The organism is Paenarthrobacter sp. 2TAF44, from assembly GCF_052114885.1.
Taxonomy (GTDB): domain Bacteria; phylum Actinomycetota; class Actinomycetes; order Actinomycetales; family Micrococcaceae; genus Arthrobacter.
The window spans coordinates 1-56,042 of the sequence record NZ_JBFRFP010000020.1; the positions used below are offsets into that span (position 1 = coordinate 1).

General features: G+C 60.9%; 54 protein-coding genes, 5 tRNA genes and 1 other RNA gene (1 of these 60 running past the window's edge). 37 read left to right on the forward strand and 23 right to left on the reverse strand.

What is annotated here, in order from left to right:
* The first annotated feature begins 548 nt into the window (after positions 1-548).
* The 7 genes from AB4Z15_RS18105 (at position 549) to AB4Z15_RS18135 (ending at position 5,503) form a co-directional block, all read left to right on the forward strand.
* Positions 549-968, forward strand: coding sequence for a DUF3052 domain-containing protein (locus AB4Z15_RS18105; protein ID WP_216925434.1), 420 nt, complete (start codon positions 549-551; stop codon positions 966-968).
* Positions 965-1,468: a peroxiredoxin gene (locus AB4Z15_RS18110; protein WP_442006189.1), complete on the forward strand. Its 504-nt coding sequence runs from the start codon at positions 965-967 to the stop codon at positions 1,466-1,468. The genes AB4Z15_RS18105 and AB4Z15_RS18110 overlap by 4 nt, the downstream gene beginning before the upstream one ends.
* Before the next feature lie 23 nt (positions 1,469-1,491).
* Positions 1,492-2,418 (forward strand): NAD-dependent protein deacetylase, encoded by a 927-nt coding sequence (locus tag AB4Z15_RS18115; protein ID WP_442018374.1) that lies wholly within the window; start codon positions 1,492-1,494, stop codon positions 2,416-2,418.
* A 55-nt stretch (positions 2,419-2,473) separates the two neighbouring features.
* Positions 2,474-2,546: transfer RNA gene (locus AB4Z15_RS18120), tRNA-Val, on the forward strand.
* A gap of 106 nt (positions 2,547-2,652) precedes the next feature.
* Positions 2,653-2,943 (forward strand): hypothetical protein, encoded by a 291-nt coding sequence (locus AB4Z15_RS18125; protein ID WP_442018375.1) that lies wholly within the window; start codon positions 2,653-2,655, stop codon positions 2,941-2,943.
* 249 nt (positions 2,944-3,192) lie between these two features.
* Positions 3,193-3,987, forward strand: a complete 795-nt coding sequence (locus AB4Z15_RS18130) for an IclR family transcriptional regulator (RefSeq protein WP_442018376.1) — start codon at positions 3,193-3,195, stop codon at positions 3,985-3,987.
* A 157-nt stretch (positions 3,988-4,144) separates the two neighbouring features.
* Positions 4,145-5,503 carry an MFS transporter gene (locus AB4Z15_RS18135; protein WP_442018377.1) on the forward strand — a complete coding sequence of 453 codons (1,359 nt, stop codon included), beginning with the start codon at positions 4,145-4,147 and terminating at the stop codon, positions 5,501-5,503.
* A 113-nt stretch (positions 5,504-5,616) separates the two neighbouring features.
* On the opposite strand, the gene AB4Z15_RS18140 is transcribed toward AB4Z15_RS18135, so the two are convergent.
* Positions 5,617-6,684 (reverse strand): D-2-hydroxyacid dehydrogenase, encoded by a 1,068-nt coding sequence (locus tag AB4Z15_RS18140; protein WP_442018378.1) that lies wholly within the window; start codon positions 6,682-6,684, stop codon positions 5,617-5,619.
* 85 nt (positions 6,685-6,769) lie between these two features.
* Here AB4Z15_RS18140 and AB4Z15_RS18145 point away from each other — a divergent pair, with 85 nt between their 5' ends.
* From AB4Z15_RS18145 to AB4Z15_RS18155, 3 genes are read left to right on the forward strand one after another with little or no spacing between them, the layout of a single operon-like run.
* On the forward strand, positions 6,770-7,669 hold the full coding sequence (locus AB4Z15_RS18145) for an NAD(P)-dependent oxidoreductase (RefSeq protein WP_442018379.1): 900 nt from the start codon (positions 6,770-6,772) through the stop codon (positions 7,667-7,669).
* Between the two features lie 54 nt (positions 7,670-7,723).
* Positions 7,724-8,494 carry an SDR family oxidoreductase gene (locus tag AB4Z15_RS18150; protein WP_442018380.1) on the forward strand — a complete coding sequence of 257 codons (771 nt, stop codon included), beginning with the start codon at positions 7,724-7,726 and terminating at the stop codon, positions 8,492-8,494.
* Positions 8,494-9,543 (forward strand): L-idonate 5-dehydrogenase, encoded by a 1,050-nt coding sequence (locus AB4Z15_RS18155; RefSeq protein ID WP_442018381.1) that lies wholly within the window; start codon positions 8,494-8,496, stop codon positions 9,541-9,543. The genes AB4Z15_RS18150 and AB4Z15_RS18155 overlap by 1 nt, the downstream gene beginning before the upstream one ends.
* Here AB4Z15_RS18155 and AB4Z15_RS18160 read toward each other — a convergent pair.
* Positions 9,540-10,268, reverse strand: a complete 729-nt coding sequence (locus tag AB4Z15_RS18160) for a FadR/GntR family transcriptional regulator (RefSeq protein WP_442006180.1) — start codon at positions 10,266-10,268, stop codon at positions 9,540-9,542. The two genes, AB4Z15_RS18155 and AB4Z15_RS18160, sit on opposite strands and share 4 nt — an antisense overlap.
* Before the next feature lie 253 nt (positions 10,269-10,521).
* Between AB4Z15_RS18160 and gndA the strand changes: the two genes are divergently transcribed.
* Complete coding sequence (gndA, locus tag AB4Z15_RS18165; RefSeq protein WP_442018382.1) at positions 10,522-11,958, forward strand: NADP-dependent phosphogluconate dehydrogenase; 1,437 nt, start codon at positions 10,522-10,524, stop codon at positions 11,956-11,958.
* Between the two features lie 112 nt (positions 11,959-12,070).
* On the forward strand, positions 12,071-12,904 hold the full coding sequence (locus tag AB4Z15_RS18170; RefSeq protein ID WP_442018383.1) for an oxidoreductase: 834 nt from the start codon (positions 12,071-12,073) through the stop codon (positions 12,902-12,904).
* Here AB4Z15_RS18170 and epsC read toward each other — a convergent pair.
* The 3 genes from epsC to msrA all read right to left on the reverse strand — a co-directional run bounded on the left by epsC (position 12,901) and on the right by msrA (position 15,053).
* Positions 12,901-13,485, reverse strand: coding sequence for a serine O-acetyltransferase EpsC (epsC, locus tag AB4Z15_RS18175; protein WP_223933212.1), 585 nt, complete (start codon positions 13,483-13,485; stop codon positions 12,901-12,903). The genes AB4Z15_RS18170 and epsC overlap by 4 nt on opposite strands.
* A 41-nt stretch (positions 13,486-13,526) precedes the next feature.
* On the reverse strand, positions 13,527-14,462 hold the full coding sequence (gene cysK / locus AB4Z15_RS18180) for a cysteine synthase A (RefSeq protein ID WP_442006176.1): 936 nt from the start codon (positions 14,460-14,462) through the stop codon (positions 13,527-13,529).
* A 66-nt stretch (positions 14,463-14,528) separates the two neighbouring features.
* Positions 14,529-15,053, reverse strand: a complete 525-nt coding sequence (gene msrA, locus AB4Z15_RS18185) for a peptide-methionine (S)-S-oxide reductase MsrA (protein ID WP_442018384.1) — start codon at positions 15,051-15,053, stop codon at positions 14,529-14,531.
* A gap of 124 nt (positions 15,054-15,177) precedes the next feature.
* On the opposite strand from msrA, the gene AB4Z15_RS18190 reads away from it, so the two are divergent.
* Both AB4Z15_RS18190 and AB4Z15_RS18195 read left to right on the forward strand, forming a co-directional pair.
* Positions 15,178-16,089 (forward strand): Nif3-like dinuclear metal center hexameric protein, encoded by a 912-nt coding sequence (locus tag AB4Z15_RS18190; RefSeq protein WP_442018385.1) that lies wholly within the window; start codon positions 15,178-15,180, stop codon positions 16,087-16,089.
* 90 nt (positions 16,090-16,179) lie between these two features.
* Positions 16,180-16,917 carry a zinc ribbon domain-containing protein gene (locus tag AB4Z15_RS18195; protein WP_442018386.1) on the forward strand — a complete coding sequence of 246 codons (738 nt, stop codon included), beginning with the start codon at positions 16,180-16,182 and terminating at the stop codon, positions 16,915-16,917.
* Positions 16,918-16,926: 9 nt separating this feature from the next.
* Here the strand turns inward: AB4Z15_RS18195 and AB4Z15_RS18200 are convergent, their stop codons facing one another.
* Positions 16,927-17,691, reverse strand: coding sequence for a YaaA family protein (locus AB4Z15_RS18200; protein ID WP_442018387.1), 765 nt, complete (start codon positions 17,689-17,691; stop codon positions 16,927-16,929).
* Positions 17,692-17,748: 57 nt separating this feature from the next.
* Between AB4Z15_RS18200 and rnpB the strand changes: the two genes are divergently transcribed.
* The 4 genes from rnpB to AB4Z15_RS18220 all read left to right on the forward strand — a co-directional run bounded on the left by rnpB (position 17,749) and on the right by AB4Z15_RS18220 (position 21,116).
* Positions 17,749-18,140: RNase P RNA component class A (gene rnpB, locus AB4Z15_RS18205), an RNA gene on the forward strand.
* A gap of 284 nt (positions 18,141-18,424) precedes the next feature.
* The gene (locus AB4Z15_RS18210; protein ID WP_442006171.1) at positions 18,425-19,912 is read left to right on the forward strand and encodes a glyceraldehyde-3-phosphate dehydrogenase; all 1,488 of its coding nucleotides are present in this window, start codon (positions 18,425-18,427) and stop codon (positions 19,910-19,912) included.
* Between the two features lie 71 nt (positions 19,913-19,983).
* Entirely contained in the window at positions 19,984-20,193 is a 210-nt protein-coding gene (locus tag AB4Z15_RS18215; RefSeq protein WP_224090731.1) for a hypothetical protein, read from the forward strand.
* 122 nt (positions 20,194-20,315) lie between these two features.
* Entirely contained in the window at positions 20,316-21,116 is an 801-nt protein-coding gene (locus AB4Z15_RS18220; RefSeq protein ID WP_442018388.1) for an HNH endonuclease family protein, read from the forward strand.
* Here AB4Z15_RS18220 and AB4Z15_RS18225 read toward each other — a convergent pair.
* From AB4Z15_RS18225 to orn, 4 genes are all read right to left on the reverse strand, one after another.
* A complete protein-coding gene (locus AB4Z15_RS18225; RefSeq protein ID WP_442018389.1) occupies positions 21,101-21,940 on the reverse strand; it encodes an acyltransferase domain-containing protein in 840 nt (279 codons plus the stop codon). The genes AB4Z15_RS18220 and AB4Z15_RS18225 overlap by 16 nt on opposite strands.
* Before the next feature lie 4 nt (positions 21,941-21,944).
* Positions 21,945-22,517, reverse strand: a complete 573-nt coding sequence (gene def, locus AB4Z15_RS18230; RefSeq protein ID WP_442018390.1) for a peptide deformylase — start codon at positions 22,515-22,517, stop codon at positions 21,945-21,947.
* 136 nt (positions 22,518-22,653) lie between these two features.
* A tRNA-His gene (locus AB4Z15_RS18235) sits at positions 22,654-22,726 on the reverse strand.
* A 132-nt stretch (positions 22,727-22,858) separates the two neighbouring features.
* The gene (gene orn / locus AB4Z15_RS18240) at positions 22,859-23,494 is read right to left on the reverse strand and encodes an oligoribonuclease (protein WP_224090726.1); all 636 of its coding nucleotides are present in this window, start codon (positions 23,492-23,494) and stop codon (positions 22,859-22,861) included.
* 149 nt (positions 23,495-23,643) lie between these two features.
* On the opposite strand from orn, the gene mptB reads away from it, so the two are divergent.
* Positions 23,644-25,200, forward strand: a complete 1,557-nt coding sequence (mptB, locus tag AB4Z15_RS18245; protein WP_431115488.1) for a polyprenol phosphomannose-dependent alpha 1,6 mannosyltransferase MptB — start codon at positions 23,644-23,646, stop codon at positions 25,198-25,200.
* A gap of 39 nt (positions 25,201-25,239) precedes the next feature.
* On the opposite strand, the gene AB4Z15_RS18250 is transcribed toward mptB, so the two are convergent.
* Positions 25,240-25,926, reverse strand: a complete 687-nt coding sequence (locus AB4Z15_RS18250) for a DNA alkylation repair protein (RefSeq protein ID WP_442006166.1) — start codon at positions 25,924-25,926, stop codon at positions 25,240-25,242.
* A gap of 202 nt (positions 25,927-26,128) precedes the next feature.
* On the opposite strand from AB4Z15_RS18250, the gene map reads away from it, so the two are divergent.
* A complete protein-coding gene (map, locus tag AB4Z15_RS18255; RefSeq protein ID WP_442018391.1) occupies positions 26,129-26,896 on the forward strand; it encodes a type I methionyl aminopeptidase in 768 nt (255 codons plus the stop codon).
* Positions 26,897-27,233: 337 nt separating this feature from the next.
* On the opposite strand, the gene AB4Z15_RS18260 is transcribed toward map, so the two are convergent.
* The gene (locus AB4Z15_RS18260) at positions 27,234-27,791 is read right to left on the reverse strand and encodes a single-stranded DNA-binding protein (RefSeq protein WP_442006163.1); all 558 of its coding nucleotides are present in this window, start codon (positions 27,789-27,791) and stop codon (positions 27,234-27,236) included.
* Between the two features lie 220 nt (positions 27,792-28,011).
* On the opposite strand from AB4Z15_RS18260, the gene AB4Z15_RS18265 reads away from it, so the two are divergent.
* Positions 28,012-28,084: transfer RNA gene (locus AB4Z15_RS18265), tRNA-Arg, on the forward strand.
* Positions 28,085-28,155: 71 nt separating this feature from the next.
* Here the strand turns inward: AB4Z15_RS18265 and AB4Z15_RS18270 are convergent.
* A complete protein-coding gene (locus tag AB4Z15_RS18270) occupies positions 28,156-28,602 on the reverse strand; it encodes an SRPBCC family protein (RefSeq protein WP_442018392.1) in 447 nt (148 codons plus the stop codon).
* A gap of 148 nt (positions 28,603-28,750) precedes the next feature.
* On the opposite strand from AB4Z15_RS18270, the gene AB4Z15_RS18275 reads away from it, so the two are divergent.
* Together AB4Z15_RS18275 and ettA are read left to right on the forward strand one after the other, a co-directional pair.
* Complete coding sequence (locus AB4Z15_RS18275) at positions 28,751-29,194, forward strand: DUF6993 domain-containing protein (RefSeq protein ID WP_442018393.1); 444 nt, start codon at positions 28,751-28,753, stop codon at positions 29,192-29,194.
* Positions 29,195-29,277: 83 nt separating this feature from the next.
* Positions 29,278-30,960 carry an energy-dependent translational throttle protein EttA gene (gene ettA, locus AB4Z15_RS18280; RefSeq protein WP_224164549.1) on the forward strand — a complete coding sequence of 561 codons (1,683 nt, stop codon included), beginning with the start codon at positions 29,278-29,280 and terminating at the stop codon, positions 30,958-30,960.
* A 94-nt stretch (positions 30,961-31,054) separates the two neighbouring features.
* Here ettA and AB4Z15_RS18285 read toward each other — a convergent pair whose 3' ends face one another.
* Positions 31,055-31,960 (reverse strand): acyl-CoA thioesterase, encoded by a 906-nt coding sequence (locus tag AB4Z15_RS18285; RefSeq protein ID WP_442018394.1) that lies wholly within the window; start codon positions 31,958-31,960, stop codon positions 31,055-31,057.
* Positions 31,961-32,023: 63 nt separating this feature from the next.
* Here AB4Z15_RS18285 and AB4Z15_RS18290 point away from each other — a divergent pair, with 63 nt between their 5' ends.
* Positions 32,024-32,695, forward strand: coding sequence for a hypothetical protein (locus AB4Z15_RS18290; protein ID WP_442006159.1), 672 nt, complete (start codon positions 32,024-32,026; stop codon positions 32,693-32,695).
* A 44-nt stretch (positions 32,696-32,739) separates the two neighbouring features.
* On the opposite strand, the gene AB4Z15_RS18295 is transcribed toward AB4Z15_RS18290, so the two are convergent.
* A complete protein-coding gene (locus AB4Z15_RS18295) occupies positions 32,740-33,153 on the reverse strand; it encodes a globin (RefSeq protein ID WP_442018429.1) in 414 nt (137 codons plus the stop codon).
* A gap of 34 nt (positions 33,154-33,187) precedes the next feature.
* A complete protein-coding gene (locus tag AB4Z15_RS18300; RefSeq protein ID WP_309929868.1) occupies positions 33,188-33,850 on the reverse strand; it encodes a mechanosensitive ion channel family protein in 663 nt (220 codons plus the stop codon).
* An 87-nt stretch (positions 33,851-33,937) separates the two neighbouring features.
* On the opposite strand from AB4Z15_RS18300, the gene AB4Z15_RS18305 reads away from it, so the two are divergent.
* Complete coding sequence (locus AB4Z15_RS18305) at positions 33,938-34,969, forward strand: NAD-dependent epimerase/dehydratase family protein (RefSeq protein ID WP_442018395.1); 1,032 nt, start codon at positions 33,938-33,940, stop codon at positions 34,967-34,969.
* Positions 34,970-34,985: 16 nt separating this feature from the next.
* On the opposite strand, the gene AB4Z15_RS18310 is transcribed toward AB4Z15_RS18305, so the two are convergent.
* Together AB4Z15_RS18310 and pepN are read right to left on the reverse strand one after the other, a co-directional pair.
* Entirely contained in the window at positions 34,986-35,465 is a 480-nt protein-coding gene (locus AB4Z15_RS18310; RefSeq protein ID WP_442018396.1) for an OsmC family protein, read from the reverse strand.
* Between the two features lie 55 nt (positions 35,466-35,520).
* Positions 35,521-38,100, reverse strand: a complete 2,580-nt coding sequence (gene pepN, locus AB4Z15_RS18315) for an aminopeptidase N (RefSeq protein WP_442018397.1) — start codon at positions 38,098-38,100, stop codon at positions 35,521-35,523.
* Positions 38,101-38,232: 132 nt separating this feature from the next.
* Here pepN and AB4Z15_RS18320 point away from each other — a divergent pair, with 132 nt between their 5' ends.
* The 3 genes from AB4Z15_RS18320 (at position 38,233) to AB4Z15_RS18330 (ending at position 40,704) form a co-directional block, all read left to right on the forward strand.
* Positions 38,233-39,243, forward strand: coding sequence for a hypothetical protein (locus AB4Z15_RS18320; RefSeq protein WP_442018398.1), 1,011 nt, complete (start codon positions 38,233-38,235; stop codon positions 39,241-39,243).
* Between the two features lie 73 nt (positions 39,244-39,316).
* A complete protein-coding gene (locus AB4Z15_RS18325; RefSeq protein ID WP_223933158.1) occupies positions 39,317-39,799 on the forward strand; it encodes a ribose-5-phosphate isomerase in 483 nt (160 codons plus the stop codon).
* Positions 39,799-40,704: an Fpg/Nei family DNA glycosylase gene (locus AB4Z15_RS18330; RefSeq protein ID WP_442018399.1), complete on the forward strand. Its 906-nt coding sequence runs from the start codon at positions 39,799-39,801 to the stop codon at positions 40,702-40,704. The genes AB4Z15_RS18325 and AB4Z15_RS18330 overlap by 1 nt, the downstream gene beginning before the upstream one ends.
* 51 nt (positions 40,705-40,755) lie before the next feature.
* Here AB4Z15_RS18330 and AB4Z15_RS18335 read toward each other — a convergent pair.
* A tRNA-Gly gene (locus AB4Z15_RS18335) sits at positions 40,756-40,829 on the reverse strand.
* 150 nt (positions 40,830-40,979) lie between these two features.
* Here AB4Z15_RS18335 and AB4Z15_RS18340 point away from each other — a divergent pair.
* Positions 40,980-41,054, forward strand: a tRNA-Pro gene (locus tag AB4Z15_RS18340).
* Between the two features lie 70 nt (positions 41,055-41,124).
* The gene (gene tig, locus AB4Z15_RS18345; protein WP_442006153.1) at positions 41,125-42,507 is read left to right on the forward strand and encodes a trigger factor; all 1,383 of its coding nucleotides are present in this window, start codon (positions 41,125-41,127) and stop codon (positions 42,505-42,507) included.
* 73 nt (positions 42,508-42,580) lie between these two features.
* On the opposite strand, the gene AB4Z15_RS18350 is transcribed toward tig, so the two are convergent.
* Positions 42,581-42,709 (reverse strand): hypothetical protein, encoded by a 129-nt coding sequence (locus tag AB4Z15_RS18350; RefSeq protein ID WP_442006152.1) that lies wholly within the window; start codon positions 42,707-42,709, stop codon positions 42,581-42,583.
* Positions 42,710-42,761: 52 nt separating this feature from the next.
* Between AB4Z15_RS18350 and AB4Z15_RS18355 the strand changes: the two genes are divergently transcribed.
* From AB4Z15_RS18355 to AB4Z15_RS18370, 4 genes are all read left to right on the forward strand, one after another.
* The gene (locus tag AB4Z15_RS18355) at positions 42,762-43,385 is read left to right on the forward strand and encodes an ATP-dependent Clp protease proteolytic subunit (protein WP_275964122.1); all 624 of its coding nucleotides are present in this window, start codon (positions 42,762-42,764) and stop codon (positions 43,383-43,385) included.
* Positions 43,386-43,424: 39 nt separating this feature from the next.
* Positions 43,425-44,084 (forward strand): ATP-dependent Clp protease proteolytic subunit, encoded by a 660-nt coding sequence (locus tag AB4Z15_RS18360; protein WP_216925476.1) that lies wholly within the window; start codon positions 43,425-43,427, stop codon positions 44,082-44,084.
* A 182-nt stretch (positions 44,085-44,266) separates the two neighbouring features.
* Positions 44,267-45,556: an ATP-dependent Clp protease ATP-binding subunit ClpX gene (gene clpX / locus AB4Z15_RS18365; protein WP_442006151.1), complete on the forward strand. Its 1,290-nt coding sequence runs from the start codon at positions 44,267-44,269 to the stop codon at positions 45,554-45,556.
* 80 nt (positions 45,557-45,636) lie between these two features.
* Positions 45,637-46,281: a mycothiol-dependent nitroreductase Rv2466c family protein gene (locus AB4Z15_RS18370; RefSeq protein ID WP_442018400.1), complete on the forward strand. Its 645-nt coding sequence runs from the start codon at positions 45,637-45,639 to the stop codon at positions 46,279-46,281.
* A gap of 37 nt (positions 46,282-46,318) precedes the next feature.
* Here the strand turns inward: AB4Z15_RS18370 and AB4Z15_RS18375 are convergent, their stop codons facing one another.
* Both AB4Z15_RS18375 and valS read right to left on the reverse strand, forming a co-directional pair.
* Complete coding sequence (locus AB4Z15_RS18375) at positions 46,319-47,194, reverse strand: Fpg/Nei family DNA glycosylase (protein WP_442018401.1); 876 nt, start codon at positions 47,192-47,194, stop codon at positions 46,319-46,321.
* Between the two features lie 346 nt (positions 47,195-47,540).
* A complete protein-coding gene (gene valS, locus AB4Z15_RS18380; RefSeq protein ID WP_442018402.1) occupies positions 47,541-50,162 on the reverse strand; it encodes a valine--tRNA ligase in 2,622 nt (873 codons plus the stop codon).
* 50 nt (positions 50,163-50,212) lie between these two features.
* Here valS and AB4Z15_RS18385 point away from each other — a divergent pair, with 50 nt between their 5' ends.
* Complete coding sequence (locus AB4Z15_RS18385; protein ID WP_442006147.1) at positions 50,213-50,584, forward strand: DUF488 domain-containing protein; 372 nt, start codon at positions 50,213-50,215, stop codon at positions 50,582-50,584.
* A 22-nt stretch (positions 50,585-50,606) separates the two neighbouring features.
* Complete coding sequence (locus AB4Z15_RS18390) at positions 50,607-51,386, forward strand: SDR family oxidoreductase (protein WP_442018403.1); 780 nt, start codon at positions 50,607-50,609, stop codon at positions 51,384-51,386.
* Between the two features lie 27 nt (positions 51,387-51,413).
* On the opposite strand, the gene AB4Z15_RS18395 is transcribed toward AB4Z15_RS18390, so the two are convergent.
* The gene (locus tag AB4Z15_RS18395) at positions 51,414-52,484 is read right to left on the reverse strand and encodes an endonuclease/exonuclease/phosphatase family protein (protein ID WP_442018404.1); all 1,071 of its coding nucleotides are present in this window, start codon (positions 52,482-52,484) and stop codon (positions 51,414-51,416) included.
* A 342-nt stretch (positions 52,485-52,826) separates the two neighbouring features.
* Here AB4Z15_RS18395 and ileS point away from each other — a divergent pair, with 342 nt between their 5' ends.
* Positions 52,827-56,042, forward strand: the 5' portion of a protein-coding gene (gene ileS, locus AB4Z15_RS18400; protein ID WP_442018405.1) for an isoleucine--tRNA ligase. The gene runs 93 nt beyond the window's last position; the window shows 3,216 of its 3,309 coding nt (coding positions 1-3,216); its start codon is at positions 52,827-52,829; its stop codon lies off the right edge, out of view.

Genomic DNA, 56,042 nt, shown 5'->3' on the forward strand with positions numbered 1-56,042 from the left:
TACTGGGCACGCTCCGTGCCCTGCTCCGCGATCAACGCATCAAGGGACTCAATCCACTCCGCGGTCTCTTCCGGATCACGATCAGGCAGCTGGGCAGTCAACCCGCTGAGGATGTGTGAGGTCTCTTCTCCTGCAGCCACGTCCAACCTTCCTTTAGGCGCATGCATCGGCGCCTCAGGTCTGGCAGGGTAACTGCCCGTCATGAACGCGTCGTGTGCGACATCTCGGTTTCAACAGCCCGGTCGGATGCGCCGGGCAGGTCTTGTGAGCGCATGGCTGCCCAGTAGAATTCCTCGGGGCGATCGCCCTGCAGCCAAAGCGCTCATGGCCACTCTAGCTTTGACAGCGCTGGGATGCGTAGCCGCGGGGCTTCAGGGGCGTTGTATGTCACATCTTGGTGCTCTCCGTGACGGATGCCACGTGATTGTCACAGCTTCGAAACACCCTAGGTAGTGCGGAATATGCGTCATCGCAGGGACAATGGCTTGAAGCACACGCCCAAAGGGTGTTGGCTGTTAGTAATGGAAGTCACTTCAAAAGGAGGAAACGTGAGCGAGGCCGACGCCGCCACATCGGTAAATGTGGCGGAAAGATTGGGTTTCAAAGACGGGGATCTGATTCAGGAACGCGGCTACGACGACGACGTCGATTTCGACTTGCGTGACGACATTGAAGATGTCACGGGCTCTGAGCTGTTGGATGAAGATGATCATGACGTCGTAGACGCTGTTATTTGCTGGTGGCGGGACGGCGATGGTGACCTGGTCGATGCTCTGATGGATTCGCTCACCACCTTGAAAGAGGGCGGCGTGGTGTGGGTTCTGACACCCAAATCCGGCCGCGACAACTACGTCTCTCCGGCGGACATCCAGGACGCGGCGCCTACGTCCGGGCTGCACCTGACCACTTCTGCCGGGGTATCCAAGGACTGGAGCGCCACCCGCTTGGTGCCGAAGAAGAACAAGTGACGGAAGTCCAGCAAGCCCCGGCCCCCGTGCTCGTTCCCGGGATCGGGGAGGTAGCGCCTGACTTTGAGCTGCTGAATCAATATGGCGAGCCGGTCCGTTTATCGGATTTCAGGGGTCGCAACGTTGTGGTGGTGTTCTATCCGTTCGCTTTCTCCGGCATCTGCACGGGAGAACTGTGTGAGATTCGCGACAATATCGGCGCCTTCGAAGACTCGAACGCCACGGTCCTTGCGATCTCCGTAGACAGCAAATTTGCCTTGCGCGCGTACGCGGAGCAGGAACGCTACGAGTTCGATCTTTTGGCTGATTTCTGGCCACATGGAGCTGTGGCACAGGCTTACGGCGTCTTTGATGCCCGGAGCGGGATGGCTCTTAGGGGAACGTTCATCATTGATGCCGAAGGATTGATCCGGTACGTGGTGGTCAATCCGCGGGGACAGGCGAGGGACCTCGCAGGCTACCGCCAGGCGCTCTCTGAATTGAGAGTGCAGCAGGGGTGAACCAAGTGCGGCCCGGTGTTGGTATGACCGGCTTCGCCAGCATGGAGCCGGCCATCGCTGCCACCTTGGAGGCCGGGGAAGAGGCGGCCTTGAAGGAAGCCCTGGACATCCTTGGCGGCAAGCGGCTGGCTATTCTCACTGGGGCCGGGCTCAGCACCGATTCGGGTATTCCGGACTACCGGGGACCTGGTTCGGCGCCACGGAGCCCCATGACATATCAGGAATTCATCGGCAGTGCTGCCAATCGACGGCGGTATTGGGCCCGGAACCATATCGGCTGGTCCCACCTGCGGCACGCTGATCCAAATGCCGGTCACCTCGCCGTCGCCCTCATGGAACGGCGAGGTCTGCTGACAGGCCTCATCACCCAAAACGTCGACAGGCTCCACGAGGACGCCGGGAGCACCAATGTAGTGGATCTGCATGGGCGTTTCGATCAGGTGATTTGCCTCGAGCACGGACACATATTTTCCAGAAAGCTGCTCGCCGCCATCCTTGAGGAGCTGAATCCGGGGTTCGTAGCAGCCGCGCTTGAGGCCGGTGTGGTGGAAATGGCACCAGACGCTGATGCCACCGTGGAAGATCCCGAACTTATACAGTCATTCGTGGTGGCAGTTTGTCCTGTCTGCGGCGGCACGCTGAAGCCTGACTTCGTCTACTTTGGCGAAAATGTTCCCAAAACCCGCGTCGAACGGGCGTATGCCATGGTGGACGCAGGCGAAGCGCTCTTGGTTGCCGGCTCCTCGCTCACGGTGATGAGTGGGTTGAGGTTCGTGCGCCATGCGGCGAAGGCCAGCAAGCCGGTGGTCATCATCAACAGGGGACCCACGCGAGGTGACGAATTTGCCGCCCTCAAACTTGAAGTGGGAGTCAGTGGCGCCCTGGATTATCTCGCGAGGAATTTGCCTGACCCTGTAGCCAGGGACTCGATTGGTGTTTCCCCCGAATGATCATGTAGAGTCATTGTTCGTTGGTTGAAGCGCTAAGGCACTGAAACTGAACTTTGGGTCTTTAGCTCAGCTGGTAGAGCGCCACGTTTACACCGTGGATGTCATCGGTTCGATCCCGGTAGGACCCACAAAGAAACCCCGTCGTTCTGGACCGTAAGGTTCGAGAATGGCGGGGTTTTCCTTTTCCCTGGAAGCACCGGAAAAAAGTCAGTGCCCACGCCTAGTGTCTGGCTCATGGAACAGGTATACATCCTCACTTCAGGGGGCGGTACGGCAACTACGGTTGTCCGGGGCGGTCGGAACTGGCAGATTGCCGAAGAACCATTCCGATGGTTCGAGAGGGTGCCGTGGTGGGAGAACGCCAAGCGCATGCCCCGCGGGCAGGGCCGCGTGGATGTTGAGGTGTTGCAAGTCCAGGTGCGGCTGGGAAGCAACGCCATGTCCAGCCTGGCAACCTGGGAACTCGTGCGGGACGGAAGCGGTGGGGGCTGGTACCTGCGTGGCGAAGAGCGGGTGGCGGCGTAGGATTCGGGCCGCGAAATGGATGAGCTCTCCACCGCGACTATTGGGGGATGCCGCGGTGGAGAGCTCGAAAATGAATATACAGCGAACTTTTCGGTTTGGAAAGTAAAGCCCTCCTTAAGGCCTTGTGTGTCGACAAAGTCGCCTTTCGCCCCGGCAGGACGGCAGGCAGTCACACTATGATGGGTAGTGTTCAGCTGAATGAACAGCCGCTGGACGGCGACGTCCGGTTTGATATGACGAAGGAGAATCATGGCCGATTCCCGCATTATCCGCTCCGAGGGACTGGGCGCCTCATCGCCGGCGCCTGCGGTGACCCGCGCCGCGGCCGTTCTGGAAGCATTGGCAGAATCGCCGTCGGGCCGCCTCACCCTGAGTGATCTGTCCAGGGAGTTGGGAATCCCTAAATCTTCCACGTCCAATCTGCTGCTGGCGCTCGAGGAGGCGCGGCTTATTACCAGGCAGGGCGCGGACTTTGGCTTGGGTCGAAAGCTCGTAGAGCTGGGCGCCGCCTACTTGAGCCGGTTGGACGAAGTGCAGGAGTTCTATAAGTACTGTGAACAAGCGCCCACCCTGTCCGGAGAAACTGTCCGCATTGCCATGTTGGACGGTGACCATGTCATTTACCTTGCGCGCTATGAAGGTCATCCTGCAGTTCGGTTGACCTCCAACATAGGCGACAAGATGCCAGTCTCCCTCTGCAGTGTAGGAAAGGCGCTCCTGGCGCAGTTGCACGATCACGACATCGATGCCATGTTCCCGGATGGCATGGAACTTCCGGTCATGACTCCGAACTCGCTGCGCAGGGCAGAGGAACTGAAGGCGCAGATTGCCACGATCCGCAAGCAGGGGTTTGCCTTTGAGGACGAAGAATCAACGGTAGGCGTGGTGTGCCTTGCCGTTCCCGTGCCCACCCATGGAGCACATGGTCCAAGCTTGGGGCTTTCTGTTACTGCATTGAAGGCTACTTATTCCGAGGAACAGGGCGCCCTCATGGTCAAGGAACTCAAGGAGCTCGCGCGTTCCCTGGGGAATCCGATGGGTTGATGCCGTGGGGCCCGTCACAATCGCCGGTTTTGAATAAATCTGATTTCAACCTTGGCAGTGCGTTCAACAAGCTGTACGCTGTTCATCATAGTGATCTTGGCGGTGATGCCATCACTATCTCGCCGGGCCAACGGGGGCCTGGGGTGATTTTGAGGGAGTGCTTGTGACAACTCGTACTAATGCAAAGCTCGCAGCTGAGGCTGACGATGCAGTGGTTGAGCCGGAACAGCTTCGCAGGGCGACGCTGGCCAGCTCCGTGGGTTCTGCCCTGGAGTACTACGATTTCTACATTTACGGCCTGGCCTCGGCCTTGATCTTTGGGCCCTTGTTCTTCAAACCCTTGGGTGAGAGTGGGGCTTTGATCGCATCCTTTGCCACCTATGGCGTGGGATTTGCGGCCAGGCCCTTCGGCGGTATTTTCTTCGGATTCATCGGAGACAGGTTTGGCCGCAAAATGGTCCTCTTGCTGACAATTGGCATGATGGGACTCGCAAGCTTTGCCATCGGCCTGCTGCCCACCTTCGAGCAAGCCGGAATGCTCGGCGCTGTACTCCTGGTGACGCTGCGCATTATCCAGGGCTTGGGTGCCGGAGCGGAACAGGCTGGAGCCACAACCCTGATATCAGAAGTGGCTCCGCCGAAGCGTCGCGGATACTTCGCGTCGCTGCCATTCGTGGGCATTCAGCTCGGCACGCTCCTGGGCGCCGGAACTTTCGCACTATTGCAGCTGGCGGATAAGGATGCTTTCGAGGCGTGGCTCTGGAGGGTGCCGTTCCTTGCCAGCTTTGTCCTGATCATCGTTGCCGTCTTCATTCGCCTGAGGTTGAAGGAAACCCCGGTATTTCAGGAATTGGAGAAGCATAAGAATGTGGTCAAGAACCCTGTCGGTCAACTTTGGAAGCACTCCAGAAGGAACGTGCTGGTTGGTATAGGACTCCGGATGGGAGAGAACGGCAATTCGTCCATCTATTCGGCTCTGCTGATCTCCTTCATGTCAGTCAAGGAAGGTGTCTTCCCTGGAGACAAATTCATTGGCCCTGTGGGACTCCTGATTGCCGCTGGATTCGCGGCCGTTATGGTGGTCACCTTCGGTGCGCTGTCCGACCGCTTTGGTCGGGTACGGGTTTACCGGTACGGCGCGTTGTTCCAGGCGGTCTTTGCCATCCCCGCCTTCTACCTGGTGACCCTCGGAAACGTGACTCTCGTATGGGCTGTCATGGTGGTTGGTATCGCACTGGGCGTCCAGTCCATGCTGGGTCCGCAGTGCCCATTGCTACCTGAACTGTTTGGTTCCCAGTATCGCTTCACCGGTGTTGCGCTGAGCCGCGAAATCTCTGCTGTGCTGGCGGGTGGCCTCGTGCCCCTGCTCGGCGCCATCCTTCTGGCGGCTACGCATAACTCCTGGGTAGTACTGGCGGTTTACTCGCTCGTCTTGGCGCTGATTTCCTTCATTACGACGTTCTTCACGCCTGAAACAGCTGGACGGGACCTTCTTTCCCTTGAGGACGCGAAGTAGCCCACCGGCAGCTTCGAGGCATTGCGCAGAAAACATTGACGCAAAAAGGCTCCGACCCCTTGGGGTCGGAGCCTTTTGCATCAGAGCTTGATCGGGCCTGGTAAGAATCGGGCCTAGTAGAAGTGGACCGGATCCACCAGATGGGGAAGGTCGCCACCGTCCAGGAAAGTACGGAGATTGCTGCAGAAGCGTTCCGCGATGAGGCGGTTTTCGGCTGTGCTCAGTGCGGACGTGTGTGGCGATACCAGAACCTTGGGGTGGTTCCACAGGGCACTATCCTGCGGGAGCGGCTCGACGGCAAAGACGTCCAGGCAGGCATAGGCAACCTGCCCGTTGTTGAGGGCTTCAAGAAGGGCATCCTCGTCCACCACTGTGCCACGGCCAACGTTGACGAACACGGTACCCGGCTTCATTGCGGAGAAGATGTCAGTGCTGAACAGCTTCTCAGTGTACGGAGTGCCGGGGAGTGTGTTCACCACGGCATCAGCGTCGGCAACCAGATCCGCAAGGCCGTCATTGTTAGTGACCTCGTCGATGCCTTCAATGGCCTCGACGTTACGTTTGGTGCCGCTGACCCTCATCCCCAGAGCACGGGCAATACGTGCGGTTTCCATGCCGATCTCGCCAAGCCCGGCAATGACCACCTTGGATCCGTTGGCCAACTTGGTGGGTGTTCGCAACTCGGGCCAAACCTTGGCCGCTTGGTCCTGGGCCATTTCGGCGCTGCGCTTGAAGCCGTTAAGGATGCCAAAGGCGGAGAATTCCGCGAGCGGCAACGCGTGGACCCCGGCCGACGTGGTGACGCGGAATTTTAGGAGCGTCTCAGTATCCAGCCCCGAAGCCTTAACGGCTCCGCCAGCCCCGGCGGCCATGGCGTGAATCCATTGAAGGTGGGGATTGCTCCGGGCAATCCGGGCAAGGCCGGCGGGGCTTTCGTTAGGGAAGCCGTACAGAACCTGGGCCCGGTTGAGCATGGCCCAGTAGCGTTCTTCCTGCTCTGGCGTCCGCTTGAAATCAGGGTCCCCGCTGTGGTCTGCAGGGAAGCGCTCGGGCGGAAGGAGATCTGGTTCGTACAGGACAGTTACGGAAGGATCCACGGCGCGGATGCGCTCCACATGCTCAACTTCGAGCGGCACAGCGATCGCGATGGTAAGTTCATCAGTCGTCATAGTGTTCATCATACTGAATGGAGGCTAGGATATTGAACAGTTCGTTATGTTTGCTACAAACTTTTGGTGCACACAAAGAAGTGAGGTTCTTCACAACATGACCAGCAAACGCGTGGGTTTCGTGGGCTTGGGACTGATGGGGGCTCCCATGGCGGCCAACATTGCTAAAGCGGGATGGGTTGTCACGGCATGGAACCGCTCCGACGCCGTTTTCGAAGGCCTCGCCGGTATTGGCCGGGTGGGCACCGTTGCCGGGCTCCGGGACGAACCAATAATCATTTTCATGCTCCCCGATTTGCCCTTCATTGAGGCTGCAGCAGAAGGCTTGTTCGATGCCTGGCGGTCGGAGCCGCCCCAGCCCGGGACCGCCGTCGTTATTATGAGCAGCGTTTCTCCAACGGATGTCCGCCAGTTCGGCGAACGAGTCCATCAGGCCAGCGACGGAAATGCCGTAGTGATTGACGCGCCAGTGAGTGGCGGCACTGCAGGCGCCGAAAGCGGAACTTTGGCCATTATGGCCGGGGCATCCAAAGCGGACTTTGAACGGCTTCTGCCACTCTTTGAAACCATGGGAACAACGGTGCGCCGGATGGGCCCACTGGGATCGGGCTCGCTCGCCAAGGCCTGCAATCAACTGATCGTCGGAACCACGACGGCGGCACTTGCCGAGGCTGCCGAGCTTGCCGAGCGCTCCGGTATGGATGTTGCCGCGCTGTATGAAGTCCTCGCAGGAGGGTTGGCCGGAAGCCGGGTGTTGGACGTCGTCGGGCCACGCTTGGCAGCAAAGGACTATGCGCCCACCGGACCAGCCAAATTCATGCACAAGGATCTTGCCTTCGTGGTCCAAAGCGCCGAAGCTGTGGGCTCCCCGGTACCTATGGCCTCTGCGGCCATCCAGCTCTACGGCGAGCTCAAACGTCAAGGACTTGGCGATCAGGACCTCGCCGTCGTTCGCCAGGCAATTGCCAATCTTTCCCTCTCCATGGCTGACAACTAACTGCCGGCCCTGACCAACAAACTTGTCCAGACAAGAAGGAATGCAAAAAGAAACATGAGTGGACTATTTGATCTGAGTGGACACGTCGCGTTGGTGACGGGTTCGAGCCGGGGGATTGGCAACGCCCTGGCCCGGGGCCTCGCCGACGCCGGAGCAACTGTAGTGCTCAACGGAATCAATCCCGAACGTTTGGAGGCGGCAGCCGACGCTATGGCGGCTGACTATCCTGCGGGAAGGGTCCACAGCCGGGCGTTTGATGTGACGGATGCGGCTTCAGCCGCTGATGGCGTCGCGTGGATCGAGGCCAACGTCGGCCCGTTGGACATCCTGGTCAACAACGCGGGTATCCAGCACCGTGTTCCCATGCTTGAGTTGGATGTGAAGGACTGGGACCGGGTGATCAGCACGGATTTGACCAGCGCGTTCCTGGTGGGCCGGGAAGCGGCGCGGCATATGATTCCCCGGGGCCGAGGGAAGATCATCAATATCTGCTCGGTCCAGACCGACCTTGCCCGGCCGACGATTGCCCCGTATGTGGCGGCGAAGGGTGGGCTGCGTAACCTGACCCGGGCGATGACGGCTGAGTGGGCGGCGTCGGGGTTGCAGATCAACGGCATCGCCCCGGGGTACATCCATACGGAAATGACCCAGAACCTGGTCGATGATGAGGCGTTCAATTCCTGGATCCTGGGCAGGACGCCAGCCAACCGGTGGGGCACGGTCGCTGACCTGGCCGGGCCTGTTGTGTGGCTGGCGTCCCAGGGGTCCAATTTCGTCAATGGCCAGACGATCTTCGTTGATGGCGGAATGACGGTGGTGGTCTGATGGGCATCACCCTCCCGGCCTCCGGCCCCGCTGTCGTCGCGCACGCCAAAGGGGACTTGCGGATCGAAGACATCCCACTGAAGGCGCCGGCGCCGGATGAGTCGATCGTGGAGATCGCCTACGGCGGGATCTGCGGTTCAGACCTGCATTATTGGCTGCATGGTGCCGCCGGGGAGTCCATCCTGAAGGCCCCGATGGTCCTGGGCCATGAAATTGTCGGGGTCGTCATCGAGCAGGCAGCCGATGGCAGCGGCCCCGAACCCGGCACTCCAGTGGCCGTGCACCCGGCCACACCGGGCCCGGGCGCGGCACGCTACCCGGCAGAGCGGCCCAACCTTTCCCCGGGCTGCACGTACCTGGGCAGCGCGGCACGCTACCCGCACACCGACGGCGCTTTCAGCCGCTACGCCACCCTTCCCTCGCGGATGCTCCGTGCCCTGCCGGAAACCCTGGATCTGCGGACCGCGGCATTGGTGGAACCGGCCAGCGTAGCCTGGCATGCCGTCGCCCGGGCCGGTGACGTCGCGGGAAAGACTGCCATGGTGATCGGCAGCGGCCCGATCGGTGCCCTCGCTGTCGCTGTCCTCAAGCGCGCCGGCGCTGCCCGGATCGTCGCCGTCGATATGCATGACAAGCCTTTGGAGATCGCACGCGCCGTGGGTGCTGACGCCCTCCTGAAGGGCGACGACGCCGAAGCCATCGCCGCTGTGGAGGCCGACGTCGTTATCGAGTCCTCCGGCAGCCACCACGGCCTTGCCTCGGCCATCAAGGGAGCCACCCGCGGCGGCAAAGTGGTGATGGTGGGGCTGCTGCCCTCCGGGCCGCAGCCGGTCTTCATCTCCCTGGCCATTACCCGTGAGCTGGAACTGTTGGGATCCTTCCGGTTCAACAACGAAATCGATGACGTCATCGCAGCGTTGGCCGACGGATCCTTGTTCGTGGACCCCGTGATAACGCACGAGTTCGACCTCGCCCACGGCCTCGAGGCATTCGACGTAGCCAGGAACTCAGCCGAGTCCGGCAAAGTCCTGCTGAACTTCCAGACTTAGTTTTTCGCCACGGGTACGAACACGCGGGGCTGGTCATTCCAGCTGGGCGCCAGCTCCGCGATCGTTTGGCGCATAATTTTTCCGGCCGCATCTTTGGCCTGCTGACCGTCGCCGGCGTCGATCGCGTGGGCGACATCAATGTGCCACTGCAGCGCCTGCTTCTGCGGGTGCTCAGGCATGAGTCCGTGCACTGTGCGTCCCGTCAGGGTCTCTGTCACCTGGCCAATCAAGTTGGCAAACATTTCGTTTCCGGAGCCGGACAGCACCAGCGCGTGGAACCGGATATCGAGGTCAAGGAACCGTGGCATGTCTCCGGCGTCGCCGGCTTCCTTCATGGCCAGCGAAATATCCACGAGTTCCCGGCGCAGCGTTTCCGGAGCGTTTCCAGCTGCGAGTTCCGCAGCAACAGGCTCGACGGCGGAACGAAGCTCCGCGAGGGACCTCAGTTGGGCGCCACGGCCCTCGCCAGCCAATCGCCAACGAATGACCAACGGATCAAAGGGATTCCAACGATGGGCGGGGAGGACGCGGATTCCGACACGCTTGATCGTCTCGACCAGGCCCAGCGACTGCAGGACGCGGACAGCCTCCCGGACCACCGAGCGCGAAACGTTGAGCTCGTCCTCCAAATGTTCGGCCAGCATGACGTGGCCCGTCGGAAGGGCGCCGCCCACAATCCGGGTTCCCAGATGCTCTACGGCGCGGTGGTGGAGGCTGGTTGACATAGAGGTAAGCATAGTGGGGCGAGGACAATCCGCGTGTAGCATCCGATGCCGCCTCCGCCGTGGGAGAGCCTGCGGAAGTCCCGCACATCATAGACTGTTTATGACGCGGCGCAGTTCCACAACGTGGGCGCCGCTTCCCTGCTCATGGCTTAAATACGTATGGTTTATTACAGCCCCTGGTTATGAAATCGCTTCCTGCGTGCCCCCAGGGGGGTAGGTGGGACTGTTTGTACACGATCGAATTGGAGTTTTGATGTCAGCACACATCGGTGTCACCGGCCTTGCGGTGATGGGCGCCAACCTGGCCCGCAACCTTGCCCGCAATGGCTTCACCGTGGCTCTCCACAACCGCTCCGTGGAAAAGACCGACGCCCTGCTGGAAAAGCACGGCACGGACGGCGACTTCATCCGCACGGAAACGCTGCAGGAACTCGTTGATTCCCTTGAAAAGCCCCGCCGTGTCCTGATCATGGTCAAGGCAGGCGCTCCGGTGGACAACGTCATCGAGCAGCTCGAACCGCTGCTCGAGGCCGGCGACATCATCATCGATGCCGGTAACTCGCACTACGAGGACACCCGCCGCCGCGAAGCCGCGCTGGCCAAGAAGGACCTGCACTTCGTGGGCGTTGGTGTTTCCGGTGGCGAAGAAGGCGCGTTGAACGGTCCTTCGATCATGCCCGGCGGCTCCCGGGAGTCCTACGACGCCCTTGGACCGCTGCTGGAGAAGATTGCGGCAAAGGTCGACGGCGAACCGTGCTGTGCGTGGATCGGCACCGACGGTGCGGGCCACTTCGTGAAGATGGTCCACAACGGCATCGAATACGCCGACATGCAGGTCATCGGCGAAGCCTTCGACCTCCTCCGCTCGGGTGCAGGCATCGAGCCCGCTGAGCAGTCCAAGATCTTCGCTGAATGGAACAAGGGCGATCTGTCCTCCTTCCTGATCGAAATCTCCGCCGAGGTCCTGGGCCACGTCGATGCCAAGACGGGCAAGCCGTTCGTTGACGTGGTTGTGGATGCCGCAGGCCAGAAGGGCACCGGGCGCTGGACGGTCATCTCCGCCCTTGAACTAGGCTCCCCGGTGTCCGGCATTGCCGAGTCCGTGTTTGCCCGTGCACTGTCTTCCCAGGCAGAGCAGCGCAAGCTTGGCCAGGAACTCCTTGCCGGTGAGGAAGCCGCCGTCGAGATCCCCGAGACGTTCGTTGAGGATGTCCGCCAGGCACTGTACGCCTCCAAGCTGGTTTCCTACGCCCAGGGCCTGGACATGCTGACCTCCGCTGCCAAGGAGTATGGCTGGGACCTCAAGCTGGACGAGATCGCCTCGCTGTGGCGTGCTGGCTGCATCATTCGTGCCGAACTGCTCAAGGACATCACCAAGGCTTACGCTGCCGAGGAGAAGCCCGCCAACCTGTTGTTCGCGCCGGCCTTCACCAAGGCCATCGCCGAGGCACTCCCGGCCTGGCGCCGCGTTGTTGCTACCGCCGTCCAGCTGGGCATCCCGGTACCGGTCTTCTCCTCCTCGTTGGCGTACTACGACGGCCTGCGCCGCAAGCGCGTTGCCGCTGCCCTGATCCAGGGCCAGCGCGACCTCTTTGGTGCGCACACCTACGGTCGCGTTGATGCCGAAGGTACGTTCCACACGCTGTGGGGCGAAGACAAGTCCGAAATCTCGGCCGTCGACACCCACTAAGTTCCACCGCAAGGCCGGTTCTTCCCCGATACGCTGGGAGGAGCCGGCCTTTGCCGTGCCGGAACGGGTACTGGGCCATCGCGCGGGTGCCACGAGCCAAGGAGCCAGTGCCATGACCGACCGCATCGCCTTTGTCACTGGAGCATCTACCGGCATTGGTTTCGAGACGGCGCGTGCCCTGAGGTCTGAAGGGTTCGTTGTCTACGCCGGCGCGCGTCGGGTGGAGAAGATGCATCCGCTTAAGGCACAGGGAATCACCGTCATGCACCTGGATGTCACCATCGAGGACTCCATGGCCTCAGCAGTCGCGCTTGTTGAGGCTGCACACGGGCACATAGACGTCCTCGTGAACAACGCCGGGTACGGCTCCTACGGCTCCCTGGAAGAGGTTCCCTTGGCCGAAGGCAGGCGCCAGTTCGAGGTGAACGTGATGGGTCTGGCAAGGATGACTCAACTCGTTATTCCAAGGATGCGGCAAGTGGGTTCTGGTCGGATCATCAACGTCTCCTCCATTGGAGGAAAGATCTATGAGCCCCTGGGCGCTTGGTACCACGGGACAAAATTCGCAGTGGAGGGGATGAGCGATTCTTTGAGGCTCGAGCTGAAGCCGCACGGCATCGACGTCGTCCTCATTGAGCCGGCCGGAACGGACACCGAATGGGGCACCATTGCCGGGGAAGGCCTGATATCCGCGTCGGGTAGAGGTCCATACAAAGGGCAGGCCCACGTCATGGCAGCAGCCTTGGCGTCAACATCCGGACAGCTGATATCAACGCCTCCGAGGGTAGTGGCCAGGGCAATAGTTCGCGCGTCAACGGCAAAACGCCCCAAGACCCGCTACCCGGTGGGTAGGGGAGCCTGGAGCGTCCTGGCCTTACGGAGGGTGCTTCCTGACCGCGTCTTCGACGCCGTCCTCTGGAACTCCTACAAGAGGTTTACCAGCTAGATCCGGTATTCGATGTAGTACTCAGCCGGGTCAACCGCCGGTTTGGTTTCGGATTTCGCGTCGCGGTGCCGCCATGTGGCAGGAATGCCGGTGATGATCGACTCCGGGGGAGCGTTCTTCACCACGACGGCGTTCGCGCCAATTGCGCTGTCTGCGCCGATCGTAATGGGACCCAGGACCTTGGCGCCGGCGCCGATGGTCACACGATCCCCGATGGTCGGATGGCGCTTGACCTTGGCAAGGGACCGGCCGCCGAGCGTCACACCGTGGTAGATCATCACGTCCTCGCCGATTTCAGCAGTTTCACCGATAACGACGCCCATGCCGTGGTCGATGAAGAAACGCCGGCCGATGGTTGCGCCGGGATGGATCTCGATGCCCGTCAGGAATCTCGCCAACTGGGAAATCAGGCGGGCGGGAAAGCGAAGGGCCGGGTTTTGCCACAGCTTGTGGGTCACGCGGTGTGCCCAGATGGCGTGCAGGCCGGAGTAGGCGAAAAAGTTCTCAAAAGAACCTCGAGCCGCCGGGTCATGTGACCGGGCGGCGTCGAGGTCTTCCTTAAGCCTTGCGAAGAAGCTCACAAAGACCTTTCTACAGGAAATGAATGCTTGCGGGCGAAGTGTTAGCCGCGGATATCGTCAAAGAGCACAGTGGAGATGTAACGCTCTCCGAAGTCCGGCACGATCACGACGATCAGCTTGCCCTTGTTCTCGGGACGCTTGGCGACTTCCAGTGCACCCCATACTGCGGCGCCGCCGGAGATGCCGGCGAGTACGCCTTCCTTGGAACCCAAGGCGCGGGCGGTGGCAACCGAGTCTTCAAGGGTAGCGTCGAGGACTTCGTCGTAAACGTTCGTGTCAAGGACCTCCGGAATGAAGTTGGCGCCCAGGCCCTGGATCTTGTGGGGACCAGGGCTGCCGCCATTAAGGATGGGGGAGTCCTTGGGCTCAACGGCAATGATCTGGACTTCGGGCTTGCGCTCCTTAAGGAGCTGCCCGACGCCGGTCACGGTACCGCCGGTACCGATGCCGCCAACAAAGATGTCTACTTCGCCATCTGTGTCAGCCCAGATTTCCTCGGCTGTTGTGTTGCGGTGGATCTCCGGGTTGGCCGGGTTGGCGAACTGCTGAGCCCAGATGGAGTTCTCTGTGTTGGCAACAATTTCCTGCGCCTTTTCAACTGCGCCGCGCATGCCTTCGGAACCGGGAGTCAGTACGATCTCTGCACCGTAAGCGCGAAGCATGACGCGACGTTCCGTGGACATGGTTTCAGGCATGGTCAGGATGACCTTGTAGCCGCGTGCAGCACCAACAAGGGCAAGCGCGATTCCGGTGTTACCGGAGGTGCCTTCCACAATAGTTCCGCCAGGCTTCAGGGCACCGGACTTTTCGGCGGCGTCAATGATGGCCACACCGATACGGTCCTTCACGCTGTTGGCCGGGTTGTAGAACTCAAGCTTGACCGCAACGGTGGCCTCAAGGCCTTCGGTCAGCCGGTTCAAACGGACCAGCGGAGTGCGGCCGACCAGCTGGGTGACGTCGTCGTAGATCCTTGCCATGAAGATTATGCCTATCTCTGAAGAGGGAATGCTGAGGTCAGCCTAACCAGCCGCATCGAAACCCTGCTAAGCAGTTAGCCATGCAGAGTAATATTTCCGCGCTTTGGCCAGCTTTGGATTGATGATGACCTGGCAATAGCCCTGGTACGGGAACTTGGCGTAATAGTTCTGATGGACGTCCTCTGCCTCATAGAACTCGGGTAGCCGGCTTACTTCCGTCACAATCGGATTGGCCCAGAGTGCTTGCGCGCGCTCGATGGCTTCTTCGAAGAGGATCTTTTCCTCCGTCGTGGTGTAGAACATCGACGAACGGTATTGGGTGCCTGTGTCGTAGCCCTGGCGGTTCAACGTGGTGGGGTCGTGCAACGCGAAGAACATGTCAAGAATGACCTCCTCCGGCACCACGGTTTCGTCGAATGTCACCGCAACCACCTCTGCATGACCGGTAGTTCCCGAGCAGACGTCGTAGTAGTCAGGGTTTCGGACATGGCCACCCGTATAGCCGGAAACTACCGAACTGACACCGCGGGTTTTCTGGTACACGGCATCAAGGCACCAGAAGCATCCACCACCAAGTACAAAAGTTTTCATGATCTCTTCAATGGATTGGAGGGCCTGATGATTCCCGCAATACCTTACGGGACAATAACGCCGCTGGGCAGGTACGGCAGCTACCAAAACTGCCCCATCGGGTCCAGTAGGTAAGAATAAGAGTATGGAAGCAGTAGACACCGCCATTTCTGATGCGGATTCCAGCGACGACGCCGGGACAGTGGAAGCAAGCGGGGACCCGACTCTTGGCCAGGTGTTGCTTGCTGTTGAGGAGCTCTGGCCAGAGTCCTTGGCTGAGGACTGGGACGAGGTAGGCCTCGTCGTTGGGCGCCCCAACACGCCCATCACCAAGATCCTGTTTGCTGTGGACCCTACATTGGCTGTCATCGACGAGGCCATTGAGTGGGGAGCGGGGCTCTTGATTACCCATCACCCGTTGCTGCTCAAAGGCGTGAACTCCGTCGCGGCCACCTCCGCGAAGGGCTTGGCCGTGCACCGGCTGATCGAAGCGGGCACCGGACTCCTGACCGTCCATACCAACGGTGACTCCGCCGTCGGGGGCGTATCGGACGTGTTGGCGGACGCCTTTGGCCTGGAGAATGTTGCTCCACTGACCCCTGCCGCCAATGGATTGCCCGAGGAAGGCATTGGCCGGGTTGGTGACCTTCCTGAGCTCATGACCCTGGGTGATTTCGCTGCCCGAGTCTTTGGGATGCTCCCCGCGGTGGCCGGAGGGGTTCGCGTGGCCGGTGACAAGGACGGTCTGCTGCGGCGCGTCGCCGTCTGTGGTGGTGCGGGCGACAGCTTGTTCGATGCCGTCAGGGCCAGCAATGCAGATGTCTATGTGACAGCAGACATGCGGCACCATCCGGCGTCGGAAGCGCGCGAAGGGGCGGTCAACGGCCGGCCGTACCTCATCGACGTCTCACACTTTGCCAGTGAATGGCTGTGGCTGCCCGTAGCCGCGGAAGCGCTCGGCAACGTACTGGGCGATCAGGGCTACGACGTCGAGATCCGCGTGAGCAGCACCAACAGCGATCCTTGGGACTTCATACTCACTCCCGGCGGGGACTAGAGTCTAGAAGATACGGACAATCCCAATAAACACGGGCCGTCCATCCGGAACTGATCCCCAGCGCCGGAAGCGATACAAGCGGAGGTAAGCGTGGCGAAAGCAGCACCGGCAGAACAACTGAAATTGCTTGAACTGCAGGGACTGGATGCCAAGCTCAAATCGTTGGCCGGCCGCCGGAAGGTGCTGGAAACAGATCCGCGGATAGCTGACCTTCAGGACGCACTGAATGTAGCCAATGGTGAACTGGGAGCTGCCAAGATGGCGGTGCACGACGCCGAAGCTGAACTGCGTCGTTCCGAAGCGGACGTGGAGCAGGTCGCCTCCCGCATCGAACGGGACGAAGCCAGGCTTAACAGCGGAACCGGCCTCTCCAAGGACCTGGTGGCGCTTCAGAGTGACATCGCATCCCTTAACAAGCGCCGCTCTGACCTGGAGGATGTCGAGCTTGAAATCCTGGAGCGTTTGGACACCCTGCGGGAGCGCCAGTCCGCACAACAGTCCATCGTGGATGACATCCAAGGTTCATTTGCCGGCATCCGCGCCGAATTGGATGAGGCAATTGCTGAGATCGCAGCCGAGGAAACCGTGGTCCGCGGGCAGCGTGCCGCTTTCGCGGAGGCTCTGGACGCCGGAATGCTCGCAGTTTATGAGAAGACGATTGCCAAGCGTGGCGTCGGGGCTGCCCGGCTGTTCCACGGGAAGTCCGAGGGGTCGGGCATGATGCTCAGCCCCGGTGACCTGGCCGAAGTCAAGGCCGCTGCTGAAGACGACATCGTCTTCTGCCCGGATTCCGGTGTCATTCTGGTTCGTTCGGCGGAGTGGAACTGACAGCTTCAGTCAGCTGGTCAGGATGATGTTAAGGGCGTGTGGCTTGCGGGCAGTGCCGGGGACGAGTTCCGCCCGCCAAATCTCTTTAGCCGCTTTTAGCAGTTGATCGGGTGATGCGGGCGCCTTCCCGCGCCTGGTCAGCAGATGCCTGGCAAACTCACCTCGCGTGTGCTTGGCAAAGTGGCTCACCACAGTGCGCTTGCCGTTGGCCTCGTTGAAAACATTCACTGTGACGGTTTGCGCTGCTGGTGGAGCCCACGCCGCTGCATACGTGCTGGAACGGCAATCAACCAGCAATTCTCCTTCAGCCCGTTTGGCGAGGGCCGCATTCAGGTTCGGCTTCCAGAAGGAGGCGAGGCGTCCGACGTCGGGCAGTGCCGTTCCCATGGACAGCCGGTAAGCCGGCACATGGTCACCAAAACCGATGGCACCCCACAGTGCCGAAATCACCAAAATCGATTCGGTTGCCTTGCGGCGTTGAGTCGGCGTCATCGAATTGAAGCCGAGCGCGTCATACAGGACTCCCGAGTAGACCTGGTGGGCCGGCGCCGCCGGTTCTGCGTGCAGCCGGGTATTACGTTCGACGTCGTCCTTCAGCGAGGCGCCGACGCCAAGCAACGCCAAGGCGTCCTCGTGCGCGCTGACGGTGCCCAACGATTCCAGGACCTTGGCGCGGTAGGGGTTGAGTTCCGGAAAGCTGAGTGACTCCCATTCGACGGCGGGGCCTTTGACAGCGGGGGTCTTGCCTTCGGAAGGCGGCAGCAGAATCAGCACCTGACGATATTACCGGTGACCGGGGCAACCCTCGACGCCGGTAGACTGTACGGCGGATGGGTTGACCAGGCGGTCGCGCGTCACGGAAGTGGCTCGAGGAACGTCCGGGCTCCGCAGAGCAGGGTGGTGGGTAACGCCCACTCGGGGTAACCCGCAGGCCAGTGCCACAGAGAACAGACCGCCTTCGCGTGATGGTGCTTGCATCAGCATGCGGCAGGTAAGGGTGAAACGGTGGTGTAAGAGACCACCAGCTCCCTGGGTGACCGGGGAGGCTAGGTAAACCCCACCCGGAGCAAGGCCAGACAGGACACGTTTGAGGGCTGCTCGCCCGAGTGTCCGGGTAGGCTGCTGGAGGGCGTCGGCAACGGCGTTCGTAGATGGATGGCCGCCACTCCTTTGCCGGCAACGGCAAGGGATGACAGAACCCGGCGTATCGGTCAACCCATCCACATTCGCCACTGAGGTCCCGGGCATATGACGTCCATTGTGACTGCCATGTGAGTGATTTCACGCCCCCCGGCACCCAAGAGGACGCCCTTCCGCCTTAGACTTGTTATGAACGTAGATGTTCTGCCGCCGGGACTGCGTTCGCAGCCGGCGGTCTTTTCTTTGCAATCGTTCAAGGCGCTGTGGGTGGACCGAAGCCCGGCCAGTGCCCGTGCCGCAGGATTACTCCGGGCGGCCGCCATCTGCATACGAGGACGTATGTGGTTGACCCAAGGAAGGTAGTTCTGTGAGCCAGACGTCAGATTCTTGTCTTGATAAGTGGATGGGCCGGGAGGCTCTCGCCGAGGCCATGATTCCGGTGATCGGCCGGTTGTACCGGGAAAACAACGTGGTCACGAGCATCCACGGCCGGAGCCTGATCAACAAGTCGACCATGAACATCCTGAAGGCCCACCGCTTTGCGCGCCGGATGAGCAACACCGAGCTGCTGCTCGAAGAAACCGCACCCCTGTTGAACGCTCTTGCTGAGCTGGAACTCGGTGCGGCTGCAATCGACATTGCCCGCCTTACGGAGAAGTTCCGCGTAGAGGGCCACGGCACCTCCTTGGATGAGTTCCTGCGGGCCGAGCTCGCCGAAATCGTCGGAAAGCGTGGCGCTGATGACCGCACCAGCACCGACGTCGTGCTTTATGGCTTTGGACGCATCGGCCGCCTCCTGGCCCGCATCCTGATTGAAAAGGCCGGTGGTGGGCATGGCCTGCGGCTGCGTGCCATCGTTGTCCGCAAGGGCGCCGAGAACGACCTCGTCAAGCGTGCCAGCCTCCTGCGCCGCGACTCCGTACACGGTTCCTTTGAAGGAACCATCCGCGTGGACGAAGAAGCCAACACCATCACTGCCAACGGCGTTCAGGTCCAGGTCATCTACTCCGACAACCCCGCTACCGTGGACTACACCGCCTACGGCATCAAGGATGCCCTGGTAGTGGACAACACCGGACGCTGGCGCGATGCGGAGGGCCTGTCCCAGCACCTGCAGAGCAAGGGTGTTGCGCGTGTCCTGCTGACGGCTCCGGGCAAGGGCGATCTGAAGAACATCGTCCACGGAATCAACCAGTCCGACATCTCCGATGACGACAAGATCGTCACCGCTGCGTCGTGCACAACCAACGCCATTACTCCGGTACTGAAGGCCATCAACGACAAATTCGGTATCATCCACGGCCACGTTGAAACGGTGCACTCGTTCACGAACGACCAAAACCTGATCGACAACTTCCACAAGGGAGACCGCCGCGGCCGTTCGGCAGCCCTGAACATGGTTATCACGGAGACAGGCGCAGCCAAGGCTGTTGCCAAGGCGCTTCCGGAACTTCAGGGCAAGCTCACCGGTAACGCGATCCGCGTACCTACCCCGGATGTGTCCATGGCGATCCTGAACCTCAACCTTGCCAATGGCACCACACGCGATGAGGTCAACGACTACCTCCGCGAAATGTCGCTGCACTCGCCGTTGCGGAAGCAGATCGACTACATCGACTCGCCGGACGTTGTCTCCACCGACTTCGTTGGTTCCCGCCGCGCAGGCATCGTTGATGGTCTGGCCACTATTTCCAACGACAAGAACCTCGTGCTCTACGTTTGGTACGACAACGAATTCGGCTACTCCTGCCAGGTGGTCCGTGTCATGGAGGAAATGGCCGGCGTCAACCCGCCGTCCTTCCCTGCCCGCGACATCGTGGCTCCCATCGCAGTGCTTGAGGCAGCCAACGCCTAAGCCGGGAAGTATTCACGGGTTTCCCGGCTGTGTCACTGGCATCAGCCGGGAAACCTGACCAAAATGGGTTCATGGAAAATGAATCGACTTTGGAACACGAGACAACGCTGGAACACGCGTTGGACGTAGCACGGGCCAACCACAAGCAGGCACAGAAACTGCTGGACCAGGCCATCGCAGCAAACGCCGCGGGGGACGTCAGCGACGAACGCGTCCAGCAATTGCGTACGCTGCTGGAGGTGGCTGCGGAAGACCTGCAACGCGTTATGCGTGAGCAGTAACCCGGGGAAGAACCCCACCACTGCAGTGTGACTTCTCCTACACACTGTGGATATCGGCTCTGACTGTCGGTGCCGTGTCCTACGCTCGAAGGACACCACCCACCCCGACTGGACGGAGCCCCTTGAGTATCACCTGGTCTGCCTACAAACGCGCGCGCAGACGATCACGCCAAGCCTGGGCCATTCTAGGATTAGTGGCCGCCACCCTCGTGGCAGGACTGTCTTGGTTCTTCACCACCGGCCAGTTCAACGCGGCTGAGCCTTGGGTCTCCGGCCCCGCTGATGCGCCGGTATTTAACCCGGCTTGGATGAAACCCATTTCCGGCATCGAGGCTGTTCCCGCGGAGAAGGCAAGCGCCGCACTGGAAGGCCTGGAAGTCAAGGGGCGGGCATCCCAGGAAGACTATGAGCGAACCGCATTCGGCCAGGCCTGGCTGGATGCGGACCGAAACGGATGCGATACCAGGAACGACATCCTGCGCAGGGACCTGTCGTCGGTGGAGTTCACCAGCGGTTCCTCATGCAAGGTTGCCACTGGAGAGTTTCACGAACCCTACACGGGCGCCCACGTGACCTTCCGTCGGGGCCAGGACACCAGCGCTGATGTTCAGATTGACCACATTGTCGCCCTCGCCGACGCATGGCAGAAGGGTGCCAAGCAATTAACGGTGCAGCAGCGTCAAAGGCTGGCAAATGATCCCTTGAACCTGATTGCAGCTGATGGGCCCGAGAATGTGAAGAAGGGCGCAGGCGACGCCGCCACCTGGCTCCCGCCGAACAAGAACTTCCGGTGTCACTACGTAGCACGGCAGATCTCCGTCAAGGCAGCCTACAAGCTCTGGGTCACACAGGCGGAGAAGGACGCCATGATGCGCGTCCTTTCTTCTTGCCCCGATCAGCAGACCATTTACAGCGTCAGGTGACCGTGTCCCAGTTGCCAGGTACCGCCGTCGTCGATTCTCTCAAGGACTATGCGCTGGAGCGAAGTTTCCCGGGGTAGTTTGTCCAGGTTCTCGAGCCCCCGCTGCCTAAACGTGAAGTACACGGCATCAGTGGGGGCATCGGTGCACCGATCCAGCGTGAAACGGCGGGCGAAGGATGCGATGTTGCTATTGGGAAGCCGTTCAACCAAGTAGGGATCCAGCATCCAGGACTCGCACGTGGCCACAGTGGCCGGCTTGTCCGGAAAGTAGTGGGGAAAGAACGAGCGCGCCTCGTCAAAGCTGGCGTCGACCAGCGCGGGGGAGAGCCCGCCGTCCTCGGGAATGTGGACACCCAGGACCCAATCGGATGCGTATGCCACGTTGCCCTCTGGCCCGTCGCCACGCTCGCTCCGGATCAAATGGAATTGCAACCGGCCGAGCCGGAACAGATTCCCTGCCATATGTAACGTCAGCCAACTCCAGGTCTCCAAGCCGAAATGTCCATGGACGCGGCGGTTGATTCGGAGCTGGAGCCCCACGTCTGCCAGCGTGGCTGCTGACACGTCGGCGCTGATTCCCAGCTCCAGATGGTACGCGTGGACGCTGGGTGCGAAGCGGAGCAGGGCTTCGATCCAGACGGTCTCGCCAAAATGGTGGGGAGAACTACTTTCAGCTGGAAAAGTGCCAAGCCGTTGCTGCAGCAGTTCCAATGCGTCCAAGACGTGGCCACTGGGGTTTCTGTCCAAGAGCGTGGTGCATTCCATGGCGTCCTCGCCGGTAATGTCCAGGAGCTGAAACAATTCTGCGTGGCGTTCTTGGTTCATCGGATCAGTGTCCGAACGGGTCCGGGTCGACGCCAGGCATCCATGTCAATCCGGGAACGCCCCAACCGTTCTTCTTGGCCTGCTTCATGGCCTTCCTGGCATATCGGTCCACAAGGCGGTTGATGTAAAGCTTGCCGTCCAAATGGTCGTACTCGTGTTGCATGACTCGAGCGAACCAGCCCGTAGCTTCGAAGTCCACCGGGTTTCCGTCAGCGTCAAAGCCTTGGACGCGGGCCCACTCAGCGCGCTGCAAAGGATAGTGCTCTCCGGGGAACGACAGGCACCCCTCAATGTGCTCTTCCGGGTCCGGGAGGGCTCCGGAGATCTTTGAGAGGGTCAAGACGGGATTGACCAGAACGCCTTGCTCAGGCGCGTCGTCGTCATTGGCGTACTTATACACAAAGATGCGCTTCCCAACTCCCACCTGGGGTGCGGCGAGGCCCACTCCGTTCGCGGCTTCGTTGGTTTCGAACATGTCCGCGATGAGTTTTCGGAGATCGTCATCGAATACTTCGACTTCACTTGCCCGACGGTGCAAAACGGGTTCGCCCCAAATGGTCACAGGGAGGACGGTCATGTCAGCTCTTCCTTAGTCGATCGCTGTGTTCCGGAAGCAACCCATGGGACTGCAGGCGGGCCAAAACAAAACAAAGGCCGCACCGGATAACCGGTGCGGCCTTTGTGGAAACCGGCTTTTGAGCCAATCTCGGCGGGGTGAGCGACGGGGGTTGAACCCGCGACCTCCTGGACCACAACCAGGCGCTCTGCCAACTGAGCTACGCCCACCATGCGCCTTTTTCGGTAAGTCCGTATGACCGGCATTCCGTGAAGGCAACGACAAATAGCTTACCTGCTGTTTTGGGGTGAAAAGTCCACTTTTGCCGGTTTCGACGAAAAAACCTTCAAAAATGGCACAGATCACATAGTTTCTGTTGAACCCAAAGTCTCAGCAGTGGCTGTGATGTCCTTGGAGATGCGCTGGGCGGTAGCAGTGTCAGGGCCCGGGGCAGGTACAAAAACAGCTTGCCTGTAGTAGCGGAGCTCGTCGATGGAATCCTTGATGTCCCCCAGTGCGCGATGTCCGCCATGCTTGGCCGGCGACTGGAAGTAGGCCCGCGGGAACCAGCGGCGCGAGAGTTCCTTGATGGTACTGACATCGATGACGCGATAGTGGAGGTGCTCCACAATGTTCGGCATGTCCCTGGCCAGGAACATCCTGTCCGTGCCCACCGAGTTGCCTCCCAAGGGGGCCTTGCGGGGGTCCGGAACCCACTTCTCGATGTACTCAAGCACCTGCGCCTCAGCTTCGGCCATCGTCTTGCCGTGGGGGAGTTCGTCAAGGAGTTTCGATCGGGTGTGCATGTCGCGAACGAAGTCGTTCATTTGCTCCAGCGCTGCGTCGTCGGGCTTGATGACGACGTCCACGCCATCGCCCAGGATGTTGAGCTCGGAGTCCGTCACGAGCGCCGCCACTTCGATCAGGGCGTCGTTCTTGAGGTCCAGGCCGGTCATTTCGCAGTCAATCCAGACGATGCGTTCATTAGTAATAGGCACGCGCCTAGCCTATCCTTCAGGCGGTTCCAAGTGCTCCGATGGTAGGATTTTTGAGCACGGCAGTGTCCTTTCTTCCTGTCGTGGACAGCCCCCAGAGATTCAGATTTCTGTCCCGGAACGCAACGGGCAAACGATTGGATGAAGACCACATGACGGTGCCTGTACCCGCCGCCCAGAAGGCAGGGAAAGAAGCGCCGCCTGCGGATGCTGCTGCCAGCGAAGTGGATAACGCCAGGTCCCCGCTGATCGCCGGTTTCATTGGTTCGATGTTCCTTGTCTTCGGCTCGCTGGGCGTTGGCTGGCTCGCGCCGGTTTCTGAACTTCGCCGGCTTCCGCTTTTCATCTGGATGCGTACCGAAGGTGTGGGCGTCGCGCTGTCCATAGTCCTGCTGGCCGTTGGTGGCATGCTGCTTGTCCGGGCGTGGCTGCGCCTTGGGCAACGTGTCCGGGTCTGGGGACTCCAAGCCCGCAAGGCCACCTTGCAGGCTGTGGTGGCATGGGGACTGCCCATGATGTTCACTGTCCCGCTGTTCAGTAGGGACGTCTATGCCTACATCGGGCAAGGCAGACTCATGGTTGAGGGAATGAATCCCTACGAGAATGGGATTTCCGCCCTCCCGAACTACTTCCAATTGGGTGCTGACAAGATGTGGACGGAAGCGCCCGTTCCCTACGGTCAGTTGTTCCTTTGGATCGAACAATTCGTTGTTTGGGTGACCAACGTCCAGCCTGAGGCTTGCATCATGCTGTTCAGGCTGGTGGCAGTTGCGGGCGTCATACTTTGCATCATCTACGTACCCAAGCTGGCAGAACTCCACGGCGTCAATCCGCACCGCGCACTCTGGCTGACAGCCGCCAATCCCCTCTTTCTCACCAATTTCATTGCCAGTGTCCATAATGACGCACTCATGATTGGTCTGGCCTTGGCAGGCCTGTACTACTGCGCCACCCGCCGGGTGGTCCTCGGCTTGGTGCTGGTGACACTCTCCATTTCGGTCAAGCCAATTACGGTGGTCTTCCTGCCCTTTATTGGCTTGCTCTGGGCGGGCAAGGGTGCGTCATGGCCGCGCAAGATCCTTTTCTGGTTCCTGACAGCCGCCCTGACCTTCGGCCTCCTGTACGCCATGAGCCTGGTCAACGGGTTTGGGTTTGGATGGGTGAAGGGTCTGTCTGCCCCCGGGAGCGTCTGGATCTGGTACGCACCCATCGGCTTGATTGGCCTGGTTGTCGCGTCGATCTTCAACGTCTTTGGACTTGACGGCTGGGGCATGGCCAAGTGGGTTTACGACGCCGGCAAAGTGCTGATGGTGGGAGCCATTGCCTGGCAGGTCTTCCGGGGAGAACACGATCGCCTCATGCGCCGGCTCACCCTTGCCTTTGCGGCGATCGTCTTGTTGGCCCCGATGATCCAGTCCTGGTACGTGGTGTGGCTGATTCCGTTGTTTGCGGTGACAGGTATACGCAATGACTGGCAGGTAAAGGCGGTCTACTTCGTGGTGTCGTTCTTCATGGTCTACGCCATCTCAGACCAACTGGATGTGTTTCCCTATCTTCAAAGCGAGGATCTCGGCCTTGCCCTGACCTTGGCGCGGAACGCGGCAGCCATCATCGCGCTGCTGTTTGCCGTTTACTTGATCTTCGTTGATCCGAAGACAAAGAGCCTTTTCCGCAAGCGCGACGAGCCGGGCCTGCGCCCGATCATCTGAGGAATCGGGCGAGCGTCTTGAGGGCTCCTGTTCCAATGCTTAAAGCGACGACAGAAGCCGTACCGCCTCACGCGTGGAGAGTGGGCTAAGCGCTGGAGCATTCTCTGCCGCGAATGCCCTGACCCATTCGGGGTTCGTCTTGCTGTACTCCCGCAAGGCCCATCCGATGGCCTTGCGGATGAAGAACTCCTTGTCGGCAAGGTTCGGTTTGATGACAGCCGCCAGCAGTCCCGGGTCCGTAAGGCCCTTGGCTGCCAATTGCGCAGTAATGGACGCCCTTCGGATCCACATGTCCTGGTCCGTGGACCATTGGAGCAATAACGGCGTCATGGTGGACCTGTGGGCAAGCAGGAGGCTGCAGAGACGGTGGGCCACCCCGTCGACGAGGTCCCACCACGCGCCGGTGCGAATTATTTCCTCGTAGACCGGCAGCATGCCAAGGTCTTCCTTGACCAACGGCAGGCCCGTCAATTCAATGGCTGCATATCGTTCTTCGCGCGCCTGGGCATTCCGCCATAAATCATGAACGGCCTCGCGAAGGCTGGCGGGTGAAGAGATGGGAAACTGCTTCGCTGCCACCTTGACGATCCTGCGAACTTCAGGCACCCGGATACCCCAGGACGGCATGTCCGACTTCATATATGCCTGGGCTCCCCGGGCTCGCTCAGCGTCCCCCGCGGAGCGAAGTGTTGACCGGATGGCCTCAAGTAAGTCCTTGTTCTCCATGCCCCAACTCTATGACCGGCCGTCCTGGGAAGTATCCAGTCGGGAACTCCTCCTTATTCTCCACGCCATGCAGCCACCTGCCCCACGTAGAGTGGGTCCCATGGCCAGCGGATCCCACGATGATCCAGAACAGCGAATGACCCTGAACAGCGAATGACCCTGAACAGCAAATGCTCACGCCCAGCAAAACCGGAGGAATCCCATGTCCATGCTTAAGACACCGGACCAGATCTCGATAATGCGTGAGGCCGGCAGGGTGGTGGCCAACGCCTTGGCAGCAGTCAGGGAGCATGCCGACGTCGGCGTTTCCCTCAAGGAACTGGATGGGGTCGCTGCGGACGTCATTTCAGGCGCTGGGGCCAAACCGGCCTTCCTGGATTACCACCCGCGGTGGGCAGCGCTCCCGTTTCCCGGGGTGATCTGTGCCAGCGTGAATGACGCTGTGGTGCATGGAATACCAGATGGCTACGTCCTCCAGGACGGGGACCTCCTAAGTGTGGATTGCGGCGCCTTCCTTGAAGGCTGGTGTGGAGATGCTGCCATCAGCTTTATCGTGGGGACGGCAGATCCAGCGGACCAGGCACTGATCGATGCCACAGACGCTGCACTCGCCCGGGGTATCGAAGCTGCCCGGGTGGGCAACAAGATGGGCGACGTCGCCTATGCAATCGGCGGTGAGGCCAAACGTGCTGGATATGGTTTGTTGGCCGATCACGGTGGCCACGGTATCGGCCGGACAATGCACGCCGAACCGCCCGTTCCCAACATCGGCAGGCCGGGCAGGGGCATCAAACTTCAAGAAGGGCTGGTCATTGCCATCGAACCAATGCTCATCCTTGGAGGTAAGGACGACTATTACCACGATGACGATGAGTGGACTCTGCGCTCCTCCAGCGGAAACAGGGCCGCGCATAGCGAACACACCGTGGCGATCACCGCCGATGGGCCCATGATCCTGACCTTGCCGTAGCTGCCTCGATGGCGCGGTTCCACAGCGCACCAGCCGACCGCCTGACCGCCCCGGAATGCCAGTACCCCTGGCTCTGGGTCCTCGTCAAAGCGTGTCAGCAGGAGCTCCTTGCGTTCGTTTGGTGCCGTGGACCTGAACTCCTTGCCGGGGAGGGCGAACCAGCGGCACCAGCACCGGGATGGCTCGCCCTTGACCCCGAATAACTCCTCCAAGGCCTCCCACGATGCAGAAGCGGTCTCCAGCCGGTGGGCTGCTGTGTCGTGTGCCATGGACCCACAATAATCTCCACCCGCGGGGCTGGTCCCACGAGTTTCATCGCGGTCCCCGACGCGGAAGTTCAAGCCCCGGCACCCACCAACTCACCTGTGGTGGTGTTTACCACCAGCGGACCGGTACCGTCCGGGTCATCGACGTCGACTGTTTCTGTCTCCTCCTCCGGGGGCGCTTGTTCGTTGTCGCCGGACTCCCACTCAATCCCCGGATCTCCCAGCTTCCCGGCTGCCTCGCCGGACGGGTTCGAGTCAGCTGGAGCCGACGTCCCGTTCATCCGGGTGAAGTTCGCAGAGCCCCACATGAGATCGTGACCGACTGATTCCGCGTCGACTTCTGCCACATGGTAGATCCTGCCCTCGTGTTCCCACTGCCGCAGGCGTAGCTTTCCGACGACGATGACGCGTTGACCCTTCTTCACGCTGCAGCCGACATGGCCGGCTAAGTAGCGAAACGACTGCACGGTGTACCAGTTGGTATTGCCGTCCACCCATGTATTGCTGGCCCGGTCGTAGCGGCGTTCAGTTGTCCCAAGACGAAATGAAGCAGTGGACGTACCCCGCGTAGTGGTAGAACTCTTGACCTCCGAGGCTACGAAGCCTCGAAGAGTAATGGTGTCGTTCATGGTGGTCCTTCTGGATGTAGGAAAGTGCCCGTCCGGCCCTCTTAGCTTCATCCACGCAACCCGCGCAGGGGAGTACGGTATGTGCCTATGTGAATAACTACCGAACGAATGCCTGTTGTGGAGGAGAAGTACCCATAGGCGTGGGCTGACAGGCTGGAGGTCGAATGCACTGTAAACTCTTTGTGGCGCCAGCGGCTTAGGCTGGTATTGGCGCCAGTGCGCCCCAGTAGCTCAGGGGATAGAGCAGCGGCCTTCTAATCCGCCGGTCGGGGGTTCGATTCCCTCCTGGGGCACGAGAAATCCCCCGGAACCTGCAGGGTTCCGGGGGATTTATTCTTTCAATGCCTGGCACCTGGCCTGTGACTCAAGAAATTTGGGGCTGTGACTCAAGAAATTCCTTGAGGTTCTGAAGAACCGTGCGCCACGTCGCTGCGGAATGCTCCACTTCTTCTTCGCTCTTGTTGTTGCCCTGCGCAATCGTGACTGATGTTCCTTCATCCGCATCGTCGAGTCGGTATTCGACCGTGTGATAGTTCCCGGGGGAATCGGGAAGACCTGACGCAGGACTGTAGTGAGTGGTTTTCAAGAGCTGTAGGGGTTCGAAGGCCAGGATGACGCCCTTGTCCTCGTATGCTTTGCCGTTGTACTCGCCGGAGTACGTGATTGGGTCGCCGACCTTCCACGACGTTTCGACATTGGTCCCGAGGAAGTATTGCTTGATGAGGCCAGGATCCGTCAGGGCCTTCCATACCTGCTCGCGCCGGGCGGCCACCGTGATCGAGGCCTCGGCATTGGGAACTTTTCCTTCCATGATTTCTCCTTCCTGCGGCCCACCCGTCCCGGCGAGCCAGCACTTGGCCCACGCTACGCCCGCCTGCAGCCCGTGGGAATGGCAGAATGGCTATGTGATGAGCAGGGGAACCAGGGTGGAGCAGCCGAGTCGTGCAAGAAATTTTCAGTTGAACGGTAAGGCTGTCGGGACGGCTCTGGTCATTGTTGCTGCGCTGGCGCTGCCTGCATGTGCCGCATCCCCCAAAACACCCACGGCAGGCACCCCTTCTTCAAGCCCCGCGTCCCAACAGCCCGGCGGCGGAACGACTATGGACCCCGCAGTCGTGACCACGAGCACGGCTGTGGAGGCGGCACTTAAGAAAATCGTGGCTGCCAACCCCAAGCCGGATACGGAATCCGTTCGAGCAGCTTTGGTATCGGCTGGCATTCCCAAAGCCAATGTAGAAGTGTCCGTCAGCCGGACGCCCACTGGTCTTGATGTCGATGCGTTGGAAGCTGCGGCGCTGGCAGGCGATAGTTGCGTCATGGGCCAGATCCGGGATGGAGGCGTCGTGATGAGCGTTCTGCCGGTACTTGCCACGGGGAAATGCTTCGTGGGCAGCGTTCGCTAGGAGCACCGCCCCAAGGAGCTGCTGGCAGGGGCCCAATCGCACCGAATGTGAGATCTGTCCGCCTACCCACTAGATTTAAGGGCATGGCGGAATTCATTTACACGATGACCAAGGCTCGCAAGGCCGTTGGCGACAAACTTATTTTGGACGATGTCAGCATGTCGTTCTACCCTGGCGCGAAGATTGGCGTCGTGGGCCCGAACGGTGCTGGCAAGTCCACCATCCTGAAGATCATGGCCGGGCTGGACACTCCTTCAAACGGCGAGGCCCGCCTGAGCCCCGGGTATACCGTGGGCATCCTCTTGCAGGAACCGCCGCTGAATGAGGAAAAGACTGTCCTTGGCAACGTCCAGGAAGGCGTTGGCGAGATCTACGGCAAGATCCAGCGTTTCAACGAGATCTCCGAAGAGATGGCCAACCCGGATGCGGATTACGACACTCTCCTGGATGAGATGGGCAAGCTGCAGGAAGCCATTGACGCTGCCGATGCCTGGGATATCGATTCCCAGCTCGAGCAGGCCATGGACGCATTGCGATGCCCGCCTGCTGATTCCGATGTCACCGTCCTCTCCGGTGGTGAGCGCCGCCGCGTAGCGCTGTGCAAGCTTCTGCTCCAGAAGCCGGACCTTCTGCTCCTTGACGAGCCCACCAACCACTTGGACGCCGAGAGCGTTCTTTGGCTGGAGCAGCACCTCTCCCAGTACCCCGGTGCCGTCCTTGCCGTGACTCACGACCGGTACTTCCTGGATCACGTGGCTGAGTGGATCGCAGAAGTGGACCGCGGCCACCTTTACCCGTACGAAGGTAACTACTCCACCTACCTGGAGAAGAAGAAGGCCCGCCTTGAGGTCCAAGGTAAGAAGGACGCAAAGCTGTCCAAGCGCCTTACCGAAGAACTTGAATGGGTGCGCTCCAACGCCAAGGGCCGTCAGACCAAGTCAAAGGCCCGTCTTGCCCGCTATGAAGAAATGGCTGCAGAGGCCGAGCGCACGCGCAAGCTCGACTTCGAAGAGATCCAGATTCCGCCGGGCCCCCGCCTGGGTTCCGTGGTTATCGAGGCGAAGAACCTGAAGAAGGGCTTCGACGATCGTGTCCTGATCGAGGACCTCTCCTTCTCACTGCCCCGGAACGGCATTGTCGGCGTCATCGGCCCGAACGGTGTGGGCAAGTCCACCTTGTTCAAGACCATCGTTGGCATGGAGCCCCTGGACGATGGTGAGCTCAAGATCGGCGAGTCCGTGAAGATCTCCTACGTGGACCAGTCCCGTGGCGGCATCGATCCCAATAAGTCTCTCTGGGAAGTTGTTTCCGAAGGCCATGACTACATTCAGGTCGGGCAGGTCGAAATGCCTTCACGTGCCTACGTTTCGGCGTTTGGCTTCAAGGGACCGGACCAGCAGAAGAAGGCTGGTGTCCTCTCCGGTGGTGAGCGCAACCGCCTCAACCTTGCCTTGACCCTTAAGCAGGGTGGCAACCTCCTGCTCCTTGACGAGCCCACTAACGACCTCGACGTCGAAACCCTGAGCAGCCTGGAAAATGCCCTGCTCGAGTTCCCTGGCTGCGCCGTGGTGGTCTCCCACGACCGTTGGTTCCTGGACAGGGTAGCAACCCACATCCTCGCCTATGAAGGTGACGACGAGAACCCCTCCAAGTGGTACTGGTTCGAAGGTAACTTCGACTCCTATGAGGAGAACAAGGTGGAGCGCCTCGGCGCTGATGCGGCAAAGCCGCACCGCGTGACGCACCGCCGTCTGACCCGCGACTAACGGGTAGCCACAGACACAAAAAGAGGCCGGTCCCACCAGGGGCCGGCCTCTTTGCTTTAACACCTGCGCTTTAACCTTCCAGCGCACCAACTGCCTACGGAATCCTGACCATCCCCTCCTGTGCCACGGTCGCGACGTGCACGCCTTCGCGGTTGAATATCCGGCCGGTAGCCAAACCACGTGCCCCTTGGGCGCTGGGGGACTCCTGGACGTACAGCATCCACTCGTCCACCCGGACGGGCCGGTGCCACCACATGGCGTGATCGAGACTTGCGACGCTCATACCCGGTGTCATCCAGGCGAGGCCGTGTTTGCGGAGAATGGGCTCCAACAAGGTGTAGTCGCTGGCGTATGCCAACGCGGCCAAGTGCAGCTTGGGATCGTCGGGCAAGGGGCCCATGGTTTTCATCCAGACGGCATTGGTGGCCACGTGCTCGTTGGGCGGTGACACGTAAAGTGCGGGGTCGATGTGGCGGACATCGAACGGCCGCTCCGAGGACATATGCCGTGCCAACGGGTGGTCGAATTGAGCCAGCAACTCAGCCGTGCTGGGCAAGGATTCGGGGTCCGGAATGCCTTCGGGCATTGTCGCTTGATGGTCCAGGCCTTCATCTTGAACCTGGAACGAGGCAATCATGGAAAGGATGGGGACACCGTCCTGATAAGCATGAACGCGCCGCGCCGAGAAGGACCGACCGTCACGCAACCGTTCCACACCGAAGGTGATGGGCTTATTGGCGTCACCGGGACGCAGGAAATAGCCGTGCATGGAGTGCGCCACCCGGTCAGCTTCCACGGTTCGCATGCCAGCCATCATGGATTGGGCTAGAACCTGGCCGCCGAAGACACGATGCCGGGGCTGTTTTTGGGAAGGTCCAAGGAAGATGTCCTCATTGGTCCGGGCTCCGTCGAAGTCACCCAGGTCCAACAGGCCAATCAGGACTTCCGTCGGATCTTCGGCGGGTGCCTCAACCTTGAGGCCAGCGTTCGTGTCAGTCATGGTTCGACTCTAGACGGCCCCCGGACCCCTCTCAACTGCGGACATGCCGGTAGAGTCGATGCTGTGACAGACCTCTTGACCCAGTCCTTCCGCTTTGCCGATCCCAGCGACCTCGTTGACCTGCGGACGTACGTCACGCGTGCCAAGAGCATCGATGACGGTGCCATCCGCCTGCAGGCCGCAGGCCAGGTATTGGCCGCGTACGTGTGTGTGCTCAGGCCACGCATCCTGGGCGAATCGACTCCCACAATCCTTGGGTTACGGACTATGGCACTTGCAGAACCCGCGCAGGCCGATGTCACGGTGACGCTCGCCTCCGTCATGGACCGTCTTGCCCGCTCAGGTGCCGACGACGTCGAGTTGCCCATTCCGCCGTCGACGGTTTCGGAGTCCTGGGCTGGCGTCGGCGCGCCGAGGAGCGGTTGGGAAGTCCTTGGGAAGGTGCTCGACGCCGACCTGAAGTCAGCAGCGGAGGCCGGCATTGCAGAGGTGGCTGGCGTGGTGCCCACTGCCGCCGGAGCTGCCGTTGTGAATACCGCCCGGGCCGCCGTGTGGGGACGAGAACTCCCCGGCCTCAGTGACCTGCCTGCCGGTGCGGCCTTCGCTGCATTCGCCTTGGGATTCCTGGGAGCGGGCGAACAGCAGTTGTTCCGCAATGGACGGTGGTTCCGCTTAAGTGGTCCTCGTGGCCATGTACTGGTCCGCACGGGCGCAGGCTTGGGCCTGGGCTTCTAGCCTCAGACGACCAGAAGCAGACGACCAGGAGCAGACGACCAGGTTCAGACGGCCGAGGGGCTGTTCACCATGGTCAGCGCAGCGCGTTCCATGTAGTCCCAAAGGGTTCCCTCGTGAAGGGGCGGCAACCCCAGCGAGTCCACTGCTGTCCGCATGTGGAAGAGCCAGCGGTCCTTCGCTTCGGGAGTGACGCGGAAGGGCATGTGGCGCATCCGCAGGCGTGGATGGCCGCGCTCCTCACTGTAGGTAGTGGGACCGCCCCAATACTGTTCAAGGAACATGAGGAAGCGCCGTTTGGCCGGTTCCAGGTCTTCTTCGGGGTACATGGGCCGCAGGAGCGGATCCTGCGCCACGCCGTCGTAGAAGACGTCAATCAGCTTCACGAAAGTATCGTGCCCGCCCACAGCTGCATAAAAGCTGTCGGTGTAGGCAGGTTGGCTGAAGGGATCGTTCTGCATGAGCTGGCGTCGTGGACCAGCCTGGGGGTTCGTGTCACTCACTGGCCTTCTCCTCAGCCTTCTTGGCAGCATCATTGTCGTCGGTTTCCGGCGACTCCAACGGAACGTAGTCTCCCTGCGAGCGGTTGCCCACGCGCAGGATTTCACCGTTTCGCAGATACCAGATGGCTCCGTCTTCAGCGCGGACCCGCGTGATGCGCAGGCCCACTGATTCAACGGTACCAATCACTTCGCTGGTGACGATCACATCGCCTATTCCGTACTGGTCTTCGATGGTGATGAAGATACCGGCGAGGAAGTCACGGATCAGCTGCTGTGCACCGAAACCAATGGCGACACCGAGTATTCCCACGCTTGTCAGCAGGGGCGCGACGTCCACGTTCATGAATTTGAGGACGTAAATGATCACGATCACCACCACCACAACGCTCACGAGGCTTGTCAGCAAAGTGCCGATGGTTTCGGCGCGCTGTGACCGGCGTTCGTGGTCCAGCGCGCGGATTGCGGGTTGTACCCATTTGAAGTGGGGCTTCTTGAAGAAGGAGCTGCCCGCGGACACTCGCCGCGTGATGCGCAGGATGATGAATCGCGCCACGATCCACACCAGCAGGCCCACGCCCAAGGTGATGAGGATCGAAACGAAGTCGATTTTCTCCGGTTCGATGGTGATGGTTTCCGCCAGGGGGATGGAGGTCAAGGTGGAATAACTCCTTGTGGTCGGCCCGTGTTCGCCGGGCGCGGAACACTCTGTCCACGTCCAACCCTATCGCCGTAGCGTGACGGTATGCGCATCCTGGTCCTTGGCGGTACTGCCTTCCTGTCAGCTGAAATGGCAAAGCAGGCGCTTGCCTTGGGGCACGAGGTCACGTGTCTTGCCCGTGGCACCCAGGCGAACCCGCCCGACGGCGTGACCTGGGTTCGTGGCGATCGCGCCTTGGGTAGAGCAGCCTATGAGGACGTGAACAGCAGCTGGGACGCGGTTATTGATGTTTCCAGGGATCCTGCTCAGGCGCGGGATGCCCTTGAGGTCTTGGGACCGCCTGCGCGCCATTGGACCTTCGTGTCCAGTTGCTCTGTGTATGCCGATCATTCGGTTCCCGGGGCTGACGAGAACGCTGCGGTCCTTGAACCCCTGCCCGAAGGACAAGCTGGAACCCCGGACACCTATGGCGAATCAAAATCTGCGATCGAGCACATGACGCTCACGCGGGTGGGGCAAAAAGCCCACATTGTGCGGGCAGGTCTCATCGGAGGGCCAGGGGACGGCTCTGACCGTTACGGCTATTGGCCTGGGCGCTTTGCTGCCAATACTGAGCCGGTTCTGGTGCCGAACATTCCGGATGACGCCACCCAGGTCATCGACGTCCGGGACCTCGCCAGGTGGATCATTCAAGGGGCGGAGAAGGGCCTGACGGGCGCTTACAACGCGTCGGGAGATGTAGTTCCGTTCCGCGAGTACATTTCGGAATCCTGCCGCGTGGCCCTGGGCCAGGAGAGGCAGCCGGACAGGGAGGAGTGGCCACCGTTGAGCCAAACAGTCCAGGCCGACGAAGACTGGCTGGTGGAGCAGGGCGTTGAGTACTGGGCCGGGCCGGACTCACTTCCCTTGTGGTTGCCAGCGGACCACGACGGCTTCCAATCGCGAAGCAATCAAGCCGCCAAGGTCCTCGGTATGACGTTGCGCCCATGGCAGGAGACTCTCCGGGACGCCTTGGACTACGAGCGCAGCCTGGGCTTGGAAAGGGAGCGCAAGGCAGGCTTAAGCCGCGAAACCGAACGCAGGCTGGTAGGACTCCTGCGGGAACAAAGGACCTAAGGCGGGTTCAACAGCCTCAGGCCGCTGCCGACGTCGTGATTGGTTCGTGCAGGACGGGGAAGTTGACGCTGCGGGCTATGAAACAGACCTGGTTGGCTTCGTGGTGAAGTTGGGCCATCAATGCCGAATGAGCCGGGTCTGCGATGGTGACATGGGGCTTCAGGGTCACGCTCTCGAACTGACCGCTGCCATCACGATTCAGCTTCATGACGCCCTCGGCGTTGTCCTCGTAACCGGTAACCACAACTCCATGTCTTACCGCCACGTGGAGGAACGAGAGCATGTGGCATTGCGCCAGGGCAGCAAGCAGGAGTTGCTCCGGGTTGTAGCGTGTGCGGTCGCCGTGGAAGGTCGGGTCCGAGGAACCCTTCAAGATCGGAAGGCCCGGGATATCGACATCATGATCCCGCGAGTACCCTCGGTAGCTTTCTGTACCGACGCCCAGGTTTCCAGTCCAGCGGACGGTCAATGCATAGTGGTGTTCGTTGAGGCCCATGCGGACAGTTTAGCCATCAGCCAAACAGCGCCAGCACAGGCCCCAACGGACTTGCTTAGGCGTCTGCGTCCACGTCCACGTCCGCTGCCCGGGCACGGAGCGCCCGCGCCACTGCGTCCCGGTTTTCCAGCATCATGCGGCGCAGCGCTGCACTTTCTTCGGGCAGGTTCGCGAGGAACTCGTCCGTGCGGTCCACCGTGGCCTGGGTTGTGAGTTGCGCCGGGTAGAGGCCCACGACGATCTGCTGGGCCAAGGCGTGCGTGCGTTCTTTGACAATCCCGGGGACCGCTTCAAAGTACTTTTCCGCGTACGGCTCCAGCAGGCTGGTGTCAGGCACCCGCATGAAGCCGGCCACCGCTGAGGCTTGCAGGGCGTTGGAGAGTTCGCCCTTGACCACGATGGAATCCCACGCCGCAGCCTTGGCCCCGGCTGTGGGAATAGCGGCCTTGGCCTGTGCCGCGGCATTTTGGCCGGTGGAGGTGTTGTCGCGGGCGAGTTCCTGGTCGATGCGCTCCTGGCCCTGCCTGCCGCCGGCCACCAAGGCAGTTAGCAGCTCCCACCGCATGTCCTGGTCGACGGTGAGGCCCTCAAGCGTGTCGGTCCCGTCCAGCAGCGCTTGGATGCGATCCAGCTGATCCCCGCTCCGTGAAAGTTGAGCATAGGACTTCACGAACTGCAGCTGCGCATCCGAGCCGGCTTCCACTTCGGAGGCGAGGTCCCACAACTTGTCGGCGGAGGCAATCGTTGCGTTCTGCTTGTGCTCGGCTGCCACGTAGTAGGTCAGCGTCGTGGCAAGCTGCCGCAATTGGACGAGGATCACCGAGGAGTCTGTTTCCTCTGCGATGTTTGCCAGGATCAGGTCGACGTAGCCGCGCGCGGGAGTTTCTCCGTCCCGTGCCGCATCCCACGCCGAACCCCAGACCAGCGTGCGGGGCAGGCTGGCGGCAAAATCCTTGAGATGCGCTTTCGCTGTGGCCAGCGAGTGAGCATCCAGGCGTACCTTGGCGTAGGCGAGATCGTCGTCGTTGAGCAGGATGAGGTCCGGGCGTGCAAGGCCAGCCAAGGTGGGGACTTCGGTCCGAGGGCCCTCGACGTCCAGCTCCTCGCGATGCGTCCGCTCCAGCTTGCCCTGTTCGGAAAGGTTGTAGAAGCCCACCGCAAGGCGGTGAGGGCGGAGGGTTGGTTGTTCATCGATCGCGGACTGCAGGATGCTGAACGCGGTGATGGTGCCGTCGGCGTCCACGTCCACCTCGGGAGCGAGGGTGTTCACGCCGGCGGTTTCAAGCCAGAGCTTGCCCCAAACGTCCAAGTCACGGCCGCTTGCGGCTTCAAGTTCCACCATGAGATCAGCCAGCTCAGTGTTCTTCCAGGCGTGCTTGGCAAAATACGCGCGCACCCCGGACATGAACTGCTCGGGTCCAACCCAGGCCACCAATTGCCGCAAGACAGAGGCGCCCTTGGCATAGGTGATGCCATCGAAGTTGACTTCCACATCTTCAAGGTTGTTGATTTCCGCGAAGATCGGGTGCGTGGTGGGCAGTTGGTCCTGACGGTAGGCCCAGGACTTCTCCACCGAGGCGAAGGTGGTCCACGCCCGGTCGAAGGCAGTGTTTTCCACGGCGGCCAGGTGGGACATGTACTCGGCGAAGGACTCGTTGAGCCAGAGGTCGTTCCACCAGCGCATGGTCACCAGGTCCCCGAACCACATGTGCGCGAGCTCGTGCAGGACCGTGATGGCACGGCGCTCGATCTGCGCACCGGCGACCTTGCCGCGGAAGATGTATCCCTCCAGGATTGTCACGGCACCTGCGTTTTCCATCGCGCCGGCATTGAACTCCGGGACGAACAGCTGATCGTACTTTTCAAACGGGTACGGGCAACCGAACTGTGCCTCGAAGAATTCGAAGCCCTGGCGGGTCAGTTCGAAGATGTTGTCCGCGTCCAGGTACTGCATCAGGGATTTGCGCGCGAAGACGCCGAGCGGAATGACCCTGCCATCCGAACTTGTCACCTCGGAACGAATGGACTGGTACGGTCCGGCTATCAGGGCGGTGACATACGAGGACAAACGCGGCGTGGGAGCGAATTCCCACACGGACCTGCCTCCACCGTCCTCGCCTCCATCAGTTTCAACCGGTACCGGCGTGGGGGAGTTGGAGACGACGTCCCAGTGGGAGGGAGCGGTGACGTGGAACGTGAAGCTGGCCTTCAGGTCCGGCTGCTCGAAGACAGCGAACATCCGCCGGGAATCCGGAACCTCGAACTGGGTGTAGAGATAGACCTCCCCATCCACCGGATCCACGAAGCGGTGGAGGCCCTCGCCCGTGTTCATGTACCGCGCATCGGCGACGACTATGAGTTCATTCTTGGCAGCGAGGTTTGGAAGTTGGATGCGGATGCCATCAGAAACCTCGGCGGGATCCAGTTCGGTGCCGTTAAGGGTAACGCTGTGAACGCTCTCGGTGACGGCGTCGATAAATGTCGTGGCTCCAGCCTGTGCCGAAAACTTCACCACGGTGGTGGATCCGAAGACCTCGGCACCCTTGGTCAGATCCAGGGTGACGTTGTAGGACTCGACATTGAGTATTTCAGCGCGCTGCGCAGCTTCGTCGCGCGTCAGATTAAGGCCTGGCAAGTGGTGCCTCCAGAGGTTGGGGTGACCGGCCGGGGCAGGTCCGGTCGATGGTGTGAAGCCATTCTTTCACTCCACGCGCCGATGGCAAGGAGGTGCCACCACAGTGTCGCCGCCACGGAGTAGCTTTGAACCATGGGAACGTTCAGGGAGTCTCTTGATATCCGCGCACTCAGGTTTGCACTCGCCTTTCCGTTGCTGCTGGCCACAGGTTTCGTCGTATGCGCACAGATGGTGCGAAACGATCTTCCTGATCCCGTAGCAGTCATGTGGAACGCCGACGGCGGCAGCGCCTTTGCTCCCTTCGGCGCCTATGTAGCCGGCGGCGCGGCCATGATCACCTTTTTCGGTTGGGTCGCCTTCCTGCAGGCCGTACCGCTATCACGACCGGTGGTCATGCGCAGGGTCATGATGGGCCTTGGCCTCATGGTGAGCCTCTTCGTGACAACAGTGCTGGCTGCCGGGCTGGTAGGACAATCGGGACTGGAGGACGCGCGCGCTTCCCACGTTGATCCGATCGTCCTCGCCATGGGCAGTGGTGCGGCCGTGTCCTTGGGAGTCGTCCTCATGTTCGCCTTCAAACCGGATCCCCGGTGGACGCGGGAGGATGACGAAGCCCTTGAGGCCGCACGTTTGCACGTCACGGACCCGGACCTCGCAAGGGATACGCTGCGCATGTGGGTCCATGCCCGCAGTTCAGTTTTCATCATGATCATCGTGTCCACGTTGTTTCCAGCCGCGCTGATCGCGATAGCCGTCCCATGGCTGGGAGCCTTGGTGGCCGCAGTGGCGATGGTTGGTGCAGGCTTCCTCTTCGCCCGCGTCCGGGCTGACAGGGGAGGGCTGCAGGTCTTCGCAGGCGGCATAGTGCGGGTCCTGACCGTTCCCGCCGTCGACATCGCGGCAGCAGCTCCAGCTGACGTGAAAGCCGCAGACTTTGGTGGATGGGGTTGGCGGCATCATGACGACGCAACAGCGATGCTGGTCAGCAGCGGACCGGCCGTCGTAGTAAGGAAACTTAATGGAGGAAGGGTTGCGCTCAGTGCAGGGACTACGGCAACCGCGGACGAACTCGCCGGTATCCTGAACCGGGCTGCCGAGCGGGCCCACCACGGCGGGCAACCCCAGCAACCCGGGGCGCGGTAACCTAGGTAGCGCATCCCACACCGCCGCGCCCGGCCAGGTGCCGTACCGGCGCGCCAGAAAGAATGGACTTCCCGTGACTACACCCCGCGTCCACATCGCCACCGACCACGCCGGCATGGAACTCAGCGCCCACCTGGTCAGCCACCTCACGGCCAAGGGCTACGAGGTTGTGGACCACGGACCCAAGGAATATGACGCACTGGATGACTACCCGTCCTTCTGCATCAATGCAGGAGTTGCAGTGGTGGCTGACCAGCAAGCAGGCGTGCACGCGCTGGGCATCGTTCTGGGTGGTTCAGGAAACGGTGAACAAATTGCCGCCAACAAGGTCAAGGGTGTGCGTGCCGCGCTGGCCTGGAACCTCTCAACCGCCAAGCTCGCCCGCGAGCACAACGACGCCAACGTAGTGGCCGTTGGCGGCCGCCAGCATACGGTGGAAGAAGCAACCGAACTCATTGAGGCCTTCCTGCAGGAACCTTTCAGCAATGATGAACGCCACATCCGCCGTATCGGCAAGATTGCGGCTTACGAGACCACCGGCGAGATCGTCGAGTAGTGCCTGAGGGGCACTCCATCCATAGGCTGGCCCGCCAATTCCACGATGTTTTTGGCGGCCGGCGTTTGGATGTTTCCAGTCCACAGGGGCGATTCACGGCAGGTGCCGAGCTTCTGAGCGGTCATGTGATGGTTGAAGCTGTTGCCCACGGAAAGCAGCTGTTCCTCAGGTTCGATCACGATCTTCTCCTCCACGTTCACCTTGGTCTTTATGGCGCTTGGAGCTTTGGCGGCGATAGCTCCTTCACGGGGGCGTCCAGCATTGGCGCGCCTCGCCGAATCGGTGAGCGCGAGACTGCCTCATCCGTTGCTGAGGTGGAGCCCGGTGCTGACGTGGAGTACACCGGGCCTCCCGCCCCGGTGGGTGCAGTCCGCGCCCGCCTGGTGTCGGACAACGGCTGGGCCGATCTTCGTGGCGCCACCACTTGCGCCGCTGTTACGTCCCATGAAGCCGAAGGCGTACTGGGCCGGCTGGGTCCTGATCCGCTGCGTAACCGCCCGGGGGACCGGGACGAGTTCGTCCGTCGGTTGCGACGCCGCAAGACGGCCGTGGCTTTGCTGTTGATGGATCAATCGGTGCTGGCCGGGGTCGGCAATATTTATCGTGCCGAGGTCCTCTTTCGTCAGGCTGTGGATCCATGGACTCCCGGAAACACGATTGATGCCGAGACGGCGGGCAAGTTGTGGGATGACGCCGTCCTTGCAATGTCCGACGGCGTACGCGACGGCCGGATTGTCACCACGCCGCCAGCGCTATGGACCGGTAACGGCGCCTTAGCGCCCGACGCCGATGCCCACTTTGTCTATAAGCGCGAAGGGCAGCCCTGCCGCGCTTGCGGAACGCTGGTAGGCATGGCCGAAATCGGCGCCCGCAAACTTTACTGGTGCCCTGGCTGCCAGGTGTAGCGTCGGCTGCAACAACGAAAAAGCCCCAATCCGAGGATTAGGGCTTTTTACTGGAGGGGACGACGGGAATCGAACCCGCGTAATCAGTTTGGAAGACTGAGGCTTTACCATTAAGCTACGTCCCCGAATGGATCTCCTGTGCGATCCCTGTATGGATCACTCGCTCAGGACATCTTCCCGGTGGCTGTTCAAGCCGGGTACAACTAAACCTAATTCCGGCGTCGGTGTCAAATGTGCATTCAGGGCCTGCTTGCCCGTAGACTGTCCTGTGCATTCGGGGTGTAGCTCAGCTTGGCTAGAGCGCCTGCTTTGGGAGCAGGAAGTCGCAGGTTCAAATCCTGTCACCCCGACTCTGTGTTTCGTGTCCGCCTCAGGGATGCGGCAGAACCCCATACCCACAAAATCAGGAGTACTTAGACTGTGAAGAGCGCTGTCGAGAACCTCACCCCCACGCGGGTCAAGCTCAACGTTGAGGTTCCCTTTGAGGAACTGAAGCCGAGCATCGATGCCGCTTACAAGACTGTTGCTTCGCAGATCCAGGTCCCCGGATTCCGCAAGGGCAAGGTTCCGTCCAAGCTGATTGACCAGCGTGTTGGTCGTGGCTATGTCCTGGAAACCGCCATCAACGATGGCCTCAACGGCTGGTACCAGGCCGCTGTCCAGGAAACGGGTGTTCGCCCCCTGAGCCGTCCCGAAGTTGAGATCACTGAGGTTCCGGACCCGTCCGCAACCGATGGCGAGCTTAAGTTCCAGGTGGAAATTGACGTTCGCCCCGAGATCGAACTGCCGGACTACGCAGGCATCAAGGTTGAGGTTGCTGCGGCTGAGTCCTCCTCCGAAGACGTCGACAAGGCCCTGGACGAACTGCGTGGCCGCTTCGGCACGCTGAAGTCCGTGGAGCGTCCCGCCCAGAACGAGGACTTCCTCACGATCGACATCACCGCAACGATCGATGGCGAAGAAATCGACTCGGCCTCCGGCTTGTCCTACCAGGTTGGTGCCGGCACCATGCTTGAGGGCCTGGACGAGGCCGTGACCGGCCTGTCCGCAGACGAAGAAGCAATCTTCGACACCACACTCGTTGGCGGCGACCACGCCGGCGAGGCAGCCCAGGTCAAGGTTGTTGTCAAGGCCGTCAAGGAGCGCGAGCTTCCTGAAGCCAACGACGACTTTGCACAGCTGGCCTCGGAATTCGACACCCTTGATGAGCTCCGCGAGGACCTCGCCAAGCAGGCTGCAGATTCCAAGGTCGTCGGACAGGGTGTTGAGGCCCGCGACAAGGTTCTGGACAAGCTTGTAGAGCTCGTCGAGGTCCCGGTTCCGGCTTCGGTTGTCGAAGAGCAGATCGAAGCTCACTTCAACCCGGAGAACGCCCACGGCGAAGGTGACCACGACACCGAGGAGCACCGCGCCGAGGTCAAGGCAAACACTGAGCGCGCCTTCCAGAACGAGGTCATCCTTGACGCCATTGCGGACAAGGAAGAAGTTGACGTCAGCCAGAACGAGCTGATCGACTACATCGTCAGCACCGCAAGCCAGTACGGCATGGATCCGAACCAGTTCGCCCAGATCATCGATCAGAGCGGCCAGGTCCCCATGATGGTTTCCGAGGTACGCCGCCGCAAGGCACTGGCCGTTGTGCTGGGCCAGGCCGAGGTCGTTGACTCTGAAGGCAACAAGGTTGACCTGAGCGATTTCGTCCGCCCTGCCGGCGAAGTTGCTGCCGATGAGGCTGCACCTGTCGAAAGCGGCGAGGAAGCGGATGTTGTCGCCAGCGATGACCCCGCAGCCGTGAAGTTCTAGTCAATAACGCATCTACCGACCCCGGATCAGTGATCCGGGGTCGGTTTGTTTTAAGCCCTGAACGGACAAGCCCTCAAACAATCAGGGCGCCGGATCCGCGGGCCTGCTTCAATCGTGCGCCGTCAGCGAACAGCGCGATTCCGGCGAACAAATCCTCAGTGAAAACGGTTAGTGTCCAAGTAGTGAAGTTCAGTGAGGTCACTGGCACCAGCGAGAGGTAAGTACTTATGTCACAGCAATCAGAGGCTCCCCGGATGGCAACTGTCGATCCCGCAGCCCAGGACAACTACATCTACAACCGCCTGCTGAAAGAGCGCATCATCTGGCTTGGCTCTGAAGTCCGTGACGAGAACGCCAACGCCATCTGCTCCCAGCTGCTCCTCCTCTCGGCTGAAGACCCCGAGAAGGACATCTACCTTTACATCAACTCACCCGGTGGCTCCGTGACGGCCGGCATGGCCATCTACGACACCATGCAGTTCATCCCCAACGATGTTGTCACTGTTGCCACCGGCCTGGCTGCTTCCATGGGGCAGTTCCTGCTCTCCTCCGGGACCAAGGGGAAGCGCTACGCCACCCCCAACGCCCGTATCCTCATGCACCAGCCTTCCGGTGGAATCGGTGGCACTGCCTCGGATATCAAGATCCAGGCCGAACTGATCCTGCACATGAAGAAGGTCATGGCGGAACTCACCGCTGAACAGACAGGTCAGACTGTGGAGACCATCCTCAAGGACAATGACCGCGACAAATGGTTCACGGCCACAGAGGCTTTGGAGTACGGCTTCTTCGATAAGATCTCGGCTCACGCAGGCTCGGTAGCTGGTGGCGGTGGAACGGCCAACCAGTCGAACTCCGAGCCAGGCTCCGAAAACTAACCGGCACCAAGAACCACTGAAACCCCCAGGAGTAATGACATGAACTACAACTTCGGATGGTCTGCCGGTAATCTCCCAACCAGCCGCTACGTCCTGCCCCAGTTCGAAGAGCGCACACCGTACGGCTTCAAGCGCCAGGACCCGTACACCAAGCTGTTCGAGGACCGCATCATCTTCCTCGGCGTCCAGGTTGACGACGCTTCTGCCGATGACATCATGGCCCAGTTGCTGGTCCTTGAATCGACGGATCCGGACCGCGACATCACGCTGTACATCAACTCGCCAGGCGGATCGTTTACGGCCATGACGGCGATCTACGACACGATGCAGTACATTCGTCCGGAGATCCAGACGGTGTGCCTGGGCCAGGCAGCCAGTGCGGCTGCTGTCCTGCTTGCAGCGGGAACTCCCGGCAAGCGGCTGGCACTGCCGAACGCACGCGTGCTGATCCACCAGCCGGCGTTGTCCGGCGGCCAGGGCGGCCAGGCATCCGACCTCGAGATCCAGGCTGCTGAAGTTATGCGCATGCGTACATGGCTTGAGGACACTTTGGCACACCACTCGGGCCGCACGTCCGAACAGGTCAACAACGACATCGAGCGCGATAAGATCCTCACCGCGGCCGAGGCCATGAGCTATGGCCTGATCGACCAAGTGCTGGACTCCCGCAAGATCAAGCCCCAGGCAATCGCCCGGTAGCATACGGAAATCGACGCCGGTGCGGTTCGCGAAATATGAACCGCACCGGCGTTCTGTTTCCACCCAAGCAGCCCATTGTGACCTAGAGTGGATGGTGTCACGGTGGTGCCAACCCCGGCCACGCTGCACACTTAAGTACGGCCCGGTGCCGCATCACCCGCATGTAACGAAGGGATTCCCACATGGCTCGGATTGGCGAGAGCACGGATCTGCTGAAGTGTTCTTTCTGCGGAAAGAGCCAGAAGCAGGTACGGAAGCTGATTGCCGGGCCCGGTGTCTACATCTGCGATGAGTGCATCGAGCTTTGCAACGAGATCATCGAAGAAGAACTTGCGGAAGTTTCGGACCTTGGCAGCTTCGAACTCCCCAAGCCCCGTGAGATCTTCGATTTCCTGCAGGAATACGTCATCGGTCAGGAACCTGCCAAGCGGTCGCTGGCGGTTGCCGTGTACAACCACTACAAGCGCATCCAGGCCGGCCATGCTCCCAAGGCCGGCAGCCTTGGTGAGGGACCTCATCACGAGGATGTGGAGATCGCCAAATCCAACATCCTGCTGATTGGCCCAACCGGCTGTGGCAAGACGTACTTGGCGCAAACGCTCGCACGGAGGCTGAATGTGCCCTTCGCTGTAGCCGATGCCACTGCGCTCACGGAGGCAGGCTACGTCGGCGAGGATGTTGAGAACATCCTGCTCAAGCTCATCCAGGCCGCCGATTACGACGTCAAGAAAGCCGAACAAGGCATTATCTACATTGACGAGATCGACAAAATTTCACGCAAGAGCGAGAACCCCTCGATTACCCGGGATGTCTCCGGCGAAGGAGTCCAGCAGGCCCTGCTGAAGATCCTCGAAGGCACGGTCGCCTCCGTGCCGCCCCAGGGTGGACGTAAGCATCCGCACCAGGAATTCATCCAGATCGATACCACCAATGTGCTCTTCATCGTGGCAGGCGCATTTGCCGGTCTCGAGGACATCATCGGTTCCCGGTCCGGGCGCAAGGGCATCGGCTTCGGGGCGCCGCTGAATGAGGTCCGGGACAACGTGGACACCTACGGTGAAGTCATGCCCGAGGACCTGCTGAAGTTCGGACTCATTCCGGAGTTCATCGGCCGCCTGCCGGTGATCACCACGGTCTCGAATCTCGACCGTCCTGCGTTGATTCAGATCCTTTCCACTCCCAAGAACGCCTTGGTGAAGCAATACCAGAAGATGTTCCAGTTGGATGGTGTGGAGCTGCAGTTCGACGACGACGCGTTGGATGCCATCGCAGACCAAGCTCTTGAGCGCGGCACCGGCGCCCGCGGCTTGAGGGCCATCATGGAAGAAGTGTTGCTGCCCGTCATGTTTGATCTCCCGAGCAGGGATGACATCGCAACTGTGGTCATAACCGCTGATGTCGTGGAAAACAAGGCACAGCCGACCATGATTGGCCACGACGTCGTAGCGAAGCGCCGGAATAAGTCGGCCTAGCCACCCGTTGGCCTAGTAAGCGGCGGTTCACTGAATCCGCCTTGCCCTACGCCCGTTTTCACTCTTTCAAGGAGTTTCCTGTGCCCGAACAGAATTTGCCTGAACAGAATTTGCTTGAGCAGCCCGTCAACAAAGCCGATTTCTGGTTCGATCCCGTTTGTCCCTTCGCATGGATCACATCGCGCTGGATCGGCGAGGTGGAACAAGTGCGTGGTATTGAGACCGAATGGCATGTCATGAGCTTGTCCGTCCTGAATGAGGGCCGTGACCTTCCCGGGAATTACAGGGCAATGATGGACGACAGCTGGGGTCCTGTTCGCGTGATCATTGCTGCCCAGGAGCTCCATGGCAGCAGCTATATTAAGCCGTTGTACGACGCCATGGGGGAGCAGATCCACCATGAAGGCAACAAGGACCGCAGTTCCGTGATCCAGAAAGCGCTGGCAGAGGTAGGCCTTCCTGCTGAGCTGGCACGCTTCGCGGACTCCGAGGAGTACGACGCCAAGCTGCGAGCCAGTCACGAGGCCGGCATCTCCTTGGTGGGCCAGGATGTCGGAACACCCGTGGTCGCCGTAAATGGCACGGCCTTCTTCGGCCCGGTACTCACCCGGATTCCGAGGGGCGAAGAGGCGGGACAGCTTTGGGATGCCACGGTAACCCTAGCCGGGTACCCACACTTCTTCGAACTCAAGCGCAGCCGCACCGAAAGCCCTGAGTTCAACTAGGGAAAGCCCGGGATTCAACTGGCTGGGGTTCAGCGCCCTACTTCAGGAAGCGTGATGTGCGCCGGTCCGCGAGGATCTTTCCATGGGTTTGGCAGGTGGCACAGTACTGAAGTGAGGTGTCGGCGAAGGACACCTCACGCACTGTATCTCCGCAAACAGGGCACGGCAGCCCGGTCCGGGCATGCACCCTGAAATTGCTTCGCTTGGTGTCCTTCAGCTCGCTGGAAGGCTTTCCGGCTGCCGCGTTGACGGCACCCACCAGAACTTCCTGCATGGCATCGTAGAGCCGCTGCACCGTTTCGCCGTCGAGCGTCTTGGCGATGGCAAAGGGCGAGATTTTGGCAGCGTGCAGAATCTCGTCGCTGTAGGCGTTGCCGATCCCTGCGATAACACTTTGGCTGCGGAGAAGCCCCTTGATCTGTTGGGAGCTTGACCTCAGGATTGCTGCCAAGGCTTCTTCGTCGAAATCGGGGCTGAGCGGCTCAGGGCCCAGGGTTGCGATTCCAGGAACATCCAAGGGATCCCGGACCACGTAGATGGCGAGGCTTTTCTTGGTGCCGGCTTCTGTCAGGTCAAGGCCGATATGGGCATCGTCGGACTCCCGGTGCAGCAGTAGCCTGGCCGCGATATTGCTCTTGCCCATGCGCAACCCTGCTGATGAGGGATGCTCCGTATAGCGGACCCAGCCAGCTTTTGCCAGGTGGAAAACGAAAAACAGGCCGTCAGCATCGAGGCAAATGAACTTGCCGAAGCGCTGCGTGCCCTGGATGCTCCGGCCCTCAAGTGCGCTGTATGGCGGATCAGCGGTCTTCAGGGCGGCGATGGAGTTAATGCGGACGCTGTTCAGTACAGCTCCGTGGAGCTGGGTGTCCAGATACGTGCACAGGCCGTGCACTTCGGGAAGTTCCGGCATGACCATACTCTGCCATAGCTTTGCCCCGGCTGCAGGAAAAGCTATGCGAAAGGGCCCCGTAGAACTACAGGATTGTAGTTCTGCCGGGCCCCTTGTGCATGGACCCGGGCGGGACCACAATGGTTCTTACCCACTTCGAAAGAAGAGGGACACGGAAACCAAAGATTCAGTGATATGCAACCAACGCAGCCTTTGGCAAAGTTGGAAGCAAGCTACCAGTGACGAGGTAGTAAGACCTGAAATTCCGAGGATTCCGCCAGACTGTCAAGCCGTCACCAGACAGCCGAAAAGTCGAAGCCCCACCAACGGCAAAACGCTGATGGGGCTTCCCCTTTGCCCAAAAATTCTAGACGGCGGGCGTTTCTTCTGCTGGTGCCAGGACGACGTCGCTGACCGTCAGCTCACCCTCGCCGGACTGGAGTGCAATCTCCTGGGCGTTAGCGGCGGCCTTCAGGTCTCCGAGTCCGGCCTTCAACTGTGCAACCAGCATTTCATTGGCCGTGATGGAGGCCGAGAGTACTGCGGTGCGCTGCTTCACTTTGGCCTCGGACTTGGCCTTGCGGATGCCACTCAGTGCTACGCCAACAGTGCCAAGCATCGTGGTGTCGCCGTCGGCGATTTCCAGTGCGGCCGGCCACTGGGCGCGGTGAACCGAGCCAGTGCGCCACCAGCTCCACACCTCTTCGGTTGCGAAGGGCAGGAACGGCGCGAAAAGGCGCAGCAAGGAATCCAAGGTGGTGGCCAGGGCAGCCAGCACGGATGCTTGCTCCGAGTCCCCGGCCGCACCGTAGGCGCGGTCCTTGATCAACTCGACGTAGTCATCAGTGAACTGCCAGAAGAATGACTCGCTGATCTGCAGTGCCCGGGCGTAGTCGTAGTTTTCGAAGGCCTTGGTGGACTGGGCCACGACGTCCGACAACTGAGCGAGCAGCGCCCGGTCCAGCGGATTGGTAAGCACGGAGAGATCGCTGGACACCACAGAGTTTTCGGTGGCGCCAAGGTTCAATACGAACTTGGAGGCGTTGAGCAGCTTGATGGCCAACCGACGGCCGATCTTCATCTGCGCGATCTCATACGCCGTGTCTGCGCCGAGCTTGGCCGAAGCTGCCCAGTAGCGGACGGCGTCTGAGCCGAACTCGTTCAGGACGTCCGTGGGGACAACCACGTTGCCCTTGGACTTGGACATCTTTTTGCGATCCGGGTCAAGAATCCATCCGGAGATAGCTGCGTGCTTCCAAGGCGCGCTCTTCTGCAGGGCATCGGCACGGACAGCGGAGGAGAACAGCCACGTGCGGATGATGTCGTGACCCTGGGGGCGGAGGTCGAAGGGGTAGACCTTTGAGAACAGTTCCTCGTCACGGCTCCAGCCACCCACGATCTGCGGGGTAAGGGAGGAGGTGGCCCAGGTGTCCAGGACGTCCGCGTCACCTGTGAAGCCGTTGGCCTGATCGCGCTGCGCTTCCTCAAAGCCAGGGGCTGCATCTGCGGCGGGATCCACGGGGAGCATGTCGTCCGGGGGCAGGATGGGGTGGTCGTAGTCCGGGTTGCCCTGCGCATCCAGGGGGTACCAGACGGGGATGGGCACGCCGAAGAAGCGTTGGCGCGATACGAGCCAGTCGCCGTTCAGTCCTGCAATCCAGTTCTCGTAGCGGGAGCGCATGAAGGAGGGGTGGAAGGCGATTTCCTGGCCGCGGCCGATCAGGCGTTCGCGGCGTTCTTCGTCTCGCCCGCCGTTGCGGATATACCACTGGCGTGAGGTCACGACCTCCAGGGGCTTGTCGCCCTTTTCGAAGAAGTTCACAGGGTGCGTGATCTTCTTTGGTTCGCCGTCCAACAGGTCTGCTGCAGTGAGGAGCTCTACGACTGCTTCTTTAGCGGAGAAAGCCGTCTTGCCGGCGATCGCAGCGTAGGCTTCCTTGCCGGCGTCGGTGGTGATCCATTCCGGGGTTTCGGCGATGATGCGGCCGTCGCGGCCCATGATGGCGCGTGTAGGCAACTGCAGTTCACGCCACCAGGTGACGTCGGTGAGGTCACCAAAGGTGCAGACCATGGCAATGCCGGAACCCTTGTCCGCCTTGGCGAGCGGGTGGGCCTTGACTTCAAGCTCTACATCGAACAGCGGGGATTTCACTGTTTTGCCGAAGAGCGGCTTGTACCGTTCGTCGTCGGGGTTTGCCACCAGGGCAGCGCAGGCGGCAAGAAGCTCCGGGCGCGTGGTTTCGATGAAGATCTTTTCGCCGTCTTCGGTGAAGAAGGGGTAGCGGTAGTACGCGCCGGCAACCTCGCGGTCCTCCAGCTCAGCCTGGGCAACGGCGGTGCGGAAGGTAACGTCCCACAGCGTGGGCGCCTCGGCCATGTAAGCGTCGCCGGCAGAGAGGTTGGCGAGGAAGGCTCGCTGGGACACCGCACGGGAGGTGTCGTCGATGGTGCGGTAGGTCAGGTCCCAGTCCACGGACAAACCGAGGGTCTGGAAGAGGTTCTCGAAGACTTTCTCATCCTCAACAGCGAGTTCCTCGCACAGCTCGATGAAGTTCTGCCGGGAAACGACGTCGAAATCGCGCTGGTTCTTGGCAGGCTGTGCGGGAGGGCGGTAGTCGGCGTTGTAGGGGATGGCGGGATCGCAGCGCACACCGTAGTAGTTCTGGACGCGACGCTCGGTGGGCAGGCCGTTGTCGTCCCAACCCATGGGGTAGAAGACGTTCTTTCCGGTCATGCGCATGTAGCGGGCCTGGACGTCCGTCTGGGTGAACGAGAACATGTGCCCCACATGCAGGGAGCCCGAGGCGGTCGGCGGGGGAGTGTCGATCGAGTAGACCTGTTCCCGGGTGGTGTCCGGATTGAACTTGTAGGTTCCTTCGTCCAGCCAGCGCTGCGTCAGCGCGGCCTCCAGGCCTTCAAGGGCCGGTTTGTCGGGAACGTTGATGGGGGCGGTGGCGGGCGTGTCTGTACCCTGCGTTGATTCAGCCATGGGTCAATTGTTTCATGGCCCAGGCCGGCGGCTTGCCGTAGCATGCCGTCATGGCTGGCCATCAAAGCGTTTTCGTCCTCAAACGCATCTACGATGAACCCACTGACGACGACGGCTTCCGGGTTTTAGTGGACCGTCTCTGGCCGCGCGGGGTGTCCAAGGACAAAGCCCACTTGGATCTTTGGCTCAAGGACGTTGCCCCATCGCCGCCGTTGCGGACCGGGTTCGCCCACATGCAGGAACGATTCGCCGATTTCAGGCAGCAGTACGAGGCTGAGTTGGACGGAAATCCCGCAGTTCCGACCTTGCTGGAGTTGGCGGCGTCGAATCCGCGGGTCACCCTGCTTTATGCCGCACGGGATCCGCAGGTCAACCATGCCGCGGTGTTACGCGACTTCCTGCTCGGCCGAGCAGATGCTTGAGGCCTGCGGATAGTGTGGTGCCATGACTTTGGCAGCACAGACGGCTCATCCAGTACAGAACAAAACGGCAGTAGTAACCGGCGCGAGCACGGGCATTGGCGAGGCTACGGTGCGGGCGCTGGCCTCCACAGGCTGGAAGGTCTTTGCGGTTGCCCGCAGGGCCGATCGGTTGGGCGCGCTGGGTGCCGAAACCGGCGCCATTCCGTTCGCGGCTGACATCACCAGCGACGACGACGTGGCAGCCCTTTTGCAGGCTGTTTCCAAAGCCGGGGGAGCCGATACCCTCATCAACATTGCCGGCGGTGCCCGGGGCGCGGACACGATCGCGAACGCCGATACTGAGGATTGGGAGTGGATGTACCAGGTCAACGTCCTGGGCACCATGAAAATCACCCGGGCATTCCTTCCGATGTTGAGGGAGGACGGGGAAGGAACTGTCCTGAACCTGACATCCACCGCCGGACTGGCCGCTTACGAAGGCGGCGCCGGATACAACGCGGCAAAGTTTGCCCAGCACGCGATGACCACCGCCCTGAGGCTGGAAGAAGTGGGTAACAACATCCGGGTTATCGAGGTAGCACCGGGACTGGTCCACACTGAGGAATTTGCCCTCAACCGGCTGGGCGACAAGGACGCAGCCGCAAAGGTTTATGCCGGAGTCGAAAAGCCCCTCACGGCAGAGGATGTGGCCGACGTCGTCAACTACGCAGTCTCGCTGCCACACCACATCAACCTGGACCAGATCGTTATCCGCCCTGTTGCGCAGGCGGCCAACCACAAGCTCATCCGCAAGGACAGCTAAAGCACAGCACCTTCTACACGGCACCTTCTAATTGGCGGGGATAACCAGCGTTGCCACAATGGCGGCATGGTCAGAACCGGAAACCTGGTGGACTCCGTAGCCGCTGCTGCTGATCCGGGGCGAGGTAACCATATGGTCGATCACGATTCCCGGAAGAGGTGGTCCCTCCATTGGCCAAGTGGGAGAGAACCGCCCGCCTGAGGCTGTTCCGACGTCGACGAGCTTTTTGCCGTCCTGTCCACCGCCCAGTGCGGGGTCGAGCAAGGCCCGGAACTCGGAGTGATCGTAGGTGGAGTTGTAGTCGCCCATCAGCAGGTGATGTCCCGGACGGGAGGCCTGTCGGGCAACCTGGACGAGGTCGCTGCGCCACTGCTGGATCCGCTCATCAACCGGGGGCAGAGCATGAACGTTCGTGAGGTTCAACGTGGCCTTGGAGCTGCCCGGATCGGTGATGCTGACCGGATCTGTGATGAGGACCCGCGTGACGTCCATCCGGAACGGTGTATCAGGTAGGAGGCCCTCCGGCTGCAAAGGAAACACGGAATACACGGCGCCACCGGAAGCGTCGTCGTTGGGCTCGCTCAGAAGGTTCGGCAGTAACGACTCCAGGCCCTCGGAGCGCAGACGGTCTTCCAGCCCCTGCGTATGTTCCTGGAGGGTCAAGAGTTGGACCCCGTTGTCTCGAACCAGCTTCACGATGGCACTTGCGTCAGCCTCACCGTATTCAGTGTTGAGGCTCATCACCTTCAGGGAAACAGTCGCGGTCCCGGCAGGAACGGTTTCCCTTCCAACGTCAAGCGGAAACAACCAGAACAGCTGGAGAGCCAGCAGGGCCGCCGTCGTGATGATGACCCATAGGCGACGCCCCACCAACGCAAGGACCATCGCCAGGGCCGAGGGCAGCGCCATCCACGGGGTGAACGACAACAGTTGAACAACCACCAGCGTCCACTCCGTGGGGACCGCCCTGAACAGGGACATTCCTGCCACCGGCAACACCAAGAGCAGAGCCAGCACCGACCATATTGGGGATGCCTGGCCACCCAACCAGAGTTTTACCGGGCGTGCGGCCGGAAGGACAGGGGCGGGGTTGGTCATGGTGTCGAGTCTATGCAGCCGAGGGCATCCAGCTTGTCCACCCGAAGGATGATCCTGCGAGTGGAGCACCGGGCTCTCCTGCCGCTAGACTTGGGAGACCAGCGTTGACCCGGCCATCACCGGTGAGCTTCCGGAAGAACAGCACTGACCACCGCAAAGGTGCCAAGCGCCCAGTAGAACCGGACGGGTAAGCCCGTCACAGCAGTAATGAGAGGCCGGAACCGGAAGTTTCCCGCACCAAGGGGCGCCAAGGTATCGGTAAGTGAGGTGGTACCGCGGCAACAGCAAACACTGAAGCCGTCCTCGCATCCTGACAGTCAACCAGCTATCACAGGATATGAGATGACCCACTACCCCAAGGCCTCAGCGTCTCCTTCAGGCACGCACGGCGTGTCCGCTTCCGTGAAGTTCCCGGAAATCGAAGAGCGCATCCTCAAGTACTGGGATGAAGACGGCACCTTCCAGGCAAGCATCGACCAGCGTGATGCAGGCAAAGACGGCAGCAACGAATTCGTCTTCTACGATGGCCCTCCCTTCGCCAACGGCCTCCCGCACTACGGCCACCTCCTCACTGGTTACGCCAAAGACCTTGTAGGGCGCTACCAAACGCAGCGCGGAAAGCGCGTGGAACGCCGCTTCGGCTGGGACACGCACGGGCTCCCCGCTGAATTGGAAGCCATGAAGCAGCTGGGCATGACTGACAAGACCCAGATCGAAGCCATGGGCATCGATAAATTCAACGACGCCTGCCGCGCCTCCGTGATGAAGTACGCCAACGAATGGAAGGCCTACGTCACCCGCCAGGCGCGCTGGGTGGACTTCGACAACGATTACAAGACACTCAACGTCGAGTACATGGAATCAGTGCTGTGGGCCTTCAAGCAGTTGCATGAGAAGGGCCTCACCTATAACGGGTACCGCGTGCTCCCCTACTGCTGGAAGGACGAGACCCCGCTCTCCAACCATGAACTCCGCATGGACGACGACGTCTACAAGAACCGCCAGGACCAGACCGTCACTGTGACGTTCCCCATCAAGGCGGGTTCGTCTGAACTCTCCCAGGCGCTCGCAGGCGTGCAGGCCCTTGCCTGGACCACCACGCCCTGGACGCTGCCCACCAACCTGGCGCTCGCCGTCGGGCCTGGGATTTCTTACGCCGTCCTGCCCGCCGGTCCGAATGGCGTCAAAGCTGCTTCTGCCGAAGCGCCGGTCTCGGGCAGCTTCCTGCTGGCCGCTGACCTTGTGGGGACCTACGCCAAGGATTTGGGGTACGACGACGCAGAGGCCGCAACTGCCGCCGTTGTTTCCACCCACACAGGCGCAGAGTTGGCGGGGCTTGAGTACGAGCCGCTCTGGAACGACTTCGCCGACGCCGAGAAGTACGGCACCCAGAACGCCTGGCGCTTCCTCGTAGCTGACTACGTGACTACCACTGACGGTACGGGCATTGTCCACCAGGCCCCGGCCTATGGTGAGGATGACCAGAAGGTCTGTGAAGACGCCGGCATTCCCGTTGTCCTGTCCGTGGACGAGGGCGCGAAGTTCCTGCCGTTGTTTGCGCACGGAGAACTGGCCTCCATCGTGGGACTGCAGGTTTTTGATGCGAACAAGCCCATCACGCAGGTACTCCGCGCGGACGGCCGCCTGGTCCGCCAGGCCAGCTACGAGCACAGCTACCCGCACTGCTGGCGTTGCCGGAACCCGCTGATCTACCGAGCCGTATCGTCCTGGTATGTGGAGGTCACCAAGTTCAAGGACCGCATGTCCGAGTTGAACCAGGAGATCAACTGGATCCCGGGCAACGTCAAGGATGGCCAGTTCGGCAAATGGCTGGACAACGCCCGCGACTGGTCGATCAGCCGTAACCGCTATTGGGGTTCGCCGATTCCGGTATGGCAGTCCGATGACCCCGAGTACCCGCGTACCGATGTTTACGGCTCGCTGGCTGACCTTGAAGCGGACTTCGGCCGCCTGCCGGTCAACAATGAAGGACAAGTGGACCTGCACAGGCCCTTCATCGATGAGCTGACGCGCCCCAACCCGGATGATCCCCGCACGCCCGCAGAAGGACAGTCCACCATGCGCCGCGTCGAGGACGTCCTGGACGTCTGGTTCGACTCCGGCTCGATGCCCTACGGTCAGGTGCACTACCCGTTCCAGAACGAGGAATGGTTCGACACCCACAACCCTGCGGACTTCATCGTGGAGTACATCGGCCAGACCCGTGGCTGGTTCTACATGCTTCACATCCTGTCCACGGCGCTGTTTGACCGTCCCGCTTTCCGCAACGTCATCAGCCACGGCATCGTCTTGGGCTCCGACGGCCAAAAAATGTCCAAGAGCCTGCGGAACTATCCGGACGTTTCCGAGGTCCTGGACCGTGACGGCTCCGACGCCATGCGCTGGTTCCTGATGTCCAGCCCGATCCTTCGCGGCGGCAACCTGGTGGTCACCGAGCAGGGCATCCGCGACGGCGTTCGCCAGGTCATCCTGCCGCTGTGGAACGTGTACAGCTTCTTTACGCTGTACACGAACGCTTCGAACGGCGGTTCGGGCTATGAGGCAAAGCTGCGCTATGACGGCTACTCCGACACGATGGACCAATACCTTCTGGCCAACACAGGAGACCTGGTCCGGAACATCACTGCCAGCCTGGACAGCTACGACATCTCCGGGGCCTGCGATGAACTGCGCAGCTACCTGGATATGCTGACCAACTGGTACGTCCGCCGCAGCCGTCAGCGCTTCTTCGACGAGAATGTTGATGCCTTTGACGCCTTGTACACCGCCCTCGAAGCTGTGTGCCGCGTTTCGGCTTCCTTGCTGCCGCTGGTGACCGAGGAGATCTGGCGCGGGCTGACAGGCGGCCGCTCTGTGCACCTGGCTGACTGGCCTGATGCCTCACTGTTCCCCTCCAACCCAGAGCTCGTGGAGGCCATGGACCGCGTGCAGCAGATCTGCTCCACCGGCTCAAGCCTGCGCAAGGCCGCGAACCTGCGGGTCCGCCTGCCGCTCCAGGAACTGACTGTGGTGGCACCTGGTGCAGATGCGCTGGAAGGCTTCGCCGCCGTCGTCGCTGATGAACTGAACCTTCGCTCCGTCCGCTTGTTGGACGCTGCTTCGGCTTCGCCGGAGGAGTTCGGCATCGAGCAGAAACTGGTGGTCAACGCCCGGGCTGCCGGTCCGCGCCTGGGCAAGAACGTGCAGCAGGCCATTAAGGGGTCCAAGTCAGGCGACTGGTCCGTGAACGATTCAGGCGCGGTGGTGGCCGGGGGACTCGAGCTTGAGCCGCATGAATACAGCCTGGAGACTGTGGTCGGAGAAACGTCCGACGGCGGTGCTGCCGCCCGGAAGGCCGTCTCGGTGCTGCCGGGTGGGGGATTCGTCGTCCTGAACACCGAAGTCACTCCTGAGCTTGCTGCGGAAGGACTTGCCCGTGACATGGTTCGTTCCATCCAGCAAGCACGTAAGGATGCTGGACTGAATGTCAGCGACCGCATCCGCACGTCTGTCCAGGCACAGCAGGACGTTGTTGATGCCTTGGAAGCCAACGCTGAG

Coding starts and splice junctions, on each gene's coding strand:
- AB4Z15_RS18115 (WP_442018374.1), top strand. CDS start 1,492: ATGACCGGCTTCGCCAGCATGGAGCCGGCCATCGCTGCCACCTTGGAG.
- AB4Z15_RS18125 (WP_442018375.1), top strand. CDS start 2,653: ATGGAACAGGTATACATCCTCACTTCAGGGGGCGGTACGGCAACTACG.
- AB4Z15_RS18130 (WP_442018376.1), top strand. CDS start 3,193: ATGGCCGATTCCCGCATTATCCGCTCCGAGGGACTGGGCGCCTCATCG.
- AB4Z15_RS18140 (WP_442018378.1), bottom strand. CDS start 6,684: ATGATGAACACTATGACGACTGATGAACTTACCATCGCGATCGCTGTG.
- AB4Z15_RS18145 (WP_442018379.1), top strand. CDS start 6,770: ATGACCAGCAAACGCGTGGGTTTCGTGGGCTTGGGACTGATGGGGGCT.
- AB4Z15_RS18150 (WP_442018380.1), top strand. CDS start 7,724: ATGAGTGGACTATTTGATCTGAGTGGACACGTCGCGTTGGTGACGGGT.
- AB4Z15_RS18155 (WP_442018381.1), top strand. CDS start 8,494: ATGGGCATCACCCTCCCGGCCTCCGGCCCCGCTGTCGTCGCGCACGCC.
- AB4Z15_RS18160 (WP_442006180.1), bottom strand. CDS start 10,268: ATGTCAACCAGCCTCCACCACCGCGCCGTAGAGCATCTGGGAACCCGG.
- gndA (WP_442018382.1), top strand. CDS start 10,522: ATGTCAGCACACATCGGTGTCACCGGCCTTGCGGTGATGGGCGCCAAC.
- AB4Z15_RS18170 (WP_442018383.1), top strand. CDS start 12,071: ATGACCGACCGCATCGCCTTTGTCACTGGAGCATCTACCGGCATTGGT.
- cysK (WP_442006176.1), bottom strand. CDS start 14,462: ATGGCAAGGATCTACGACGACGTCACCCAGCTGGTCGGCCGCACTCCG.
- msrA (WP_442018384.1), bottom strand. CDS start 15,053: ATGAAAACTTTTGTACTTGGTGGTGGATGCTTCTGGTGCCTTGATGCC.
- AB4Z15_RS18190 (WP_442018385.1), top strand. CDS start 15,178: ATGGAAGCAGTAGACACCGCCATTTCTGATGCGGATTCCAGCGACGAC.
- AB4Z15_RS18215 (WP_224090731.1), top strand. CDS start 19,984: ATGGAAAATGAATCGACTTTGGAACACGAGACAACGCTGGAACACGCG.
- AB4Z15_RS18225 (WP_442018389.1), bottom strand. CDS start 21,940: ATGAACCAAGAACGCCACGCAGAATTGTTTCAGCTCCTGGACATTACC.
- def (WP_442018390.1), bottom strand. CDS start 22,517: ATGACCGTCCTCCCTGTGACCATTTGGGGCGAACCCGTTTTGCACCGT.
- mptB (WP_431115488.1), top strand. CDS start 23,644: ATGACGGTGCCTGTACCCGCCGCCCAGAAGGCAGGGAAAGAAGCGCCG.
- AB4Z15_RS18250 (WP_442006166.1), bottom strand. CDS start 25,926: ATGGAGAACAAGGACTTACTTGAGGCCATCCGGTCAACACTTCGCTCC.
- map (WP_442018391.1), top strand. CDS start 26,129: ATGTCCATGCTTAAGACACCGGACCAGATCTCGATAATGCGTGAGGCC.
- AB4Z15_RS18260 (WP_442006163.1), bottom strand. CDS start 27,791: ATGAACGACACCATTACTCTTCGAGGCTTCGTAGCCTCGGAGGTCAAG.
- AB4Z15_RS18270 (WP_442018392.1), bottom strand. CDS start 28,602: ATGGAAGGAAAAGTTCCCAATGCCGAGGCCTCGATCACGGTGGCCGCC.
- ettA (WP_224164549.1), top strand. CDS start 29,278: ATGGCGGAATTCATTTACACGATGACCAAGGCTCGCAAGGCCGTTGGC.
- AB4Z15_RS18285 (WP_442018394.1), bottom strand. CDS start 31,960: ATGACTGACACGAACGCTGGCCTCAAGGTTGAGGCACCCGCCGAAGAT.
- AB4Z15_RS18295 (WP_442018429.1), bottom strand. CDS start 33,153: ATGCAGAACGATCCCTTCAGCCAACCTGCCTACACCGACAGCTTTTAT.
- AB4Z15_RS18305 (WP_442018395.1), top strand. CDS start 33,938: ATGCGCATCCTGGTCCTTGGCGGTACTGCCTTCCTGTCAGCTGAAATG.
- AB4Z15_RS18310 (WP_442018396.1), bottom strand. CDS start 35,465: ATGGGCCTCAACGAACACCACTATGCATTGACCGTCCGCTGGACTGGA.
- AB4Z15_RS18320 (WP_442018398.1), top strand. CDS start 38,233: ATGGGAACGTTCAGGGAGTCTCTTGATATCCGCGCACTCAGGTTTGCA.
- AB4Z15_RS18355 (WP_275964122.1), top strand. CDS start 42,762: ATGGCAACTGTCGATCCCGCAGCCCAGGACAACTACATCTACAACCGC.
- AB4Z15_RS18360 (WP_216925476.1), top strand. CDS start 43,425: ATGAACTACAACTTCGGATGGTCTGCCGGTAATCTCCCAACCAGCCGC.
- clpX (WP_442006151.1), top strand. CDS start 44,267: ATGGCTCGGATTGGCGAGAGCACGGATCTGCTGAAGTGTTCTTTCTGC.
- AB4Z15_RS18375 (WP_442018401.1), bottom strand. CDS start 47,194: ATGCCGGAACTTCCCGAAGTGCACGGCCTGTGCACGTATCTGGACACC.
- valS (WP_442018402.1), bottom strand. CDS start 50,162: ATGGCTGAATCAACGCAGGGTACAGACACGCCCGCCACCGCCCCCATC.
- AB4Z15_RS18385 (WP_442006147.1), top strand. CDS start 50,213: ATGGCTGGCCATCAAAGCGTTTTCGTCCTCAAACGCATCTACGATGAA.
- AB4Z15_RS18390 (WP_442018403.1), top strand. CDS start 50,607: ATGACTTTGGCAGCACAGACGGCTCATCCAGTACAGAACAAAACGGCA.
- AB4Z15_RS18395 (WP_442018404.1), bottom strand. CDS start 52,484: ATGACCAACCCCGCCCCTGTCCTTCCGGCCGCACGCCCGGTAAAACTC.